The organism is Moraxella caprae DSM 19149 (assembly GCF_000426885.1).
Lineage (GTDB): Bacteria > Pseudomonadota > Gammaproteobacteria > Pseudomonadales > Moraxellaceae > Moraxella > Moraxella caprae.
In genome coordinates, this window is sequence record NZ_AUGF01000017.1 from 1 (window position 1) to 57671 (window position 57671).

The 57671-nt window shown below is 45.6% G+C and carries 56 protein-coding genes, 1 tRNA gene and 4 pseudogenes (1 of these 61 running past the window's edge); 44 read left to right on the forward strand and 17 right to left on the reverse strand.

Translation table 11 applies throughout. From position 1 onward, the window contains the following. The 3 genes from tuf (at position 1) to rplS (ending at position 3815) form a co-directional block, all read left to right on the forward strand. Positions 1-1191, forward strand: coding sequence for an elongation factor Tu (gene tuf / locus K941_RS0106110; protein WP_029102688.1), 1191 nt, complete (start codon positions 1-3; stop codon positions 1189-1191). A 254-nt stretch (positions 1192-1445) separates the two neighbouring features. Beyond that, positions 1446-3290, forward strand: a complete 1845-nt coding sequence (gene glmS, locus K941_RS0106120) for a glutamine--fructose-6-phosphate transaminase (isomerizing) (RefSeq protein WP_029102922.1) — start codon at positions 1446-1448, stop codon at positions 3288-3290. Positions 3291-3446: 156 nt separating this feature from the next. Next, positions 3447-3815, forward strand: a complete 369-nt coding sequence (gene rplS / locus K941_RS0106125) for a 50S ribosomal protein L19 (protein WP_029102923.1) — start codon at positions 3447-3449, stop codon at positions 3813-3815. A 169-nt stretch (positions 3816-3984) separates the two neighbouring features. Here the strand turns inward: rplS and K941_RS0106135 are convergent. Continuing rightward, positions 3985-4060: transfer RNA gene (locus K941_RS0106135), tRNA-Phe, on the reverse strand. Positions 4061-4222: 162 nt separating this feature from the next. Between K941_RS0106135 and K941_RS0106145 the strand changes: the two genes are divergently transcribed. After that, positions 4223-5134: a polyprenyl synthetase family protein gene (locus tag K941_RS0106145; RefSeq protein ID WP_029102924.1), complete on the forward strand. Its 912-nt coding sequence runs from the start codon at positions 4223-4225 to the stop codon at positions 5132-5134. Between the two features lie 83 nt (positions 5135-5217). Here the strand turns inward: K941_RS0106145 and mutY are convergent, their stop codons facing one another. Then, positions 5218-6525, reverse strand: coding sequence for an A/G-specific adenine glycosylase (gene mutY / locus K941_RS14920; RefSeq protein WP_147287545.1), 1308 nt, complete (start codon positions 6523-6525; stop codon positions 5218-5220). 65 nt (positions 6526-6590) lie between these two features. Between mutY and K941_RS0106155 the strand changes: the two genes are divergently transcribed. From K941_RS0106155 to K941_RS0106165, 3 genes are all read left to right on the forward strand, one after another. Next, positions 6591-7706: a DNA/RNA non-specific endonuclease gene (locus K941_RS0106155; protein ID WP_228130375.1), complete on the forward strand. Its 1116-nt coding sequence runs from the start codon at positions 6591-6593 to the stop codon at positions 7704-7706. A 9-nt stretch (positions 7707-7715) separates the two neighbouring features. Next, the gene (locus K941_RS0106160) at positions 7716-7970 is read left to right on the forward strand and encodes a hypothetical protein (RefSeq protein ID WP_029102926.1); all 255 of its coding nucleotides are present in this window, start codon (positions 7716-7718) and stop codon (positions 7968-7970) included. Between the two features lie 167 nt (positions 7971-8137). After that, positions 8138-8503 (forward strand): DUF2147 domain-containing protein, encoded by a 366-nt coding sequence (locus K941_RS0106165; RefSeq protein ID WP_029102927.1) that lies wholly within the window; start codon positions 8138-8140, stop codon positions 8501-8503. Positions 8504-8558: 55 nt separating this feature from the next. Here K941_RS0106165 and glnK read toward each other — a convergent pair whose 3' ends face one another. After that, positions 8559-8897: a P-II family nitrogen regulator gene (gene glnK, locus K941_RS0106170; RefSeq protein ID WP_029102928.1), complete on the reverse strand. Its 339-nt coding sequence runs from the start codon at positions 8895-8897 to the stop codon at positions 8559-8561. Positions 8898-9015: 118 nt separating this feature from the next. Between glnK and murD the strand changes: the two genes are divergently transcribed. Further along, positions 9016-10410, forward strand: coding sequence for a UDP-N-acetylmuramoyl-L-alanine--D-glutamate ligase (gene murD / locus K941_RS0106175; protein WP_036387705.1), 1395 nt, complete (start codon positions 9016-9018; stop codon positions 10408-10410). Positions 10411-10685: 275 nt separating this feature from the next. Next, the gene (locus K941_RS0106180) at positions 10686-11861 is read left to right on the forward strand and encodes an FtsW/RodA/SpoVE family cell cycle protein (RefSeq protein WP_051225921.1); all 1176 of its coding nucleotides are present in this window, start codon (positions 10686-10688) and stop codon (positions 11859-11861) included. A gap of 14 nt (positions 11862-11875) precedes the next feature. Here the strand turns inward: K941_RS0106180 and gluQRS are convergent, their stop codons facing one another. Continuing rightward, positions 11876-12802, reverse strand: a complete 927-nt coding sequence (gene gluQRS, locus K941_RS0106185; protein ID WP_029102931.1) for a tRNA glutamyl-Q(34) synthetase GluQRS — start codon at positions 12800-12802, stop codon at positions 11876-11878. A 7-nt stretch (positions 12803-12809) separates the two neighbouring features. Beyond that, positions 12810-13226, reverse strand: a complete 417-nt coding sequence (gene dksA / locus K941_RS0106190) for an RNA polymerase-binding protein DksA (RefSeq protein ID WP_029102932.1) — start codon at positions 13224-13226, stop codon at positions 12810-12812. Positions 13227-13350: 124 nt separating this feature from the next. On the opposite strand from dksA, the gene K941_RS17960 reads away from it, so the two are divergent. Beyond that, positions 13351-13473: a hypothetical protein gene (locus K941_RS17960; RefSeq protein WP_265596816.1), complete on the forward strand. Its 123-nt coding sequence runs from the start codon at positions 13351-13353 to the stop codon at positions 13471-13473. A 194-nt stretch (positions 13474-13667) separates the two neighbouring features. On the opposite strand, the gene K941_RS0106200 is transcribed toward K941_RS17960, so the two are convergent. The 4 genes from K941_RS0106200 to K941_RS0106215 all read right to left on the reverse strand — a co-directional run bounded on the left by K941_RS0106200 (position 13668) and on the right by K941_RS0106215 (position 16724). Then, entirely contained in the window at positions 13668-14486 is an 819-nt protein-coding gene (locus tag K941_RS0106200; RefSeq protein WP_029102933.1) for a metallophosphoesterase, read from the reverse strand. 183 nt (positions 14487-14669) lie between these two features. Next, positions 14670-15470 (reverse strand): metal ABC transporter permease, encoded by an 801-nt coding sequence (locus K941_RS0106205; RefSeq protein WP_029102934.1) that lies wholly within the window; start codon positions 15468-15470, stop codon positions 14670-14672. Between the two features lie 2 nt (positions 15471-15472). Then, a complete protein-coding gene (locus K941_RS0106210; protein ID WP_051225923.1) occupies positions 15473-16234 on the reverse strand; it encodes a metal ABC transporter ATP-binding protein in 762 nt (253 codons plus the stop codon). Next, positions 16221-16724: a Fur family transcriptional regulator gene (locus K941_RS0106215; protein WP_029102936.1), complete on the reverse strand. Its 504-nt coding sequence runs from the start codon at positions 16722-16724 to the stop codon at positions 16221-16223. Before K941_RS0106215 ends, K941_RS0106210 begins: the two co-directional genes overlap by 14 nt. 306 nt (positions 16725-17030) lie before the next feature. On the opposite strand from K941_RS0106215, the gene K941_RS14925 reads away from it, so the two are divergent. The 14 genes from K941_RS14925 to K941_RS17065 all read left to right on the forward strand — a co-directional run bounded on the left by K941_RS14925 (position 17031) and on the right by K941_RS17065 (position 29086). Next, positions 17031-17885, forward strand: coding sequence for a metal ABC transporter substrate-binding protein (locus K941_RS14925; protein WP_115341040.1), 855 nt, complete (start codon positions 17031-17033; stop codon positions 17883-17885). A gap of 259 nt (positions 17886-18144) precedes the next feature. After that, on the forward strand, positions 18145-18543 hold the full coding sequence (locus K941_RS0106230) for an ATP synthase subunit I (RefSeq protein ID WP_029102938.1): 399 nt from the start codon (positions 18145-18147) through the stop codon (positions 18541-18543). 386 nt (positions 18544-18929) lie between these two features. Next, entirely contained in the window at positions 18930-19814 is an 885-nt protein-coding gene (gene atpB / locus K941_RS0106235) for a F0F1 ATP synthase subunit A (RefSeq protein WP_029102939.1), read from the forward strand. A 47-nt stretch (positions 19815-19861) separates the two neighbouring features. Further along, the gene (gene atpE, locus K941_RS0106240) at positions 19862-20107 is read left to right on the forward strand and encodes a F0F1 ATP synthase subunit C (protein WP_003658962.1); all 246 of its coding nucleotides are present in this window, start codon (positions 19862-19864) and stop codon (positions 20105-20107) included. Positions 20108-20203: 96 nt separating this feature from the next. Next, a complete protein-coding gene (locus tag K941_RS0106245; protein ID WP_029102940.1) occupies positions 20204-20674 on the forward strand; it encodes a F0F1 ATP synthase subunit B in 471 nt (156 codons plus the stop codon). Between the two features lie 12 nt (positions 20675-20686). Next, positions 20687-21328 (forward strand): F0F1 ATP synthase subunit delta, encoded by a 642-nt coding sequence (locus K941_RS0106250; protein ID WP_029102941.1) that lies wholly within the window; start codon positions 20687-20689, stop codon positions 21326-21328. Between the two features lie 33 nt (positions 21329-21361). After that, positions 21362-22906 carry a F0F1 ATP synthase subunit alpha gene (atpA, locus tag K941_RS0106255; protein WP_029102942.1) on the forward strand — a complete coding sequence of 515 codons (1545 nt, stop codon included), beginning with the start codon at positions 21362-21364 and terminating at the stop codon, positions 22904-22906. Between the two features lie 66 nt (positions 22907-22972). Further along, positions 22973-23845, forward strand: a complete 873-nt coding sequence (atpG, locus tag K941_RS0106260; RefSeq protein WP_029102943.1) for a F0F1 ATP synthase subunit gamma — start codon at positions 22973-22975, stop codon at positions 23843-23845. Positions 23846-23861: 16 nt separating this feature from the next. Continuing rightward, positions 23862-24254, forward strand: coding sequence for a hypothetical protein (locus tag K941_RS0106265; RefSeq protein WP_051225924.1), 393 nt, complete (start codon positions 23862-23864; stop codon positions 24252-24254). A 20-nt stretch (positions 24255-24274) separates the two neighbouring features. Then, on the forward strand, positions 24275-25699 hold the full coding sequence (gene atpD, locus K941_RS0106270) for a F0F1 ATP synthase subunit beta (protein ID WP_029102945.1): 1425 nt from the start codon (positions 24275-24277) through the stop codon (positions 25697-25699). Positions 25700-25783: 84 nt separating this feature from the next. Next, positions 25784-26200 carry a F0F1 ATP synthase subunit epsilon gene (locus K941_RS0106275; protein ID WP_029102946.1) on the forward strand — a complete coding sequence of 139 codons (417 nt, stop codon included), beginning with the start codon at positions 25784-25786 and terminating at the stop codon, positions 26198-26200. A 139-nt stretch (positions 26201-26339) separates the two neighbouring features. Then, the gene (locus K941_RS0106280) at positions 26340-27062 is read left to right on the forward strand and encodes a response regulator (protein ID WP_029102947.1); all 723 of its coding nucleotides are present in this window, start codon (positions 26340-26342) and stop codon (positions 27060-27062) included. 94 nt (positions 27063-27156) lie between these two features. Further along, entirely contained in the window at positions 27157-28836 is a 1680-nt protein-coding gene (locus K941_RS0106285) for an ATP-binding protein (protein WP_029102948.1), read from the forward strand. Positions 28837-28915: 79 nt separating this feature from the next. Continuing rightward, positions 28916-29086, forward strand: a complete 171-nt coding sequence (locus K941_RS17065; RefSeq protein ID WP_156892305.1) for a hypothetical protein — start codon at positions 28916-28918, stop codon at positions 29084-29086. A gap of 180 nt (positions 29087-29266) precedes the next feature. On the opposite strand, the gene K941_RS0106295 is transcribed toward K941_RS17065, so the two are convergent. Beyond that, a complete protein-coding gene (locus tag K941_RS0106295; protein WP_029102949.1) occupies positions 29267-30703 on the reverse strand; it encodes an ATP-binding protein in 1437 nt (478 codons plus the stop codon). A gap of 275 nt (positions 30704-30978) precedes the next feature. On the opposite strand from K941_RS0106295, the gene rpsP reads away from it, so the two are divergent. The 8 genes from rpsP to K941_RS0106340 all read left to right on the forward strand — a co-directional run bounded on the left by rpsP (position 30979) and on the right by K941_RS0106340 (position 36197). Further along, complete coding sequence (rpsP, locus tag K941_RS0106300) at positions 30979-31224, forward strand: 30S ribosomal protein S16 (protein WP_029102950.1); 246 nt, start codon at positions 30979-30981, stop codon at positions 31222-31224. A gap of 155 nt (positions 31225-31379) precedes the next feature. Then, entirely contained in the window at positions 31380-31913 is a 534-nt protein-coding gene (rimM, locus tag K941_RS0106305; RefSeq protein ID WP_029102951.1) for a ribosome maturation factor RimM, read from the forward strand. A gap of 3 nt (positions 31914-31916) precedes the next feature. After that, positions 31917-32165, forward strand: a complete 249-nt coding sequence (locus K941_RS0106310; RefSeq protein ID WP_029102952.1) for a YfhL family 4Fe-4S dicluster ferredoxin — start codon at positions 31917-31919, stop codon at positions 32163-32165. A gap of 325 nt (positions 32166-32490) precedes the next feature. Next, positions 32491-33561: a DUF475 domain-containing protein gene (locus K941_RS0106320; protein ID WP_029102953.1), complete on the forward strand. Its 1071-nt coding sequence runs from the start codon at positions 32491-32493 to the stop codon at positions 33559-33561. A 140-nt stretch (positions 33562-33701) separates the two neighbouring features. Then, on the forward strand, positions 33702-35069 hold the full coding sequence (gene argH, locus K941_RS0106325; RefSeq protein ID WP_029102954.1) for an argininosuccinate lyase: 1368 nt from the start codon (positions 33702-33704) through the stop codon (positions 35067-35069). Between the two features lie 198 nt (positions 35070-35267). Beyond that, positions 35268-35489 (forward strand): hypothetical protein, encoded by a 222-nt coding sequence (locus tag K941_RS0106330; RefSeq protein WP_029102955.1) that lies wholly within the window; start codon positions 35268-35270, stop codon positions 35487-35489. Next, the gene (locus tag K941_RS0106335) at positions 35486-35887 is read left to right on the forward strand and encodes a type II toxin-antitoxin system VapC family toxin (RefSeq protein WP_029102956.1); all 402 of its coding nucleotides are present in this window, start codon (positions 35486-35488) and stop codon (positions 35885-35887) included. Before K941_RS0106330 ends, K941_RS0106335 begins: the two co-directional genes overlap by 4 nt. A 16-nt stretch (positions 35888-35903) precedes the next feature. Then, positions 35904-36197, forward strand: a complete 294-nt coding sequence (locus K941_RS0106340; RefSeq protein WP_029102957.1) for an oxidative damage protection protein — start codon at positions 35904-35906, stop codon at positions 36195-36197. 75 nt (positions 36198-36272) lie between these two features. Here K941_RS0106340 and K941_RS0106345 read toward each other — a convergent pair whose 3' ends face one another. From K941_RS0106345 to K941_RS14930, 4 genes and pseudogenes are all read right to left on the reverse strand, one after another. Next, positions 36273-36695 (reverse strand): hypothetical protein, encoded by a 423-nt coding sequence (locus K941_RS0106345; protein WP_029102958.1) that lies wholly within the window; start codon positions 36693-36695, stop codon positions 36273-36275. Positions 36696-36722: 27 nt separating this feature from the next. Continuing rightward, positions 36723-37937: a serine/threonine transporter SstT gene (gene sstT / locus K941_RS0106350; protein ID WP_029102959.1), complete on the reverse strand. Its 1215-nt coding sequence runs from the start codon at positions 37935-37937 to the stop codon at positions 36723-36725. A gap of 382 nt (positions 37938-38319) precedes the next feature. Further along, positions 38320-39810, reverse strand: coding sequence for a leucyl aminopeptidase (locus K941_RS0106355; RefSeq protein WP_029102960.1), 1491 nt, complete (start codon positions 39808-39810; stop codon positions 38320-38322). A gap of 119 nt (positions 39811-39929) precedes the next feature. Beyond that, positions 39930-40629 (reverse strand): annotated as a pseudogene (locus tag K941_RS14930) (IS1 family transposase). Between the two features lie 168 nt (positions 40630-40797). Between K941_RS14930 and K941_RS0106365 the strand changes: the two are divergent. The 12 genes and pseudogenes from K941_RS0106365 (at position 40798) to hemA (ending at position 54987) form a co-directional block, all read left to right on the forward strand. After that, entirely contained in the window at positions 40798-41406 is a 609-nt protein-coding gene (locus tag K941_RS0106365; RefSeq protein ID WP_029102961.1) for a hypothetical protein, read from the forward strand. Between the two features lie 126 nt (positions 41407-41532). Further along, positions 41533-42099, forward strand: a complete 567-nt coding sequence (locus K941_RS14935) for a fimbrial biogenesis chaperone (protein WP_051225925.1) — start codon at positions 41533-41535, stop codon at positions 42097-42099. Between the two features lie 97 nt (positions 42100-42196). Next, positions 42197-44623 carry a carboxypeptidase-like regulatory domain-containing protein gene (locus tag K941_RS0106380; RefSeq protein ID WP_029102962.1) on the forward strand — a complete coding sequence of 809 codons (2427 nt, stop codon included), beginning with the start codon at positions 42197-42199 and terminating at the stop codon, positions 44621-44623. Beyond that, positions 44623-45474, forward strand: coding sequence for a hypothetical protein (locus tag K941_RS0106385; RefSeq protein ID WP_115341041.1), 852 nt, complete (start codon positions 44623-44625; stop codon positions 45472-45474). The genes K941_RS0106380 and K941_RS0106385 overlap by 1 nt, the downstream gene beginning before the upstream one ends. A gap of 105 nt (positions 45475-45579) precedes the next feature. Beyond that, a pseudogene (gene pyrB, locus K941_RS14940) lies at positions 45580-46078 on the forward strand (aspartate carbamoyltransferase catalytic subunit); the annotation flags it as partial. Continuing rightward, a pseudogene (gene acnA / locus K941_RS14945) lies at positions 45999-48004 on the forward strand (aconitate hydratase AcnA); the annotation flags it as partial. The pseudogenes pyrB and acnA, both read left to right, overlap by 80 nt. Positions 48005-48150: 146 nt before the next feature. Continuing rightward, positions 48151-48651: a hypothetical protein gene (locus K941_RS0106415; protein ID WP_147287547.1), complete on the forward strand. Its 501-nt coding sequence runs from the start codon at positions 48151-48153 to the stop codon at positions 48649-48651. After that, positions 48620-49438, forward strand: a complete 819-nt coding sequence (locus tag K941_RS0106420) for a hypothetical protein (RefSeq protein ID WP_036387715.1) — start codon at positions 48620-48622, stop codon at positions 49436-49438. Before K941_RS0106415 ends, K941_RS0106420 begins: the two co-directional genes overlap by 32 nt. A 104-nt stretch (positions 49439-49542) precedes the next feature. Next, positions 49543-50670: pseudogene (gene prpF / locus K941_RS14950) on the forward strand (2-methylaconitate cis-trans isomerase PrpF). Positions 50671-50754: 84 nt separating this feature from the next. Next, a complete protein-coding gene (locus tag K941_RS14955) occupies positions 50755-52056 on the forward strand; it encodes an LPS export ABC transporter permease LptF (protein ID WP_051225926.1) in 1302 nt (433 codons plus the stop codon). Then, positions 52053-53141: an LPS export ABC transporter permease LptG gene (gene lptG, locus K941_RS0106435; protein WP_029102971.1), complete on the forward strand. Its 1089-nt coding sequence runs from the start codon at positions 52053-52055 to the stop codon at positions 53139-53141. The genes K941_RS14955 and lptG overlap by 4 nt, the downstream gene beginning before the upstream one ends. Before the next feature lie 511 nt (positions 53142-53652). Then, positions 53653-54987, forward strand: a complete 1335-nt coding sequence (gene hemA / locus K941_RS0106445; RefSeq protein WP_029102972.1) for a glutamyl-tRNA reductase — start codon at positions 53653-53655, stop codon at positions 54985-54987. A gap of 21 nt (positions 54988-55008) precedes the next feature. On the opposite strand, the gene K941_RS0106450 is transcribed toward hemA, so the two are convergent. The 3 genes from K941_RS0106450 to yaaA all read right to left on the reverse strand — a co-directional run. Beyond that, complete coding sequence (locus tag K941_RS0106450) at positions 55009-55965, reverse strand: regulatory protein RecX (protein WP_051225927.1); 957 nt, start codon at positions 55963-55965, stop codon at positions 55009-55011. Between the two features lie 4 nt (positions 55966-55969). Next, positions 55970-57028, reverse strand: a complete 1059-nt coding sequence (recA, locus tag K941_RS0106455; RefSeq protein WP_029102974.1) for a recombinase RecA — start codon at positions 57026-57028, stop codon at positions 55970-55972. Between the two features lie 195 nt (positions 57029-57223). After that, positions 57224-57671 carry the 3' portion of a peroxide stress protein YaaA gene (gene yaaA, locus K941_RS0106460; protein ID WP_029102975.1) on the reverse strand. Its footprint extends 335 nt past the window's final position, so only the last 448 of its 783 coding nucleotides appear in the window; its start codon lies off the right edge, out of view; its stop codon occupies positions 57224-57226.

Consider the following 57671-nt stretch of genomic DNA (forward strand, 5'->3'; position numbering starts at 1 on the left):
ATGGCCAAAGCCAAATTCGAACGTAACAAACCACACGTTAACGTAGGTACCATCGGTCACGTTGACCACGGTAAAACCACCCTAACTGCTGCTATCGCAACTGTTGCTGCTAAGCATCACGGTGGTGAAGCAAAAGACTACGCTGCCATTGACTCAGCACCAGAAGAAAAAGCTCGTGGTATTACCATTAATACCTCTCACATCGAGTACGACACTGCTAACCGTCACTATGCACACGTAGACTGCCCCGGTCACGCCGACTATGTTAAAAACATGATTACTGGTGCGGCTCAAATGGACGGCGCTATCCTAGTTGTAGCAGCTACTGACGGCCCAATGCCACAAACTCGTGAGCACATCCTTCTATCTCGTCAGGTTGGCGTACCTTACATCATGGTATTCATGAACAAGTGCGACCTAGTAGACGACGAAGAACTACTAGAGCTAGTAGAAATGGAAGTACGTGAACTTCTGTCTGACTACGACTTCCCAGGTGATGACACGCCTATCATCAAAGGTTCTGCCCTTCTAGGTCTAAATGGCGACCAAGGTCAATACGGCGAGCCTGCCATCCTAGAGCTACTAAGCACTCTAGACAGCTACATCCCTGAGCCTGAGCGTGACATCGATAAAGCATTCCTAATGCCAATCGAAGACGTATTCTCAATCTCTGGTCGTGGTACTGTGGTAACCGGTCGTGTTGAGTCTGGTATCATCAAAGTGGGCGACGAAGTTGAAATCGTGGGTATCAAAGACACTGCCAAGACTACCTGTACTGGTGTTGAGATGTTCCGTAAGCTACTAGACGAAGGTCGTGCGGGCGAGAACTGTGGTGTGCTACTACGTGGTACCAAGCGTGAAGAAGTTCAACGTGGTCAAGTACTAGCCAAACCCGGTTCAATCACCCCTCACACCCAATTTGATGCAGAAGTATACGTACTGTCAAAAGAAGAAGGTGGTCGTCACACGCCATTCCTAAACGGCTATCGTCCACAGTTCTACTTCCGTACCACTGACGTAACTGGTGCCATCACTCTACAAGAAGGTACTGAAATGGTTATGCCTGGTGACAACGTTGAGATGAGTGTTGAGCTTATCCACCCAATCGCCATGGACAAAGGTCTACGCTTCGCCATCCGTGAAGGCGGTCGTACCGTAGGTGCTGGTGTTGTTGCTAACGTTAAGAACTAATCTAACAAGATTGGCTTAACAGCAAACAAACCAAACGACTTACCAAAGTCGAAACCCCCTGCCAGAGATGGTGGGGGGTTTGGGTTTTTGGAAAAGAAAAAAAAGGGGGGGGTGTTTTCAAAACTACCACCAAAGCAGATATCAAAGCGACTGCCAAATTTGCTATAATACACGCCTTACCTAACGATTTGGGGTAGGGCTTTTTTGTGGCAATCCTTGCCATTGTAATATTAACCAGATACTAAGGAACTAATATGTGCGGTATCGTTGGGGCGATTCGTGCCCATGCCAATGTGGTGGATTTTTTAACAGACGGACTAAAACGCCTAGAATATCGTGGCTATGATTCGTCAGGCATTGCGGTATACAGTGAGAGCGAACAGAAGATTAAACGAGTTCGTCGTGTGGGGCGTGTCGCTCTGATGGAAGAAGCGGTTAAGCAAAAAGGACTGACGGGTCATATTGGCATCGGACATACCCGCTGGGCAACGCATGGCGGTGTGACCGAGCCAAATGCTCATCCGCATATCTCAGGTGGACTCATCTCGGTGGTGCATAATGGCATTATTGAGAACTTTGAAGCCGAACGTACCCGCTTAGAAGCATTGGGTTATGAATTTGAGTCGCAAACGGACACGGAAGTCATTGCTCACAGCGTCCGCCATGAATACGAAAATAACGGCAAGGATTTGTACCGTGCAGTACAAACGGCATGCAGTCGTTTTCATGGGGCGTTTGCGATTGCCGTGATATGCCATGATGACCCTGCTCATATGGTGGTGGCTCGCATGGGCTGTCCGCTCCTCGTGGCATTTGGTGATGAGGAAGTATTTATCGCATCCGATGTGTCGGCAGTCATTGCCTTTACTCGTAAAGTCACTTATTTAGAAGATGGCGACATTGCTTTGTTGTCCGCTAACGGCATTGACATGCTCCTTGACAAAAATGGCGACAAAACCGAGCGTGCGGTAAAAACTTCCGAGCTATCATTGGCAAGTTTAGAGCTTGGTGGGTATAGCCACTTTATGCAAAAAGAGATTTATGAACAGCCAAAAGCGGTGGCGGATACAGCAGAGATTTTCCTAGATGGCGGTTTTGTGCCAGAGAATTTTGGCGAGCATGCCCCAGAGATTTTCTCAAAAATTAAAAGCATTAAAATCCTAGCGTGTGGTACGTCTTATTATTCGGCACTTACGGGTAAATATTGGCTAGAATCCATCGCTCGTATTCGCACCGATGTAGAGATTGCCAGTGAATACCGTTACCGTGATGTCATCGCTGACCCTGATGAGCTCATCATCACGACTAGTCAGTCGGGAGAGACGCTAGACACAATGGAGGCGTTAAAATACGCCCAAGCCCAAGGGCATGAGTGCAGCCTGTCTATTTGTAATGTATTAGAATCTGCCCTGCCCCGAGCCAGTACGCTCGCCATCTATACCCGAGCAGGGGCAGAGATTGGTGTGGCAAGCACCAAAGCTTTTACTACTCAGCTTGTGATTTTATTTGGGCTGGCAGTGACACTGGGCAAACTTCGTGGACATGTGTCTGATGACGAACTGACTGGTTATGCTGATGATTTACGTCAGCTACCGGGAAGCATACAGCACGCCCTAAACTTAGAGCCACAACTTGCGGTATGGGCAAAAGAGTTCGCCACCAAGCCGTCTGCGTTATATTTGGGTCGTGGCATTCATTATCCGATTGCCTTAGAAGGGGCGTTAAAACTAAAAGAGCTGACCTATATCCATGCCGAGGCTTATCCTGCGGGTGAACTCAAACATGGTCCTTTGGCTCTGGTTGATGAGAATATGCCCGTGGTGGTCATCGCTCCGAACGATAAACTGCTTGATAAGGTCAAAGCCAATATGCAAGAAGTCGGGGCTAGGGGCGGAGAATTGTTTGTCTTATCTGACCTTGACAGTGACTTTGCCGAAACGGACGGCGTGCATGTCATTCGCACGCCACGTCATATCGGGGTGTTATCGCCCATTGTTCATACCATTGCCGTGCAACTGCTCTCCTATCATGTCGCCTTGGTGCGTGGTACGGACGTGGATAAACCCCGTAACCTTGCCAAATCAGTTACGGTGGAATAACCCTTGATTTTTGGTTGGCTTTTTATTATAATGAGCCGTTTTATATGTCCGTGTGGCTCGGACGTGGATTGAGCTTTTCAATCTGATGATGATATGATATGCGACCTTTGAGCCATTTAGAAAGGTATGAGCCTATGTCATTTATTGGAGTATTCCATGAGTAACAAACATCCCCTGGTTCAACAAATTGAACAATCACAGCTAAAAGACCACCCTTCATTCGCCCCTGGTGATACTGTTGTGGTTAAAGTTCGTGTCCAAGAAGGCGACAAAGAGCGTCTGCAAGCCTTTGAAGGCGTGGTTATCGCTAAGCGTAACCGTGGTCTAAACTCATCTTTCACCGTACGTAAGATTTCAAGCGGTGTGGGTGTTGAGCGTGCATTCCAACTACACTCACCAATCATCGGTAGTATCGAAGTTAAGCGTCGTGGTGATGTTCGCCGTGCCAAACTTTACTACCTACGTGAGCGTTCTGGTAAGTCTGCCCGCATCAAAGAAAAATTGGGTGCCAAAAAAGACGCTTAATGTCTTATCTGATTTATCCAATCAAAACCCTGCTGACATGGCAGGGTTTTTGTGGTTTGGCTTTATGCTCGGTTAATTCCAAAACGTGCCAATAAGCACGTCCTTTGATGGTGTTATTTTTATTACGCACAACAAAAAACACTCAACCGAAGTTGAGTGTTTTTAAATATGGTGGCGTGGGGCAGGATCGAACTGCCGACACACGGATTTTCAATCCGTTGCTCTCCCGACTGAGCTACCGCGCCATGTTTAGCTTTATTGGCTAAGTGGTGCGTATTATATATGATTTTAAAAACTTTGCAAGCACTTTTTGCATATTTTTTGAAAAATTTTTAAAAACCCATGATTTTTACCCAAAATCCTTGCGTTTTGGGGTATGATAGCGTTTTTTGACGTGGGGGGTGGACATGAGTAAATTGCAAACCAATGATTTAAACAGCGTACAAGAGTTTACAAAAAATCAGCTAATGGCGGATTTTGATGTGTTATTTGACACCGCTAATCTACCAAACCCACTAAATGAAGCGTCTCGTTATGCCATTTCCAACGGGGGTAAACGGGTGCGTCCTTTGCTTGTACTGGCGACTTTTTTGGCAGTTGGGGGGCGTGTGGATACGCCTGCCTTTGGGGCGGTACGCCGTGCCATGCTTGCCATAGAGTGTGTGCATGGCTACTCGCTTGTGCATGATGATTTGCCGTCTATGGATGATGATGAACTACGCCGTGGTAAGCCAACTTGTCATGTGGTCTATGGCGAAGGGGTGGCGGTGCTGACAGGCGATGTGTTGCAGTCGCTTGCCTTTGATGTGCTAGGCGGAGAGTATGAGCTTGGGGTGGTTGGGAATGATGTCGTGGCTCGGCTACTTGGCATACTCGCCCCCAATGCTCGGCGTATGGTGGCAGGGCAACAGGCGGATTTAAACGGTGAGCAAAAACAGCTTGACCAGCACGAACTAGAAGCCATTCACAAGGACAAAACAGGGGCGTTAATCGTGGCAAGCATCCTAATGGGGGCGGTGTGTGACGGTACGTCTGATGAACGCATGGCAAGTCTTGGCGAGTATGCACGGCTTATCGGGCTTGCCTATCAGGTGCAGGACGATGTGCTTGATGTCGTGGCGGATACCCAAACGCTGGGCAAAATGGCAGGCAGTGATGAAAAACTGGACAAATCCACCTACGTCAAACTGCTTGGCGTGGACAATGCCCGTGCCTATGCCGATGAGCTGTTTGACAAGGCAAGAGAGCAAGTGGCAGATTTGGGTGATGATAATCTACTTTTGCAAATGGTGGATTGGCTACAAAAAAGAGATTATTAAAAACAGGATTTTGATGTTTGGAAAATGTCAAATTGTCATTTTTGTGATTTAAAAATTGATAACTGATTATAACTGATTAGAATTTACCCCACCAATTTCCCCATCGCCTTTGGTACGCCCAGCCCATCATGACCTTTTTGCCAAACAAAATCGGCATGCATGGCGGTTAGGGCGTGGTTGATGTTGTCATAAAGCGTTTTATCAATATTTATATCAACCAATGACAAATGCCAATGAAAATGCGTAAGTGTATGTTTGATGGTTTTGGGGTGATTGATAGGGATGTTTGGCAAATTATCCAAAATTTGACGCTCGGCAAGGCTTAGGCGTTGGGCGTGGGTGTATTTATCGTGCATGGTTTTGGCGTGATGTAAATCATGGAGTACATTGCCTTGTTTGTCATTTATCATCAGCATGGGCAAGGCATACAGTCCGTCCCAAATGCCTGTCCCTGTGTCGCTTTGGCGTTTTATCCATAACAGTTTATCATCATATATCAGAGCAAACACGAGCGAATGGCGGTGGGGTTTGTCCTCCTTTTTGGTTTTGACAGGATAGGCGGTAGGATTGCCATCCTTATGGGCGGTGCAGTCGTCCGATAGCGGGCAAGAGACGCAAGCAGGGCGAGTGCGAGTGCAGACGGTCGCCCCCAAATCCATCATCGCTTGGGCAAACTTACCGCTATCATCTTTGGGCGTGAGCGTGTCGGCAAGCTCCCACAGCACCTTGTCAGTGGCGGATTTGGTGATGTCGCCATCTATGCCTGCCCAGCGTGTCAGCACCCGTTTGACGTTGCCATCACATATCACGCCACGCCCACGCACGCCCATCGCCACTATCGCTCCTGCCGTGGAGCGTCCCACGCCACGCACGTTTTGCCATTCGTCTGTTGTTTGTGGAAAATGCCCATGCGTGGCGATATAGTCTGCCACTTGCTTTGCCCCTGCGTGTAGATTTCTTGCCCGAGCATAGTAGCCAAGCCCTGCCCATAGGTTTGCCACATCGTCCCAGTCGGCATTCGCCAAATCTTGTACAGTGGGGAATGTATCCATAAACCGCCCAAAATAACCCAAAACAGTGGCGACTTGGGTTTGTTGAAGCATGATTTCGGACAGCCAAACGGCATAAATGTCAGACGTGTCGGCATGATGATATTGCCAAGGCAAGTCATGGCGACCGTGCGTGGCAAACCAAGTAAGCAGGCGTGGGGCGAAAGTGGCGTGGTTCATGGGTGGGGATAAAAGGTTTAAGACAACAGGAAGCGTGATTATGGGGATGATTTGCCAATTTTCCATGGGCAAAGATGTGTTTGGGATAAATACGATAAACCCAATCTTTGCCATAGTGTCAGAGATTGAAAGCTGAGCAATCCCGATAATCCTACCGCTCACACCAAAAGCCTACCGCTCACACCAAAAATCGGGTATAATAACACGCATTTTAAGTAGCCAATACCATGTCCTATCTCTACTCATTAGGTACTCGCCCATCCCATCTGTGGGGACTTACTTTGGTACTGTTGTCCTGCCACAGTGCTTATGCCAATAACACCGCCGTTGCCTATGGCGATAACGTGGCGACGGCTTATGCTGACGACCACAATCACGCCCACAACCACAACACTCATAACACCAATAGTTCAAACACCGCCACCGCTTATGCCACGGCTCATGATGGGGGTTATGTGGTGGAGCAGTCCACTGGTTTGGCGACATCAGATGAGCCTGTTGGGGTTTTTATGGGACGGCAGACGACAGCGAACACTGCTCAAAGTCTTGCCAGTTGTCCTGAGCATTTTTATGCCAATACCGCCCCGCAGTTGGTTGGCACCAAAGGGCAAAAATTGGCTCGCAAAAATTACGAGCTGTGCTTTGATGGCTTTGCCGTGCTGTATTCGGGCATCTCACGCACGCCCATTTACTCTGCCGAGTATCTGACCCGTGAACGCATTAATCAGGCACGTTCATTGGCTCGCAAAGACAGCTTTCATGAGGAGAGTCGCCTGCCCACAAACGTGCGAGCAACGCTCAATGACTATCGCCGTTCGGGCTATGATAGGGGGCATTTATCGCCCAATGGCGACATGGCGAATCTCTCACAGCAGTTTGACAGTTTTAGCCTTGCCAACATCGCCCCTCAAAACGGCACGCACAACCGTGGACTGTGGCAGGAGATAGAGCGAGACACACGTAATTTGACTCTAAAATATGGCGAGCTGTATGTCGTGACAGGCGTGGTGTTCCAAGGTCGTCAAATCGCCCAAATCGGCGATGGCGTACTGGTGCCGAGCCACTTTTTTAAGGCGGTTTATGTCTCCAGTATCAACCGTGCAGGTGTGTACTATACGCCCAACAACGATTCAGGTAAGATTGAACATATCAGCCTTGCCGAGCTCTCCGAACGTACGGGCATTAACGCCATGCCATCGCTGTCGCCACAGGTGCAGTCATCGGCTTTTAATTTACCCCCTTTGTCTGAGCATGTGGACGGCGTGGATAAAGGGGGTGATACAGAAGGTTGGCCTGCGATTTTGGTGTTGTCGGTGGAATTTGTGATGAGTTTATTAAAATAAGGTGGAGCGATGAATATCTTTGACAATGACAGCGAAGTCCTACAAATTGGGGCTTTGACCATAGAAAATGGCACGGACAGTGTCATCCTCAGTGGCGATGTGGAAATTACTAAAACGCAGGCGGGCAAGGCACAAGCACAGGCATTGCTTGACTTTGCACAGGCACTTTGTGCGGTGTTTGATGAGTTAGACAGCCAAGGTTTGCCTGCTACTGCTGACAAAGACCCATCCAAAGTAGTCATGGTAAACAACCCTTTTGAGTAGACATGCCTTGGGCAGAAACATTTTTACCAAGCAATTACAAAAAGGTAAATGGCTTACAAAGTTAATGTTTGCAATTTAAAAAATCCTTGTTTATAATGGGTAAACAGTTGTCAGTACGAATACTGACTGGCTTGGATTAATTAGGTTTTTGTACACAGGAGTAAGCCATGAAATTAAACAAACTACTTGCCATCGGTCTGGGTGTTGCAGTATCTGCCAGTGCATTTGCCAATGATGATGCCATCGTGGGCAACTGGAAAATGAGTGAGAAAGGCGAAGCCAAAGCCATCATCAACATCAGCAAGTCAGGCAGTGGCTATCAAGCTGTGATGATCAAAGGCTTGACCGAAAAAGCCAAAAAGCGTGAAGGCACGACCGTCATCAGAGACATCAAAGCCCAAGGCGGTGGTAAATACGCAGGTAAAGGCAAACACCCAACCCTGCCCATCTCAGGCACTGCCAACATCACACTAAATGGCAATAACATCACCATCAAAAGTAAAGCAGGCACGCAAATGGGCGTCAGACAGTAACCAAAGGCTGATTTAAACAGTCAAACACACAAAACCCCACTTCGGTGGGGTTTTCTTATAGGGCATTCTCGTCCGTCTCGCCCGTGCGAATGCGAATGACTTGCTCTAATGGCGTAACAAAAATCTTGCCATCGCCAATCTTACCTGTGTTGGCGGTATCAATAATGGCACCGATGACGCCATCAACCATGTCATCAGCACAGGCGATTTCTAGTTTGACTTTTGGTAAAAAATCCACCACATATTCCGCCCCACGATACATCTCGGTATGTCCTTTTTGGCGACCAAAGCCCTTGACTTCGGTGATGGTAATGCCGTTTACGCCAATGTCCGACAAGGCTTCACGGACATCGTCCAGTTTAAAGGGTTTGATAATGGCGGTAACAAGTTTCATAAAAATCCTTATTGGCAAGTAGCTTTTGCCATTATATGACAATTTTGGCAAAAATCCAACAACACCCACGCCAATTCTGATAGAATAATGATTACTTGACATTTAAAAAGGCATACTCATGGCAAATTATACAGTCATCGGCTTGGGCGGTTCTGGGCTGTCTGCGGTCAATTTTTTGGTAAATCAAGGATATACGGTTGCCGTTACGGACGGTAATTTTCCTCCATTAGCGGACAAATTGCCAAGCGGTGTAGCGACTTATTTTGGCGGTATCAATGCTGATATTTTACTTGCTTCGGACAAAGTCGTCATCAGTCCTGGTATCGACCCTACCACGCCTGCCATATTCCAAACCATCGAGCAGGGCGTAAGTGTGGTCAGCGATGTACAAGTGTTTATTGAAAATCTAAAAAAGCGAGATACCCAAAACGGCACGCACACGCCGATTGTCGCCATTACAGGCTCCAACGCCAAATCCACCGTAACCACGCTGGTCGGACTCATGGCAGAAAAGTCAGGCAAAACCGTGGGCGTGGGTGGTAATATTGGCACACCTGCTCTTGATTTATTAAAGATTGACGGCATGGACATGGCGGTGCTTGAATTGTCGAGTTTTCAGCTTGAAATGATGAGTGAGCTTGGGGCGGACATGGCGACCATTTTGAATTTATCTGCCGACCATTTGGACAGACATGGCGATATGGCAGGGTATCTTGCCCAAAAATTACGCATTTTTGATAATGCCAAAAATGCCGTGGTGTGGCTGGATGACAAAGAACTTGCCCGTGCCTGTATCGCTCATTTGCCCAAACACGCCCAAATGATGAGCACGTCAGGGGAGATTGGCGAAGGCTTTTCGGCGGATTTTTGTCTAAAAGGCGAGCGTGATGACAATAGTGAGAATGGCGAAACCATTTGGCTATGTCATAATGGCGAAAAGCTCATCTCATCTGATGAAATCTTGATTAAAGGCAAGCATAATCTACTTAACGCCTTATCCGCCTTAGCCTTGGGCAGTGCCGTGGGGCTTGACATGAGTGCCATGCTTGATGTGCTACGGACGTTTAAGGGCTTGCCACACCGCTGTGAATATGTGGCGGACGTGAATGGTAAGGTGTATTTTAACGACTCAAAAGGCACCAACATCGGAGCGACACTCTCCGCCATTGATGGGCTTGGGGCGGTGTATGGGGAGCAGTCGCTTGCCTTGATTTTGGGCGGTCAAGGCAAGGGGCAGGATTTTGCCGAGCTTATCCCTTTTGCCGAGCAGTTTGCCCATAGTATTTATCTTATCGGACAAGACGCCGATTTGATACAAAAAACGTTGGCAAACAGTCCTATTTTGGCAAGCAAAATGACACAAGCAGGCACCCTTGAAAAGGCGGTAAAGCTTGCCAGTCAAAGCTCTGCCAAAGTCGTACTACTGTCGCCTGCGTGTGCAAGCCTTGACCAATTTAAAAGCTATAATGAGCGTGGCGAGCGGTTTGTGGGATACGTCAAAGCGTTGGCGTGATTGGGCGGTGCTTGTTGGTATGGTCAAGCACATGTTTTGGGTGGGTTGTGGGGGCAAATTGCAATTTGCCCTATGATGGTGCATTGACTTTGCCAAGATGGTTTTGCCCTTTTAATTTTTCGCAATACCAAACTTTGTCCGCAATCCTACCCGAGCCCTACGCAATTTTTGCCCAAGCCTTTCTAATTTCCCCAAATTTTTGCCAAATAATCAAGCATTTAGCAGGGATTTGGTTTATAATATAGCCCCCAAATTTTCCCAAGCATTGCCCTGTCATGAGTTTTTTTAACATTCCCACGACGATAGCCACATCGCCCTATGTACCGTCTGCTCGGACGGTGTTGATGACGAGCCTGTTTTTGTTGCTGTCCATGAGTCTTTTGATGATGGCGTCAGCGTCAGTGCCGTTTGCGATGACCAAAGGCTTGTCGCCCATGACCTTCTTTTATTCACAGGCGACTTATATTGTTATCGGTTTGTTGGCGGGCATGGTGGTGTATCGCTTTCCTTTGAAGTGGTATTTTGAAATTGGGCTGCTGGTGTTGGCATGGCTCGTGGCACTACTGCTGTTGATAGTGACGCTAATAACAGGGACGGTCATTAATGGCTCACAGCGATGGCTTGACTTTGGGGTGTTTAATTTCCAGACGTCCGAATTTGTCAAACTGCTGATGGTGTTGGTCATTGCTGACTATGTGGTCAGACGGTCGGCAGAAGTGCGGGGCAGTCTGATTGCAGGGTGGCGACTGACGGTGTGGTATTTGCCGATGATTGCCCTGATTTTGTGGCAACCTGACTACGGTTCGGTGGCGGTGATTATCGCCACGGCGAGCATTATTTTGTTTGTCAGTGGGGTGCCATTACCGCATTATGTGGCGTTGGTGTCGGCGGTGTTCGTGCCTGCACTGGTTTATGGACTGCTGTCATCGGATTATCGTAAAGAGCGACTCATGTCGTTTTGGGAGCCATTTGATGACGTGCAGGACACCGATTATCAACTGTCTCGCAGTCTGATAGCCTTTGGGCGGGGCGAGTTTGATGGGGTGGGTTATGGCAACAGCGTGCAAAAATTATCGCACCTGCCCGAAGCTCATACCGACTTTATCCTAGCCATCACAGGCGAAGAATTGGGTTTTTTGGGCGTGGCGTTTGTGTTACTGCTTGAAGTGCTGATTGTGGCGACGATTATGAGAATCAGCCATACCGCCCTAAAACGTCGCCAACTGCGTCTTAGCTACATGGTATTTGGCTTTGGCGTGGTGATTTTTGGGCAAGTGCTGATTAATGCAGGCATGAACATGGGGCTTATGCCAACCAAAGGCTTGACCTTGCCATTTTATAGCTTTGGCGGTTCGTCCATGCTGATGGCACTTATCATGATTGCCATGATTTTAAAGGCGGACAAAGAAAGCGAGCGAATTTATCTGGAAAATAAAAACAGAGAGTATTAAAAGAGTTGGGGTGTTTAAACCATCCCCAATGCTGCCCCTTGTAACACGCCATTATCCCAATGACGAGTCGCCCACATGAGTATCGTGTCGGGCGTCTCTTTTTGCAACTCTGCTGGCGGATTTTGCCCGAGCAAGGTTAAAGCGGTAAAGAGTAAATCGCTCACTTTATCAGGCGTGGTGGTGTCTATCGGTGTGGCAAGGTTTTGTTTGGAGAGTTTTTGTCCGTCATGATTGACAAGTAGGGGCAGATGATAAAAATAGTGAGGCGTGGGAAGGAGACATGCTTTGGCGATACAGAGCTGGGCGACCGTCATCGGCATGATGTCAAGCCCCCGCATGACGTGCGTTATTCCTTGCAAGCCGTCATCAATGGTGCAGGCGAGCATGTAGTTTATCATGCCGTTTTGGCGTTTGACGACCACGTCGCCAAGACTTTTGGCAGGGTTGTCCCATATCACGCCTTGTATGCCGTCAAAAAAGGCGGTCAGCACGTCAGGCAAGCACAGACGGATTTTGTTGTCGCTTAGGTTTTTGTGCAGGCATAATCGGGGGTAAATCGGAGCAAGGTGTAAATCCTTGATATTAACGTCATAAAAGCTCACCGCAGGTATGGATAGCGCGGATAGCTCCTTGCGAGAGCAGGTGCAGTGATAGGTGATGTTTGACAAATGAGCAAGATACTCATCATAAATATCTGTGCGTTTGGATTGAAATAGGATTTCGCCGTCCGAATGCAGTCCCAAATTATCCAAATCGGTCAAGATAGAGACGGCATAATCAGGCTTACACCGCTCAAAGTCCACGTCTTCAATCCGCACAAGCCACTGTCCGCCCAATGACTTGATATGGCAATAACTTGCCAAAGCGGTACACAGCGATCCCAAATGCAACGCCCCAGTCGGGGACGGGGCAAAGCGACCGATAATGGGGCGTGGGTTCATGGCAGACTTAGTGTCCGTGATTTTGCTTTTCTTTCATCTCGGACATGGTTTTGCAGTCAATGCACTGCGCGGCGGTGGGGCGAGCTTCTAGGCGTTTTAGTCCAATCTCCGTGCCACACGTCTCACAAAACCCATAATCGCCTGTCTCAATCTCCGCCAGTGATTTGTCAATCTTACGCACCAGTTTACGCTCACGGTCTCGGGTGCGTAGAGCAAGGGCAAACTCTTCTTCTTGGGTGGCACGGTCATTGATGTCCGCCATTGTCCCTGTCTCTTCGTTAATGTAGTCCTTAGTGCGTTCGGCCTCGGCAAGCAGTTCGGTTTTCCAATTTACTAAAATCGCACGAAAATGCTCCAACTGAGCGTCCGACATATATTCTTCGTCTTTGGCAGGGGTGTAGGGGGTGAAAGTGGCGTTTGCCATGCGTTTATCCTTTAAAAACGGTCAATTGACCAAGCATGAAAAAATTAACACTCAAAAAATTGCATCCTAAATGGGGATATGTTTGGATTTTTCAAGTGGGGCGTGTTGAATGTTGGTATTTGCAATGAAAAATGAGAAAAATTGCCCGTTTTTCAAGGAAAAAGTGAGGCTTGATAGTCATTCTATCAAACGAGCTTTTGACGATGAAAAACCAGATTTAGCCATTTTTCATGCAACAATTGATTAAATCATCAAATTTTTATCAAATTCCAATAAAATGTTATCAATGTTCAGCACTCCCCAAATCCATAAAAAATTAGGGACTGATTCCTATTTAAGGCATTGTTTATTAAAATCATTAAAAGTTTAAAGGGCTTGATTTGGGCGAATCATATTCGCCCAAATCAAGCCCAAACTTAGGGTAAATTTAACAATGCTTTTTTAAAACCCGCTATTATCTAGCCTTTTGACCCATGTGTCTAGCGTACGATTGTTGTGTAATTGTAGCAAACGAAAACCGCTTGCTACATCATCAATACCAAACTCATCTCGGTGAGGGGCAAATTGACGAGACGTGGCAGGGCAGGTATAGAGCGTTCCGCCATTTTGTTGCAAGATATGTGCCTGATGAACGTGCCCACAGAGAACATGGGGGCGATTGGTGGTATTGGTGGTGTGAGCGTTTAGTATCGCCCAAAATTCATTGCCATTTTGCAACATATGCTCATCTATCCATGCTGAGCCGACAGGGGTGGGGTGGTGGTGTAGGGCGATAAGGGCGGGCATGGCGTGGACTAGATGAGTCTTTAAAAAGGCAAGTTGGCCATCATCAAGTCGCCCGTAAATATGACCATGTAGGGCAGAATTGACCGCCAAAAGTTGCCAAGTGGCGTGGGGCAAGTCTATGACAAGGCGGTGGGTGTCAATGAGTCTATCATCTTTGGCAATGGGGAAAAATGTGCGTTTGTCAAAAGGCAAATCATGCCCCATCTCATGTGTTACGTCATGATTGCCTGCCAAGCACAGATAGGGGGTGTTGGTTTTGTCTAGTGTATCAAACAGCCAATCATAAAGGGGTAAATGACCGTCATTGACCAAATCGCCTGTGAGTAACAGTAAGTTTGGCTTAAAGGTTAAGGCAAAATCCAGCACCTTTAAAAATTTATCGGTATTGGTAGGGATGTGCGTGGATAAATGCAAATCGCTGATTTGAGCGATGATAAAATCGGACGGGGCGGATAGGTGGGTGGGGTAGGTCATGGGGCGGTGGGTTAAAAATATGGTTAAATGTAAATGGGTGGGGCAGATTGCCATTTGTTTAAATACTATTTGTTTAAGCACCATAGGGCAAATGTGAGTTGTCCCTACAATGCCTTTTAAAACATGATAAATAAAGAATGTCAAACAGATTTCAATTTCAATTTCAAAGGGCAATTTACCAATTTACGACTTACCCAACACCTTCCCCGCGCCAAACACCGCAAAAAACCCAATCGCCAACGTCATGACAATGGCAAGCCCTGTTTGTACGTCAAGCCACACACTTCCCCACACGCCTGTGGTTACGGCGATTTGGGCGATTATCATGGCAAAGATGACCATTTGTGTAGGCGAGTGAGCAAGCAGACGAGCGATAAGAGCAGGTAGGATAAGTAGCCCTGTGATGAGCAAACTGCCAACCGCTTGAATGGCAACCGCACAAAACCCTGCCAGAAGCCCCATAAAAAAGAGCTGTTCGGTTTTAGGATTGATACCTGCGATAGACGCTAGGGCTTCTGATGTGGCAAGTTTGACCTGTTTTTGCCAAATCCACGCCAAAAAGATAACCCCTGCCCCAACCATGACCGCCAAACGGGGCAAATCGCCCCAACCCATGTCAAGTAAGCTACCAAACAAAAAGCCTAGCACGTTGGCTTGTTGCTGGGTAAGCTGGGTGAGCGTTAAAAGCCCCAGACACAACAGGGACACGGCAAGCACCGACAGCGTGGCATCGCTCGGCAGTCGCTTGTCTTGTAGGAACATGAGTGTGATGACCACGCCTATGCTCACCACGCCCACACCCATGTCGGCAGGGATAGACAGCCACGCCCCAATCGCCACGCCAAGCAGAGCCCCATGAGCAAGCGTATCGGCAAAAAACGCCATGCGTCGCCACAGCACCAAACAGCCAAGCGGTGCAGAGAGTAGGGCAAGCAGTGAACCTGCAAGCCAAGCAGGAGCGATAATCGGTAGCCAATCGTTCATAATTAGTGGGTATGCTGACAGTGGTCGTGATGATGAATGTAGGGGGTTTGGTGGGTGCTGTGATATTGTCCAAATAACGCAACAAACTCAGGCAGATGAGCGATGTCGGACGGCACGCCTTGACAGCAGATGTGCTTGTTTAGGCAAATCACTCGCCGAGTGCCTTTCATGACCCAGTGCAAATCGTGCGACACAACGAGCATGGCACACGCCAAAAATGGGGGCATACTGTCTATAAAGTCATAAAGTAACTCTTCACTATCAGGGTCTAGCCCTTGCATGGGTTCGTCTAAGATGAGTAGGTCGGGTTTGTCAAGCAACGCTCTTGCCATAAGGACACGCTGAGTCTCGCCCCCTGATAGGTGGTGTATTTGGCGGTCAAGCAAGGGGGTAAGCGATAGTTTTTGTAGGACAAAATCACGCTCATCAGGCGTTAGGCGTTTGGTGTTTGCTTGGGCGAGCAAATCTTTGACACGTAAGGGCAAAATGCTTGGCACGCTAAACTTTTGGGGGACGTAACTTATCACGCTGTTGTGCCTGATGATGTCGCCTGACGTGGGTTTGTTTAAGCCCAAAATAAGCTTGACCAACGTGGACTTGCCCGCCCCATTTGGACCGATAAGACTGACCATCTCGCCTTTGGATAAGCTAAGCGATATGTCGGTTAAAATCTTGTTTTGACCAACATGAAAGCTGACTTTGTCTAAGCAAAACAGCTCGTCTGTATTAGCGACTGTATTAGCGACTGTATTAGCGACAGGCACGACACACGCCTTTTAGTTCAATGACCGTGCGTTCTATGTCAAATCCTGCATCATCTTTGGCAAAATTGACAATGGCGTCCACAGGCACGTTGGAGCATTCTTCAACGCTTTGGCATTTTTGGCAAATCAAAAAGGCGGCGGCGTGCTTGGAGCGTGGGTGGCAACATGGCACATAAGCGTTCATGGAGCTTAACTGATGAATCAACCCTTCGGCAAGCAAAAATTCTAACGAACGATAAATGGTCGGTGGGGCGATGTTCTTGTTTTTTGCCCCTGATGAGTGGCGAGCAGACTGCAAGGCACTGATAAGGTCATACGCCCCAAGTGGTTTGTCCGCTTCCAAAATCAGTCCGTACACTTCTTCACGCAAGGGCGTAAAACGCACGCCCCGAGCTTCACAGTGGGCTTTGGCATCGAGCATACGCTGTTTGGGGTCGTGGTGTTCGTGGACGTTGTGGTGGTGGTCGCATTGGCAGGCGTGGTCGGTCATGATAGGCTCTTTTGGTTGTTCAAAATTATAAAAATTACATTTAAAATATACGTTATTTTATCATAAAAATAGTTGGACAATTTTAAAATGACTGATGAATGCCATTGATATAACATATCATCGAATGGGCGGTGTTCGTGTTGGTAATTTTTAAGAAAAATGCTTGTTTCATCTTAATTTAGATACATTATAACAAAAACCCATGATGTATGATATAATCTTACAAGACATTACCGCAAATTTATGCAAGTTTTGTGCCATTTTTTATATTTTTCCAAATAAATTTATTTAATTTAAAAGGTTGCCATGTTATTTTCTAAATTCCCCTTTGCCAAACTAAGCCCATTTGTCTTGCCTGCCCTACTGTCTGCGACTGCTCATGCAGGCACGGTTACGGTGAGTAATTACCCGTTGTTACTTTTGTCTAATGCAGTAACACAGGGAGCAGAACCTGCCCAAATGTTACTGTCCACAGGCGATGTTGGTCATCATGGCAGTCTCTCGCCAAGCAAAGTCAAGCTCGTGGGCGACAGCGATTATGTGGTGTGGTTCGGGCATGAACTGGAACAAAATCTCGTTAAGACCTTAGAGAACGCCCCCAATGCCATTTCGCTATTTAAGATGAAGGCGTTTTATCGTCTGCCTATGAGGCAGCTTGACGGCACGCCCCGAGCTGACACCTTTGACCCACACATTTGGCTAGACCCAGAGAATGCCAAAGCCATTGTGCGAGCGTTGGCAGTGGTGCATTCACACGCCAACCCCGAGCATAAGGGGTTGTATGCCGATAACGTCAAGGCATTTCATCAAGCCATGGATAAGGCGGTGGCACAGGTGCCAAAAGAGCATAAGCGGGCGTATTGGGCGTATCATGATTCGTTTGCCTATCTTGAACGCTCGGCAAATCTGCGTTTTGCAGGGGCATTGACCCCCGACCATCATCTGTCGCCTAAAGCCAGCCAGTTTCGCATTTTAAATAACGACCGCCCATCGCCTTATATGTGCCTACTGTCGCAAGGGGCGATTTCGGACGGTATTAAAAACAAGCTCGGCAATGTCGGCACGCTTATCAAGCAAGAAGACATGTCAGACGGCACCGATTTTGTGGACGTGTGGCAGGCGACCGTCAATGAGATTTACGCGTGTATCGACCAAAAATAAATTGGCGAGGGTGTACATAAAGGCGAAGTGATGAGCATTGCCTTTTTGTCTATCAAATGACATCTATCAAACCTGCTACAACCAAAGGCGTATTTTATTTTCCTAAAACCGGCAAAAGCTTCATTCTATATTTATCATAAAAATAAATGATATTATCACTTTTTACTGATGAAAAAATGCCGATAAAATCTTGTAAGTTTTTTAAAAACTTTTTATAATACAGAACCTTACGATTTTTCACTGTGTTTTTGAGAGCATCATGAGCAAGCCTGCCCAGCGTCATCAGCAAGCCCGTGTGTATCGCTTGCAATTTCGCCAAGCGTGGGCGGTATTGATACTCATTGGCATAGGGTTTATCCTTGAAACGTTGGGGGTTGCTCACGCCACCAAAAGCATGGCATCGGGCGGACTGCTTGGCTACATCGCCCAGTGTGCGTTTACACTCATTGCCTACCGCACGACAGGGGCGAGAGCAGGGCGTGTTATCATGCTCAACATGTATCTAGGGCAGATGATAAAATGGTTTATCACGCTGATGGGGTTTGCCCTGATTTTTATGTTGGCTAAGCCGATTGGGGCGTTTTTGGTGATTTTGGCTTATTTTGCCCTACAAGTTGTGCACGTTATGGTGATGTGGCGTATTTGGATTATCAATTAATTTTTAAAAATAATTAGATTTTTAAATTTAATGCTCATTTTTTTGCCAAAAATTGAAAAAATTCTGTAAGAAAACTCATATTTACCCTTTACAAGAACTACCAAAGTAGGGTATTATACTTCGGATTGCTTACAAACTTTTCGATAAAAATTTCATAAATTTACAAGTATACTATTTTCAATGATTTGTATGAAATGATTGACAATAATGTACTTTAAATGAATGATTTAAAATTGCTGATTGATATTTATGGGATAAGTTGAACCAGCAATTTTTTATTGTGTCATTTTAGAGCGTGTTGAGAACTCAACACCTTGCAAATTGATGGATTGCGTGATGAATTTTTCACACGTTCTGATTAACCAAGTTAAAAATAAGAGCTTATTATGGCAGCGGATTCTTCAGAATATATTGCTCACCATTTAACCAACTGGACGTATGGTTATCATCCAGAACATGGTTGGAAAGTGGCACACACCGCCCAAGAAGCCGCAGAGATGGGCTTTAAAGCCATTCATTTGGACTCCATGCTGTGGTCGGTTGGTTTGGGTGCTTTCTTTTGCTGGCTGTTTTGGATGGTTGGGCGTAAGGCGACATCAGGCGTACCTACCAAGCTACAAGCCTTCATTGAGATGATTGTTGATTTTGTGGACAACAGCGTCCGTGAATCTTATAAAGGTCCATCAAAGCTGATTGCACCTTTATCATTGACGATTTTTGTGTGGATTTTCTTGATGAACTTGATGGATTTGATTCCTGTTGATTTCATCCCTGGTACCGCACAGTGGATTGGCAGTCTGATGGGTCATGACCCGCACCATGTTTACTTTAAGATTGTGCCAAGTACCGACCCAAACATCACGCTCGGTATGGCATTTTGTGTGCTACTGCTCATCATTGGCTTTGGTCTTAAATACAAAGGCGTGGGCGGATTTATTGGTGAGTTTACCTTACACCCATTTAGTGCCAAAAACCCAATCTTGCAGGCGATTTTAATCCCCATCAACCTAGTTTTAGAGACAGTAACCCTGCTTGCCAAACCCATTTCGCTAGGTCTGCGACTGTTTGGTAACATGTATGCCGGTGAGCTTATCTTTATTCTAATTGCACTTATGTACATGTCTGAGAGCTTGTTTGTTAAAGGCTTGGGTGTACCGCTACATTTGGCTTGGGCAATCTTCCATATTCTAGTTATCACTTTACAGGCGTTCGTGTTTATGATGTTGACGATTGTTTATCTGTCGCTCATCTCACAAACATCAGAACATTAATTGACACTTTTATTCTAACCCTTCAAATAGGTCATTAAGGAGACATCATGGATCCAGTAATCGCTCAGTACACGCTTCTTGCTGTGGCTCTTCTAATCGGTGCAGGTGCTTTGGCAACTGGTATTGGTTTTGCTATCCTAGGCGGTAAGTTCCTAGAAAGTACTGCTCGTCAGCCTGAGCTTGGCTCACAACTTCAAACCAAAATGTTCATCGTGGCAGGTCTTCTTGACGCCGTACCGATGATTGGTGTTGGTATTGCCATGCTTCTACTATTCGCCAACCCATTCGCATAAGTTGAAGCGGTCAGTCTAGGTCCATTCTTGTCGGCAGTTTACTTGCCGACAGCAATTGGCTATCACCTGACTTTCACTAACAAATGAGGTGATTGGATGAATATTAATTCCACCATTATCGGTCAGATGATTGCGTTTGCGTTTTTCGTGTGGTTCTGCATGAAATTCGTATGGCCGCCACTCATCGGAGCGATTAACGAGCGTCAACGTAAAATCGAAGAAGGCTTAAACGCCGCCGAAAAAGCAAAAGCTGACCTTGCATCTGCTGAGTCACAAGTCCAAGCAGAGTTTGCAAGTGCCAAAGCTGAGGCTGCTTCTATCATTGAACGTGCTAACAAAACTGCCAATCAAATGATTGAAGACGCCAAAGTTACAGCCCGTCTTGAAAGCGAGCGTATTATTGGTGCGGCCCAACAAACGGTTGACCAACAAATTGCCCAAACTCGTGAACAGCTACGTTCACAAGTTGCGACTCTTGCAGTACTTGGTGCTGAAAAGATTCTAGAAGAAAAAGTTGATGAACAAAAACATGCCAGCATGCTAGCACAACTGGCAACCAAGCTGTAATTAGAGGAACTCATGGCTGAATTATCTACCTTGGCAAGACCTTACGCAAAGGCTGCGTTTGACTATGCTAAAGAGCAAAATGCGATTAACGAATGGGAAGACTTCTTGTTGATGGCATCGGATATTGTGCGTGATGACGCATTTATTGGTTTGCTACACAATCCAGCCATTCCCGCCAGTCAAAAAACTTCGGTGCTGATGGACATCTACACCAGTCAAAGACCGAGTAACTCGCCACTTGCCCAAACGTTGCAGACAGCGGCGTCACAGGGTGTGGACGTGAGTGCGGTGGCAGAAGTATTAGCAGGAAGTAAGCATCTGACAGCCAACAAGGCATTGACAAACTTTGTCAGCCAGCTGTCTGAAAATGGCAGACTGTCTTTGCTTCCTGAGATTCATGCTCATTACAGCAAGCTAAAATCACAAGAGCTAAAACAGGTTGACGCTTACGTAACATCAGCCTACCCACTAACTGAAGCCCAACGCAAATCCCTACAAGAATCTTTGGCTATCTCAACAGGTTCTATCGTGATTTTACACGAGGCTGTGGATAGTTCACTGTTAGGGGGTGCGACCATTAAAGTGGGCGATAAGTTTACTGATGGCTCGGTGCGTGGCAAGTTAAAACAATTAAAGACTCAGCTAACAGCATAAACTGTGGCTGTCTAAATTATAGGAAACAAGGCAATGCAACAATTGAATCCAGCTGAAATCAGCAATCTGATTAAGCAACGTATTCAAGACCTTGACGTAAGCGCAACTGCTAAAACTGAAGGCGTTATCGTCAGTGTCTCTGATGGTATTGTAAAAATTCATGGTCTAGAAGAAGCCATGTATGGCGAGATGATTGAGTTTGAGGGCAATGTCTATGGCATGGCACTAAACTTAGAACAAGACTCAGTCGGCGCGGTCGTTTTGGGCGACTATTTGCCCCTACAAGAAGGACAAAAAGCATACTGCACAGGTCGTATTCTAGAAGTACCTGTAGGTCCTGAACTGTTGGGTCGTGTGGTTGACGCTCTGGGTAATCCTATTGATGGCAAAGGTCCTATCAATGCCAAGCTAACCGATAAAGTTGAAAAAATTGCCCCTGGCGTTATCGCTCGTCAATCGGTTGATGAGCCTGTTATGACAGGTTATAAAGCGGTTGATACCATGATTCCAATCGGACGTGGTCAGCGTGAGCTTATCATTGGCGACCGCCAAACAGGTAAGACCGCCATGGCAATCGACGCCATCATCGCCCAAAAAGACTCTGGCATCAAGTGTGTGTATGTCGCTGTTGGTCAAAAACGCTCAACCATCGCTAACGTGGTGCGTAAACTAGAAGAGTCAGGTGCACTGGCTTATACTACCGTTGTGGTTGCATCAGCATCAGAGCCTGCGGCACTACAATACATCGCCCCATATTCTGGCTGTACCATGGGTGAGTACTTCCGTGACCGTGGTCAAGACGCACTTATCATCTATGATGATTTATCTAAGCAAGCGGTTGCCTATCGTCAAATCTCACTACTACTACGCCGTCCACCAGGACGTGAAGCCTACCCAGGGGATGTATTTTACTTGCACTCACGTCTGTTAGAGCGTGCATCTCGTGTCAATGCAGACTATGTAGAAGCGTTTACGGGTGGCGAAGTCAAAGGCAAGACTGGTTCATTGACTGCCCTGCCCATCATTGAAACACAAGCAGGGGACGTATCAGCGTTCGTACCTACCAACGTGATTTCGATTACTGATGGTCAGATTTTCTTAGAATCTAACCTATTTAACTCAGGTATTCGACCTGCGGTAAACGCTGGTATCTCGGTATCTCGTGTGGGTGGTGCAGCTCAAACGAAAATCATCAAAAAGCTCTCAGGCGGTATCCGTACAGCCTTGGCACAGTATCGCGAGTTGGCTGCCTTTGCTCAGTTTGCATCGGATTTGGATGACGCAACCAAACAGCAACTTGAACATGGTCAGCGTGTGACTGAGCTGATGAAGCAAAAACAATACGCGCCGATGTCTATCGCTGACCAAGCGGCGGTCATCTATGCATCAAACGAAGGCTATCTTGCGGATGTACCTGTTGAAAAAATCGGTGCTTTTGAGCAAGGTTTGTTAAGCTTCCTTCGTGGCGAACATGGTGCTCTTATGAGTGAGATTGATGAGACTGCCAACTATAATGATGACATCGAGAGTCGTCTAAAAGCAGGGATTGAAGCTTTCAAAGCATCTCGTAGCTACTAAGAGCAATATGGTGTATCATTGATACACCATATACCCATTTAAACCGAGTCCAGTTTTGGAATAATTATGGCAAGCTTAAAAGAAATACGTGCAAAAGTAACCAGTATTAAAAGCACTCAGAAAATCACACGTGCCATGCAGATGGTTGCTGCCAGTAAAATGCGTCGGGCTCAAGAACGCATGGGCATGGGTCGCCCTTATGCTGAAAGTATGCACCGTGTGATTTCACACCTTGTGCAAGCACAGTCCGATTATAAGCACCCTTATATGGTCAGTCGCCCTGTGAACCGTGTGGGCTTTATTGTGGTTACTTCTGACCGTGGTTTGGCAGGTGGTCTAAACATTAACCTGTTTAAAAGTTTATTAAAGTCAGTCAAAACTTACCAAGAGCAGTCTGTCGAAGTTGAGTTTGCAGCCATTGGCTCAAAAGGCGTTGGTTTTTTCAAAAACTTTGGTGGTAATGTCACATCGGTAGTTACCGATTATGGCGATAGCCCAAGCTACGAACACATCAGCAGTCCCGTACAGACCATGCTTGATGATTACCAAAATGGCAAATTAGATAGAATCTATTTGGTGTACAATCAGTTCATCAACGCCATGACCCAAAAACCATCAATCACTCAGCTTGTTCCTTTGCCTGAGGGAGTTTTGTCCGATGATGAGGGTATCAGTCACGGTTGGGATTATATTTATGAGCCTGATACAAAGACGTTGATTGACAGTTTGATGGTACGCTATATTGAATCATTGGTTTATCAAGCCGTCCTTGAAAACATCGCATCAGAGCAATCTGCTCGTATGGTAGCGATGAAAGCGGCGACAGATAATGCTGGTAATTTAATTAAAGATTTACAATTGGTTTATAATAAGCTCAGACAAGCAGCGATTACCCGAGAGATTTCGGAAATCGTTGGTGGTGCTGCTGCGGTATCTTGATAAAATTGGAGTTCTTATGAATCATTATGTGCGTGGTGTGTTGGTATCATTGATTGTGGCAACTTTGGCGGTGGGCTGTGCATCAACAGGAAATGTTGCCATGAAGGAACAAAACCAACAAAGCATTGAACAAGCCATCATTAAAGGTAAAACCACCAAACAAGATGTGAGCAAAATTTTTGGTTCTGCTGATAATGTCTCATTTACTGACAGTGGTAATGAAATTTGGACGTATCGTCATTCCAGATCAAAACCAATGGCAAGAAATTTTATTCCTTACAATTTTTTCTCACTGGGTGAGAACACTCAAACCAAAGAGTTGGTTATTTTATTTGATAATCGTGGAGTGGTCTCCAACTATACCTTTAGAGAGACTGCCAATCAGTCCAAAATGGGTATTGCAGAATAACTTATATTTAGGAGAACGCAATGAGCGGTCGTATTGTACAAATTATTGGTGCGGTAATTGACGTTGAGTTTAGCCGTGGTCAAGTACCCCAAATTTTTGATGCATTAAGTGTTGATGGCACCGAAACAACTTTGGAAGTACAACAACAATTAGGTGATGGCGTGGTACGTACCATTGCCATGGGTTCTACCGAAGGTCTAAAACGTGGCTTACCTGTTTCTAATACAGGTGCACCCATCTCTGTGCCTGTAGGTACAGCAACACTAGGACGTATCATGGACGTATTGGGTCGTCCAATCGATGAAGCAGGTCCTGTGAATGCTGAACAAAAATGGTCTATCCACCGTGAAGCCCCAAGCTATGATGAACAATCTAACTCAACAGAGCTACTAGAAACTGGTATTAAAGTTATTGACTTGCTTTGCCCATTTGCAAAAGGGGGTAAAGTTGGTCTGTTCGGCGGTGCCGGTGTTGGTAAGACTGTTAATATGATGGAGCTTATTAACAACATCGCCCTAAAACACTCAGGTCTGTCCGTGTTTGCAGGTGTGGGTGAGCGTACTCGTGAGGGTAACGACTTTTATCACGAAATGCAAGAAGCTGGCGTTGTTAATACCGAAGACTTCACCAAGTCAAAAGTTGCGATGGTATACGGTCAGATGAACGAGCCACCAGGAAACCGTTTGCGTGTTGCTCTAACTGGTCTGACCATGGCAGAGTATTTCCGTGACGAAAAAGATGAAGCCACTGGCAAGGGTCGTGACGTTCTGTTGTTCGTTGATAACATCTATCGTTATACCCTAGCAGGTACCGAAGTATCAGCACTTCTAGGTCGTATGCCATCTGCGGTAGGTTATCAGCCGACACTTGCCGAAGAGATGGGTGCGTTGCAAGAACGTATTACTTCTACTCAGTCAGGTTCGATTACTTCTGTACAAGCCGTTTACGTTCCTGCGGACGACTTGACTGACCCATCGCCTGCGACAACCTTTGCTCACTTGGACGCAACGGTCGTACTTAGCCGTGATATCGCTTCACAAGGTATCTACCCTGCGGTTGACCCACTAGATTCAACATCGCGTCAGCTTGACCCACAAGTCATCGGTGATGAGCATTATAATGTCGCTCGTGGTGTGCAAGAATTACTACAACGTTATAAAGAGTTAAAAGACATCATTGCCATCTTGGGTATGGATGAGTTGTCAGAAGAAGATAAGCTAGTTGTTTATCGTGCTCGTAAGATTCAGCGTTTCCTATCACAGCCTTTCCACGTGGCAGAAGTGTTTACAGGGGCACCTGGTAAATATGTGGCACTGCGTGATACCATTGCTGGCTTTAAATCCATCATCAGTGGCGAATATGACCACTTGCCAGAACAAGCCTTCTATATGGTCGGCGGTATTGATGAAGTGATTGCAAAAGCTGACAAGCTAAAAGCTGCTTAATGTCCAAAGTTAAGATTGGAGAAATCCAATCTTAACTGACTTTATCACGGACAAAACGATGATATAAAATAGATAGGAGTCATCATGGCAATATTTACATGCCGAGTGGTCAGTGCCAGAGAAGAGCTTTACTCAGGTGAGATTAGCGTGCTTGTGGCTTCGGGTATTGATGGTGAGCTTGGTATTTTGGCAGGTCATACGCCAATCATTACTTTGCTAAAACCAGGTCCTTTGCACCTAAAATCAGCCGATGGTACAGATGAAGTGATTTATGTACAAGGTGGCGTACTTGAAGTTCAGCCTAAGATTGTGACCGTGCTTGCTGATTCGGCAGAACGTGCCAGTAATCTGGATGAAGCAAAAATCGCCGAAGCTCGTCGCAATGCTGAGCAAGCCTTGGCAAATCAAAGTGCTAATATTGATACCACTGCTGCCCTGACAGCATTGGCAGAGTCATTGGCACAGCTACAAACCATTCAAAAGTACAAAAACCGTGCTTAATTATTTGCTTAATTATTGATGAAAAATCGTGCTTATCGTCAAAAAATTTGATAAAATAAGCACGTCTATTAAGCAGATTTAATTGATTGATGGCATTACCTGATTTTGATGTATCTTTTGATGTATTCAAGGACAATATATGACAACAACAGCCCCAGAAAAAGAAGACATTCCCCGAATTCTGATTGTTGAAGATGATGAGCGTCTTGCCGTCTTAACCCAAGACTATCTCAGACGTAACGGATTGGACGTGGCGATTGAAACTGATGGCACTCGTGCGATTCGTCGCATCATTAGTGAACAGCCTGATTTGGTGGTGCTTGATGTCATGTTGCCAGGTAGTGATGGCTTGACAGTGTGCCGTGAAGTACGCCCACACTATGCTCAGCCGATTTTAATGTTAACAGCACGCACCGAAGACATGGATCAGGTGTTAGGCTTAGAGATGGGGGCGGATGATTACGTGGCAAAACCTGCCCAGCCCCGAGTATTGCTAGCCCGTATCCGTGCCTTGCTTCGTCGCTCTGACTCGGCACCGACAGATGACACGCCACAGCGTTTGGAATTTGGTGATTTGGTCATTGACAATGGCGGTCGCTCTGTTACCCTAAATGACGAATTGGTTGATTTTACCAGTGCTGAGTATGATTTGCTTTGGCTGCTTGCGTCAAATGCAGGTCGTATCTTATCTCGTGAAGATATTTTTGAGCGACTTCGTGGTATTGAGTACGATGGTCAAGACCGTTCAATTGACGTGCGTATTTCTCGTATTCGTCCAAAAATTGGCGATGACCCAGAAAATCCCAAACGTATCAAAACAGTGCGTAGTAAAGGTTATCTGTTTGTTAAAGAAGGCAATTAATTGTAATCTTAACATCAGTCAATATCCAAGCTATGCTACAATAAAGCCAGCCACATCGCTGGCTTTTTATTTTCACTCATGATAAGTCAATGGTATGGCACTCTCATCAATCACCGAACGTAGTATCTTTTTTCGTATTTATGCAGGGCTTTTGCTTGTCTGCTTTTTGGTTGCCTTTTTTGGCTATTTTCTCATGCAGGCAATTAACCAGCAACGCCTGCAATCTTATCGAGAATCCATTGCCACGGTTGCTTTTTATTTAGGCACAGCATCCTATGATAGACGATCTGTGGAAGAAAAAGAGTCTTGGCTTATGGCGATTGGTCGGGAATTTGGGTCAGAGATTCATGTCGTGCCGATGGATGGCCTTGAACTTAAAGGTCGCGAATTAAAAAGATTAAAAGAAGGCAAGTCAGTGGTTCGCTATGATGAAATTTCACATCATTCGATGGTGTATCATGCCATAGACAATGATGGCAGTGTGCTGTCTGCCGAGCTTGATCGCATTAATGAACGTCAAATTCATGCTGTTATGGGGTTTTTGTTGGATGAATTACAGTATTATCCATCTTTGGCAGGTAAGCAAGCACGTCTTGCTCATCTAAGTCAAAAATTTGGTTATTCCATGGCATTATTGCCTTTATCAACTTTGGGCTTGGATAAAGAGCAGTTTGACCGACTAAATACTGGCAAGGCAGTGCTTAGTTTTGACAATGAAAACCAAAGGCCCCACCTATCGGTCATGATGGCATCAACCATTCCTAATGAAGTGTTGGTGGTAACCGTACCTTTGTTTAACTTCTTTTCCTTGGATGTCATCATTAGTATTGTGCTGACTTGCTTGTTGTTGGTGAGTTTTGGTGTATATGCCCTGATTTTTCCATTAGAGCGACGTTTACAACTTTTACAAATGGGGGTCAATAAAGTTGCCGAAGGTAAACTTGACACCATGGTGCAAGTGGCAGGATATGATGACATCGCCCGTCTGTCATCAACCTTTAATGCCATGACTCGTCACATCAAAAGACTCATCGAGTCTCAGCGTGAGCTGACCCGTGCCGTCTCGCATGAGTTAAGAACACCAGTGGCACGCATTCGTTTTGCGGTGGACATGCTTGCTGATGACGATGATTATGAGTCACGGCAGGTACAAAAGCAGTATATTGATGATGACATTGCTTCTTTAAATGAGCTTATTGATGAAATTTTAACCTATGCCAAGCTCGAAGAAGGCTCTCCAAAGATGGATTGGGAAATGGTGTGCTTAAAAGAGCTCCTTGAACAAATCGAGCGTGAGACCAATGCTTTGGGCAAACCCATTGCCATAAAAATCAAACCGCCCGCCCAAAAAGTGGTGGCGATGGCAGACAGGCGTTATCTACACCGTGTGGTGCAAAACTTAGCGGGCAATGCCCTGCGTTATGCCAAAAGCACCATCATCATCAGTGCAGGGGTCAAAAAAGGCATGGCATTTGTCACCGTCGAAGATGATGGGCATGGCATTCCTGAAGCTGACCGTGAGAAAGTGTTCATTCCTTTTGCCCGTCTCGATGACAGTCGTACCCGTGCGTCAGGTGGCTATGGACTTGGTCTGTCCATTGTTTCACGCATTGCGTTTTGGTTTAGCGGTAACATGAGTGTGGATGAAAGCCCAAGTTTGCACGGGGCGAGATTTACCATGGAATGGCCAGTCAAACAGGTGGGCGTGGTTATCGTGGCAGATGAGCTGACGGGCGCAAAAAGTGAGAAAAAACTCATCGGCACAGACGAATAGCGATAAATACAGATAACTGGCGTGGCATTTTGGCGAGGTTATGCTAAAATAAATCATAAATTTATCTTAGGATGTCAATATGCCTTATCTTTTTGGATTATTGGTGCTTGCCAATGCGGCTCTGTTGGGTTATTTTTTGCTGGTGCCTAGTACCGATAAGAATGTTGAGCAAGCCAAAGCCAGTCTTGTCGCCCCCGTCAGCTTTACCAATACGACCAATCAGTTGCCCCCTGAGATTGGTAAAAAATAAGGCTCTGGTTCAAAAAGTATGCTACAAAGAAAACCGTTCGTGGTGAGCTTGGGAAACCTAACGGTTTTCCGACCCGCAGGCAGGCTCAGGGCGAACGGAAAACCTAGTTCAGCATACTTTTTGGACTACTATCAAAAATAATTAAAAATCACGTCAATTCATTAACTGATATGTATCAGTCTAATCGGAGCTAGTTTTGTCATCTTCACTGACGTCATGGTTTGTCGGATTGTCTGATGTGTCAGTTGTGCTTCGTGTATTATCTACCAAAGGAATATGCACAAGAACTTCTAGCCCGCCATTGTCATGGTTGCGGGCGATGACCTCGCCTTGGTGCAGGTGAGCGATACGACTGACGATGGCAAGACCTAGCCCACTGCCTTGGGTTGTCCGTGCTGTCTCACCACGCTCAAAAGGTTGCATAATACGTTGTAGTTCACTCTCCGCCACACCCTCGCCCTCATCACGCACACTGATGGTGAGTATTCTTTTTTTAAGGGTGTTGGCGGTCAAATCATCAGCGTCTCGATAGTCAATCACCGCCCCCAAATGGATGGGTTCACGCCCATAACGCACCGCATTATTGACCAAATTGACAATCAAGCGTTTCATGGATAAAGGACGCACCATGACATCTTCGGCGACCCGATTGTCATAGACAAAACGCACGTCATTAAACTGCACGCTGATTTCATGGAAAATCAGCTCCAAATTGGTCGCTCGCACTGCTTCATCCGAGCCGTCTTTCATAAATGACATGAACTGCTCCAAAATAGCATCCATGTCCTCGATGTCATACACCAACCCTTCTCGAAAAAACTCATCAGGCAACATCTCGGCAGTCAGTCGCATGCGAGTTAGGGGCGTGCGTAGGTCATGGCTGATGCCAGCGAGCATGATGGTGCGTTCTTTTTGGGCTTGATGTAGAGTGTGAAATAGGCGGTTAAAGGCGGTATTGACTTTACGAATCTCATTTGAGCCAACCTCGGGTAGCACGGTCGCATGTCCTAGATGAATGTAGTCATTGGCGGTGCGTTCTAGTTTTTTTAGTGGGCGATTTAGGCGACGCACCAAAACCAGACTTACCAAAATGGTCAAAATCGGCAAGCCAAACACAAAACCTGCCAGTAACCCCGCACTGTACTGCGAGTAGTGAATGACAGGCTCACGCAGCCAAACGTTGGGGTATTTGCTGTCCCAAATCCACAGCTTCGGGGTTGGTTTGAACTTAAAATAAACCTTGACCTCACGCCCAAGCTCTCGGCTGACTTGCCCTGCAAAAATGTCGGTAAAAAAGTCAGCCACTATCTTGTCATTGACCACAGGAAACTCGCTCGGGTCGCTGATGATTTGCACATGGCTGTTGTCCTGCACCCATTTGAGCATGGCAGGGTCGTCTGCAAAGCTCCGATTGGCGTTGTCAATAAAGGTCAGCTCGCTTGCCAAATAACTGGCGTGATTCTTAATCTCAGGCAGATACAGGCTTCGCCAAATGAGCCAAATCGATAAGGCGATACTGGCAAAGACGATAAAAATCACCATGCTGACCGTCTGCCATGTGTTAGAATTTAGCGTGTGTCTGATTTTAAGTTGCCAGTACTTGTAATTTTTTTTCATAAAAATGGGATAAAAGTGCGATACGCTCTATTTTAACACACGTTTTGTGCATAAAGTCGGAAATTGCTTTGTCAAACCAATTTATGCCCATGTTGTCGGGTATTGCATCACGGCATGAGAATTTTTAAAAAATTACTTTGAAAATGGCATAAAAATTGGTATAATTAGGGTCTTTTTATAAATCTGGTTTTGCCATCGGCTCATCCTCACATTTTTGGCGACCAGTTTTTTCTTGCAAATACTTTATCATTTAATGAATTCAAGAGAGAATTATCATGGTTGTTATTCGTCTAGCTCGTGGCGGTTCAAAAAAACGCCCATTCTACCAAATCGTTGTTGCTGACAAGCGTGCGTCTCGTGACGGTCGCCACATTGAGCGTATCGGCTTCTTTAACCCACTGGCTCGTGGTCAAGAAGAAGCGTTTCGCATTGACCAAGACGCTTATAATGCGTGGATTGGTAAAGGGGCTCAGCCTTCTGACCGTGTTGCTCAACTGGTTAAGGCTAGCAACAAAGCGTAATCGCTGACATCTTGTGTCGGTTTGTGTGTCTCTTATCATTGATTGATGAGTGTCATGCAGACCGATTTTTATTTATCTCTTTACTGGTTTTAAAATAAGTCAAAACTCTTATTTACCTCGCAAGCATTTATTTTTATTAATTTATTTAAAACGCCATGACAACATCGCCCAATCCCGACACGCTCATCCAAATCGCTACCCTAAAAAAACCTTATGGCATTAAGGGCTGGCTGTGGGTATTTAGCTTGACTGACAACCGCTCGGACATCTTTGACATGCCTCATTGGTACATGAAAACAGCACTCGGTTTTCGCCCTTTGACGGTCAGTGACTGGCGAGAGCAGGGGGCAGGGTTGGTGGCAAGTTTTAAGGAAGTGCCTGACCGTAACGTGGCAGAGACCATGAATGGCGTGAGCGTTTGGGTGGATAAATCAAATTTGCCTACGCTAGATGATGATGAGTATTATTGGTCGGACTTGGTGGGGCTGACAATCATTAACGAAGAAGGCGATAATTTGGGCGTCATCAAAGAGATGTTCGAGACATCTGCCCATGCCATCATTTCGGTCAAGCCGACTGCCGAGAGCGTGGATGGCGAAGACAGGCTCATTCCGTGGCACAGCGACATCGTGCTTAATGTGGATTTGGACGCCAAAACCATGCTCGTGGCATGGGGCAGGGACTATTAAGCCATGGCACTTAAAATCACAACCGACTGTATCAACTGCGATGTGTGTGAGCCTGTCTGCCCCAATGAAGCCATCTCAGCAGGGGATGACATCTACGTCATCAATCCCGACCTATGCACCGAATGCGTGGGACATTATGACACGCCCCAATGCGTGGACATCTGCCCTGTGGACTGCATCCCCAAAGACCCTGATTATGACGAGAGCGAAGATGAGCTACTTGCCAAATATCATAAAATTACCAACAGCTAGATAAGGGCGATGATTGGGGCGTGCCTACCCTTTATAACACAATTTAAATCTTAAAAATTTGTAAAAACAAACCACTTGTTTTTGCATGAAAAATGGCTATCCGACCACTTAATTTAAAAAGTTAAATTAAATTAAATTCTTAAAATTTACCTGATTAAGTGGTCGGATGTTTTCATCGTCAAAATCCTTGTTGATATTTCAATATCAACTGCGGAATTTTCCTTGAAAAACGGGCGATTTCCCCTATTTTTCATTGCAAATACAAAAGGCAGGCACGCCCCATTTATTGCTTTTCTTGTTATAAAACAGGAACATCTCATCCATGATGAAAACCCTTAAACATTTTTATTTTGACATCTTTTTTACCATCGCCTGCTTGATTGGGGCGGCGTATTGGGGATTTACGCACGGTGGGACAACCGCCATGCTCTCGGCACTGTTTATTACAATGGTGCTGGCACTGATGGAAATCTCATTGTCCTTTGATAATGCGGTGGTCAATGCGTCCGTTTTAAAGCATTGGGATAAGTTTTGGAAAACGATTTTCTTAACCGTTGGTATGCTCATCGCTATCTTTGGTATGCGACTGGTGTTCCCCATTGTCATTGTGGCAGTTACGGCAGACATGGGCATGAAAGAAGTTGTCGATTTGGCACTCAATAACCCCAAAGAATACTCCGCCAAGCTCATGGCACACCATGCTGAGATTGCTGCTTTTGGTGGTATGTTCCTACTGCTTGTCTTTTTGAACTTTGTATTTGACGACAAAGACATTCATTGGTTTGGCTGGCTTGAAAAACGCCTTGCTAAGTTTGGTAAAGTCGATGCCATGAGCGTGTTTGTGGCGATTGTGATTTTGATGACATCTTTGTCGTGGGTGGATGAAGCTCACGAACCTGCTGTCCTTATGGCAGGCGTGTGGGGTATTCTTATCTACATGGGTGTCAATGTGCTATCTACTTTCTTAGAAGGTGATGATGACGATGACAAAGTGGACGGCAACGAAGTGGCAGGCGCGATTGCCAAAGGCGGTATCGCAGGCTTTTTATATTTAGAAGTATTAGATGCGTCATTTAGTTTTGACGGCGTGATTGGGGCGTTTGCCATTACCAATGACGTGGTTATCATCATGATTGGTCTTGCCATTGGGGCGATGTTTGTGCGTTCGATGACGATTTTCTTGGTCGAAAAAGGCACGCTAGATGAGTTTGTGTACCTAGAACACGGGGCTCATTATGCCATTGGTGCGTTGGCGATTATCATGCTTATCTCGATGAAATTTCATGTGCCAGAGATTGTCACGGGGCTTATCGGGGTTGCCTTTATCGTGGCGTCTGTGATAGCTTCCATTCGTTACCGCAAAAATAATCCGCATAAGTCCATCTCCCAGCAGTGATAAGCCATGCTTAAAGCTGGTTAAAGTGCAAATAATGCCATAAAACAGCAAAACCGCTTGTACTCTGCTACATTCATTGCTAAGATACGTCTTATTTTTATCAATAAGGCATTATCATGACTACTACCCAAACCGCCCAAATGTGGGGCGGACGTTTTACCGAAGCCACCGACCGTTTTGTTGCCGAATTTACCGCCTCGGTCAATTTTGACAAACGCATGGCAAATCAAGACATACAAGGCTCTATCGCCCACGCCACCATGCTTGGGCAGTGCGGTATCATCACCGCCGATGAAAGCCGTCAAATCGTGGACGGACTGACTCAAATCAAAGGCGAGATTGAGCGTGGCGAATTTGAATGGCGTGTGGAGCTAGAAGACGTTCATATGAACATTGAGAGTCGCTTGACCGCCTTGATTGGCGATGTCGGCAAAAAACTGCACACAGGGCGTAGCCGTAACGACCAAGTGGCAACCGACATTCGCCTGTACCTAAGAGATGAGACCGACAAAATCATCGCCTTGATTGGCAAATTACAAAACGGTCTACTTGATTTGGCAGGCAAACACACCACGACCATCATGCCGGGTTTTACGCATTTGCAGACCGCCCAGCCTGTGAGTTTTTCTCATCATGTCATGGCGTGGTTTGAGATGCTTTGCCGTGATAGCGAGCGTTTTGCCCAGACTTGCACTCGCATTAACCAAATGCCACTTGGCTCGGCGGCTCTGGCAGGGACAACTTATCCCATTGACCGCACAATCACCGCTCGTCTGCTTGGCTTTGACGGCATTTGTGAGAACTCGCTCGATGCGGTGTCTGACCGTGATTTTGCCATTGAATTTACCGCCAACGCCAGCATTTTGATGATGCACCTATCTCGCATGAGTGAAGAGCTGATTTTGTGGATGTCGGCACAGTTTGGTTTTATCCATATCCCTGACCGCTTTTGTACAGGGTCGTCCATCATGCCCCAAAAGAAAAATCCTGACGTGCCAGAGCTTGTGCGTGGCAAGACCGCTCGTGTGTTCGGACAGCTCACAACTCTGCTCACACTCATGAAAAATCAGCCCCTAGCGTACAATAAGGACAACCAAGAAGACAAAGACCCCCTGTTTGACTGCGTGGACACGCTGACAGGCTCGCTCATCGCCTTTGCCGATATGCTCCCAAACATCACGCCAAACGCCCAAAATATGCGTACCGCCACGATGAAAGGCTATGCCACAGCGACTGATTTGGCGGATTATTTGGTTAAAAAGGGCTTGCCGTTTCGTGATGCTCATGAAGTGGTTGGGAGTGCGGTGGCGTTGGGTGTGGCAAAAGGCGTGGATTTGAGTGAGCTTAGCCTTGATGAGTTAAAGGCGTTTAGTCCGCTCATCGGCGATGATGTCTTTGACTGCTTAACCCTAGAAGGCTCGCTAAACGCTCGTAATCATATCGGTGGTACCGCCCCAGAGCAGGTGGTAAAAGCGATTGAGCGGGGGCGTGGTCGAGTTAAAGGTTAATTAAAGCGTGATTGATAAAACCCAATGCGTGAAGTTAAGTATTGGGTTTTTGTTTGGGTAGATTGGCAGGTTTTTTTTGCAAAAAAACAAAATTAAGACTTGCCTTAATTTGAAATGTTGATTTTAAAAAACACCCTTGCAATCACTTTCAAATTTTTATAAACTGATAGAAATCTATGAAAAATATAGGGGGAAAATATGCTTATCGCCTATCAAGCTAAAATCAATGGCAATCAAATCCATTGGATAGACGCACCGCCTGATGTGTCTGATGTGGAAGTGCTGATTTTGCCAAAACAAAAACAGGACACGCCCAAACCCAAACGCCAACCCCCAAAAGAATTGCAAGGACAAATGCAAATTGTGGGCGATATTTTTGATATGTCAGAAAGTTATCAAGAGTGGGAGCATTTTAAATGAAATCACTCTTATTGGATACGCATATTTTATTGTGGCATGTCAATGAGCCTGATTTGCTTTCTGATAAAATCAAACAAGCGGTTGATACTTATGATAAAGTATATGTTTCAGCCATTTCGTGTTTTGAGATTAATTGGCTTGTTCGTCACAATCGGGTTGTGTTGCCAAATGGGCTTAATTATACCGCTTGGATAACACGCATTCAGGAATTAACTGACATTGAATTTTTAAACATCACACCAGAAATTGCCAGCTTGTCAGTTGAATTGTTCGAACATCACAAAGACCCTTGGGACAGACTTGTCATCGCCACCGCTTTAATTCACGATTGCCATCTAGCAAGTGTGGATACCAAATTCCCTTTGTATCAAGAATTAAATAACAAACTTATTAACTAAAAAGGCAACCCAACAAATGACCGAAATGTTTAACCCCAAAGCCAACCTTGTATTTTGTCGTAAATACCAAGAAAATCTGCCAAAAATGCCAAATCCGCCTTTCCCCAATGCCAAAGGCGAGGAAATCCAAAACACCGTCTCAAAAAAAGCGTGGGACGAATGGCTAGAATTACAAACCATGCTCATCAACGAAAAACACCTGAGTATGGTGGACAAAGACGCCAAAAAATTCATCGCTGAACAGCGTGAATTATTCTTAGACAATGGCGACTATGAACGCCCAGCAGGGTTTAAGCCCAAAGACATCTAACTTTGCACTAAATTTTATTTAAGTATAAAAAAATCGGACTTAGTGTCCGATTTTGTTTTTTGGATCAACAAGGAATTAGCACGCCACACCGATAATCCATTCACTCTTATCATTAGTGCTTTTGTCTAGGTCTGCACGGCGAACTAATGGCTCGGTACAGCCTTTGGGGGTGATATAGCTGATGGCGATTTTGACTGCGGTATCTGCCATAATCGCTGTGCCATCTGCTGTACGCACATGGATATAAAAAGGTTGCTCTAATGGAACGACATAGCTATCAAGCAGATAAATCCTGTCGCCATAAGTGACTTTAGCGTGATAGTCTTTAAAATGAAGCATGCCCACACCGTCCACATAGGTATCAGGGCTAAGCGATTCGTTGGTCTTTTTGGTGTTGGGCATGACCAGTAGAGATGGCATGGCAGGCGGTGTAGCAGGTGTACTGGCACAACCGACCAGCATCCCTGCTGTGATGAGAGTTGATAATAATTTTTTCATCATTGCTCCTTTTGTCCTTTGAATCTCTTAACCTTTATAAGCATATTTAGGGTCGGCAGCAGCGGTAAATAGCACGTCGGTTGATGAGTTAAGGGCAGTCTCTGCCGAGTCTTGTACCACACCGATGATAAAGCCGATGGCAACGACCTGCATGGCGATGTCGTTGGAGATATTAAACAGTCCGCACGCCAATGGGATGAGCAGTAGTGAGCCACCTGCCACGCCTGAGGCACCACAAGCACTGACAGAGCCAACGATGGCAAGCAGTAGGGCTTGGAAGAAGCTGACTTCCACGCCAAGGGTATGAGCGGCGGCAAGCGTTAGGATGTTGATGGTGATGGCAGCCCCCGCCATGTTGATGGTTGCCCCCAGCGGAATGGTGAGTGAGTAGGTGTCTTCGTTTAGCCCAAGTTTTTTGGCAAGGTTCATGTTCACTGGAATGTTGGCGGCGGACGAACGGGTAAAAAATGCCGTCACTCCTGATTCACGCAGGCAGGCGATAACGAGCGGGTAGGGGTTTTTACGAGTCTTGACCAAGACGATGAGCGGATTCACCACCAAAGCGATGAACAGCATGGCACCAACCAGTACGATAAGTAGCTTGGCGTAGCTTGCCAGACCGTCAAAACCTGTCTCTGCCACGGTCTTTGATACCAGTCCTAAGATGCCAAATGGGGCAATCGCCACAATCCATTTTACCACCGCTGAGACGGCGTTTGAGATGTCATGTACGACCGTCTTGGTGGTCTCGGACGCATGACGTAGCCCCAAACCAATCAGTACCGACCATGTCAAAATACCCAGATAGTTGGCATTGCTAAGGGCGGTCACGGGGTTGGCGACCAGATTCATGAGTAGGTTTTTTAGGACTTCACGTAAAGATTGGGGGGCGGACTGTTCTACCGCTTGTATGTCGGCCAGACCCACAAGTTCAATGGGAAAGGCAAAACTTGCCAGTACAGCAGTCAAAGCAGCGGTAAATGTCCCCACCACATACAGTAGCATGACAGGCTTGACCCGAGCATCACTACTGCTCTTAAATCCTGCCACGGCAGATAGTACCAAGGCGAACACCAATATCGGGGCGACTGCTTTTAAGGCTCCGACAAACACATCGCCCAGCACCCCAAGCGACATACCAACTTCTTTGGTAACACTGCCAATCAACACGCCTAGCACTAAGGCAATCAAAATAAGTGGCACAAGTCCCACACGCATGTATGCATTCACAAGTTGACGCATGAATCATTCCTTATTAACAAACACTTGTCAAATCACAAGATGATAAGATTACAAAATGTGATAACTATACCACTTTTTGTAATAAAGGTGTTAATGAATTTTTATTTTGTTAGGGCGTACCTGCCTTTGGTATTTGCAATGAAAACCACGAAAAATCGCACGTTTTTCAAGGAGAAAACTTGAGATTGATAGTTGTTCTATCAAGCAAGTTTTCGCCTTCGAGCCACAAGATTTGGCCATTTTTCATGCAAAAATAGATAAAAGCGTTAAATTTTCATCTTATTTTATAAAAATGTTATCAATGGTAGGCACTCCCTATAATTCTCAAAGGCAAAAAAACGACCATGCACATATGGTCGTTTTGAATGATGATTTGTTGGGGTTAGTCTGCTTGTCCCACTAAGTAACGCATGAGCATGGGGACAGGGCGACCGCTTGCTCCTTTGTTGTCGCCACCTGACCATGCTGTCCCTGCAATGTCTAAGTGAGCCCATGCTTGACCTTCTTTGATAAAGCGTTGCAAGAAGCACGCTGCCGTGATAGAGCCGCCTTCACGCCCGCCGATGTTTTGGACGTCTGCAAAGGTGGATTTGAGCTGTTCATCATAGGCATCATCTAGGGGCATTTGCCATACTAGGTCGCCTGTGTACTCGCCTGCTTCTTCTAAGGCGAACAGCGTGTCTTCGTCATTACAATACAACCCTGAACGCACTCCACCCAAGGCAATCACGCACGCCCCTGTCAGGGTCGCCGCATCGATGATGGTGCGTGGCTTGTAGTTGTCTTGGACGTAGCACAGGGCGTCACACAGCACCAGACGACCTTCGGCATCGGTGTTTAGAATCTCAACACTCATGCCGTTCATGGCGGTTACGATGTCTGATGGGCGAGTGGCTTTGCCCGATGGCATGTTCTCAGCACAGGCAAGCACCACGACCATATCCAGTGGCAGGCGAGCTTCACACACCGCTTTGATGGTGCCAAGCATGGCAGCTGCTCCGCCCATGTCGTATTTCATCTCATCCATGCCTGCTGATGGTTTTAGTGAGATACCGCCTGTGTCAAAGGTAATGCCTTTGCCGACTAGGGCGATGGGGTCTTTTAGTTTGCTCTTTTTCTTGCCTGATTTGCCGTGGTATTCGATGATTGCCAGTTTGCCTTCGTTGTCTGAACCTTGTGAAACTGCCAAGAAACAGCCCATGCCCAGTTTTTTCATCTCTTTTTCACCAAGCACGCTCACACTGACCACGTCTTTGTAGTCTTTGCCCAGTTTTTCGGCAACTTTGGCAAGCTCAGCAGGGGTCATGATGTTGGGGGCGTCATTGGCGACATCACGAGCCAAACTCTGCCCGATGTGTGTGGCAGTAGCGATGGCTAGGGCGTTTTCGTAGTCGGCTTTGGTGTCTTGGGTGTTGATAAATTCAACAGCAGATAGGGCGATTTTGTCGCCTTTTTTGGATTTGTAGGGTTCAAAGCGGTATTCGGCATGCAGTAAGGCATTGACAAACTGTCCAAAGTGCTTTTGGCAAATGACATCGCCCCACGCCACGACCGCAGATTTGCTGTTTTTGATGGTGTTAAAGGTGGCTTTGCCCAGTTTTGGCATTTGCCCTGCCAGCTTGTCCAGCGAGCCTGTACCAATCACGCTGATGACATGTCCGTCATCAATGCCATAATCGGTCACGCTCTCACCGACCGAGCCTTTAAAGCCACTGGCTTTGATGAGTGCGTTGGCACGGTCTAGGTGACCGCTGTCAAGGTTGCCCAAAATCTTGGCATCGCTGTCGGCAAAGACGACCAGATGGGGCTGGGCTTTGGTTTTTTTGGGGCTAAGCTTGTCGCTGACGCTTAGGTTTAGGGTGGATACAGACATACAAACTCCTTGTTTGTGAGTGGGGAAGGGATTGTTTAAATTTTAGCACATTTTTGGGGGTTTGGGCATGGGTTGGATGATTGATTACAAAAAATACGGGCTCTAGTCCAAAAAGTATGCTACACCCACCCATAGTTGATATAATGAAACACCAAGTCAAATACTTTAAGATGATTGGTTAGGTTTTTAGAGAAACAACACGTTTTTCTAAATGCTCGCCTAGCAAAGGTTCTAAGCCTTGTGTTATTACCTTCAATACCAACGGTAAAGCGTTTGCCAACTTGTTTGATAGAGTGCTTAAAAGCAACAAGAAAACTGTCCCAATCATCACAAGCAATTTTGTTGAAAGTAATGCCTAGTTGGGTAAGTTGTATTTTGAGTTTTTTGGCAGTAGCAAGGTTTCGTCTGCCCCATACATAGGCAACAATCTCACCTGTGTGTCTATCATACGCATAGATGAGCCAAACTTTGTTTTTCTTGTTACCCACGTAAGTCCAAAACTCATCCATCTCTAAGGTATTGTAATGCTTGGTCTTGGTTTGATTTGGTGATTACTGTTTGCAAGCACGCTAAGTGCTTTACCCTTACTCACTTGTTCAAGCATCACAATGTCAGCAATACTACAACCACGAGCTAACATTAAGCGTATTTTGCCATCTATGTAAGACTAACAATCTTTGTAAGTAAGCTGTAAATGATGAACAAATGTCTGTGGCAGTGTTTACAAAAATAGTTTTGTTTGCCATGGCTTTTTATGCCATTTTTCTTTATACTAACCGATAGGCAACCTGAGCAAGTAATGGTAATTTGTGTCTTCATAACCGTAAATTACCAACTTTTGTTCAAGTTGTCTTTTTAGTTTTTGTTACAGCATACTTTTTGGATTACTACCAAATAATTTTACAAAAAACTCTTCTATTTATTTTGATTTATTTTATAATATAAAAAAGTTATACCTAATGTCTAATCATTTTTATGGAGCAAGATATGCTAAAAAAACTACTATTAGCCACCGCCATTGTCGGTGCAACCATTTCAACCGCTAGTGCTGATAATGTTAGCGGTACTATGAATTTAAAGGTAACGCTACCAGAGATTTTGGTATTATATCACTGGCAAGAAGCAGGCATTCAATTTGAGCCAAATAAATACGATATGCCGACAGGTAAAGGGGCAGGTACTTATGATTTTGCTGGCAACATTCAAGTAGCGGACAATGACGGTAACGCAGATGGTGCTGGTGTTTCCGACACTCCTATGAATTTAAATGACATCACAGGTCGTACTAATGCTACCACCATTCCTGTTGTCCTAAAAAATTCTTGGGCCGTGCGTACTTTAACTGAGAATGGCAAAGCAAAATTAGCTATTGCAAATACAAAGGCTGAGCATAAAAAAGGCGATGATTCAGTTGTTTTAACCAAAGAAGCCAAAGTTAGCCAAGGCAACAAGAGCGGAACTGAGATTGAATTAGATTCTAAATGGGCACCAACCACAGGCGATATTACCTTTGATTTAGATTTGACTGGTGCAACAAAAGCAGGGTTACACCAAGCTGACGATGCAACTTTCACTCTAAAACTAACTGGTAAATAATTCTTTACAACACAATTTACCTAACTTACCTAACTTACCTAACTTACCTAACTAAAAAAGGCTGTTTTGGTGCATCGTTATGCCTAACAGCCTTTTTAATTCGGACAGACGACTTTTGGGTGTTTTATGATTAAAAAATGCAGTTGGGCTTTGGGGCTGTGGGCGAGTATCAGTCTTAGCACTTGTGCCTATGCCACCAATTTACAAACCGATGTGGTGCAAACCGATACAGGCACACAGCTTGTGGTGAGCCAAAAAAACGCCACAGGACAGACCTTGCAAATGCCCCCTGCCCAGCTTGGCATTTCACCGCCAAGACTTGATTTGACCGCAAAGACTTTGAATAAGCGTGTGGACACATCGGTTACTTTTTATAATTATGGCGATACGCCAAAACGCATACAAGTTGAGCTTGCTGATGTGGACAGCGATTTTGTGCCGATTGCCAGCGGTCAAGACACGCTCAAAGCGTGGACACTCATCGCCCCACAAGATTTTGAAATCAAAGCAGGCGGTTATCAGACCATTCGCTTGTCGTTTCGCTTGCCTGATGACTTTGCCCAAAAAAGCCATTATGCGTTTTTGAACATCAAACAACACATTGACAATCCGATTGTATCGCAAAGCGACAGCTTGGCGGTGGTCAAAATTGGCTCGCAGTATCAGCTACCCATTCGTTTGGCGGTCAAATAATGAGTGCCAAGCGATTTGTGCAATTTATGCCATTGACAATTATGCAAACTGTAAAACCTATTATGCAAACTGTAAAACCTATACAACAGGCACTAAGATGAAACTTGTCTCGGTATTTGTGGGTGTGGTGCTTGGTGGAATGGTTAGCGTACAGGCAAGCGAGCTACACCTACTTGGGCTAAAAATCAATCACAGCCAAATGGGCAACATAGACGCTTTGTGGCAAGACGGGCGTTATTATATTAGCCTAACTGATTTGTCGTCTCTTGATACAACCGCCCAAGAGCAAGCGGACGGTTGGCATTTTGATACGCCTTTGGGGCGGACGGTTTTGGCAAGTGATGATGTTGTCGTGTGGCAAAATATGCCGTATTTGTCGTTTGACGCTTTACGCAAACTTGGCATTGGTGCCACTTATTCACCGTCTGATTTACACATTCATCTGATGCGTGCCACTTTACCAAAATCCCAAAAAACACCTACCAATTTGCCCAAGATTACCCATTTTCCAAGCAAGTTTGGGGTGCAAGGCGTGCATTTTGACACGCAAATGACAGGCAATGACAGTTCTTGGCGGTATGGTTACAATTTAGATGCTTTTGGTTATGCAATGGGGGGCAGTTGGGGCGTGGCGACTGCCAAAGACAACCGCCAAAAAACTGTGCTAGATAACGCTTATTGGGCGTATGCCACCGACCAAACCGCCATTCGGCTAGGTAGCAGTAGCACGCCTTTTGAGACGATGACAGGTGTGGATTTGGCGTATAGCAATGCCAATATCAAACGACATCTGACCCCTTATTTGGACGGCAAAACCAGTAGCTTGTTAAATACCGACATTCACGACTTACAGCACATCAAAGGGGTGGGCGTGGCAGGCGGAGTGGCTAAGCTACGCATAAATGGCGTGGCGGTTGCCACGGTGCAAAGCCTGCTAGACGGACGCTATGAGTTTTTGAATTTGGATATGTCTGCCATAGACCGCCAAAGTCTGATTGAAGTGGCTATTTTTGACACGCCTTATGCACAAATACCTGTCAGCATTCAAACGATATCGCTTGGCAGGCGTGAAAGTCGTGTGGCGACCGATGAGCTTTTGGTGCAAGCGGGGCTTGGGCGTGTGGGTGTGTTTGATGACAAAGGGGCAGATGCTGGTTATGCTAAGTTTGCTTATGGCGTGAATAACAAACTCAGTATCAATGCAGGGGCAAGCAAAAATACCCATAAAAACGCCAAAGACAAGCCTACCTTGTGGCAGGTGGGGGCAAATATCGCCCCAAATCGTTATACTAATATTGTGCTTGACTATAAAAGCAGTGGCAATTATCGGCTAGATACCAATTATGAACGCACCCACTGGCGTGGCAATTATCGTTACAGTCGTTACAACCACCAAACTCATCATCATTTTGGGCTGTATTACACCCCAAACCACGACACGCATTTGTCAATTACCCAAGACGACAACCAAACCAACATCTACGCACGCACTCGTATCAACGACCATATGAGCCACGATGTACAATATCGGTCAAAAGATGATTACTGGCGATATCGTATCAGCCAAGATTATCCCACAGGCAAATTTGCCAGCACTTATGCGTACAGCATAGACCCTGATAAGCACCATTTGTCATCGTCGCACAGACTAAGTTACCACACCACTTTACAAAATCATCTGCAAATGGCACGCACCAAAAGCCAAGACAAAATTCCAGTTTTGCTTGCCAGTAGCGTACAGCACCGCTTGTCGGACAATCAATCGGTATCGCTTGGCGTATCGTGGCAAAACCTAACCAATCAAATCGGCTTTGACGGCAGTTGGCAGTATCACACCCAAAACGGTATGAGCCTTGGGGCAGGCTATCGGCACGGCACTGTGTCAAATGGCTTTGATGGTCGTTTGAATGGGCGTGAAATGGGTCGGCAAAGTGGCGAGTGGTTTTTGCGTCTGTCGCTAAACGCTTATAAACCGCCTGCAAGCTTGCCAAAACTTGGCAGATATACAGCGACCAATAGCACCAATGGACAGGCGGTCATTACCCTAACTCACGATGATAATGCCAACAAATCAGCGTATGAACAGATGTTTTTTGATGTCAATGGTCGGCTAACATCTGCCAGCACCCTAAGTCAAGACAACAACAAAAGCACTTATTTACTGGATTTACCAAAAGGCGTACACAAGATTGGTTTAGATGGGCGAGATTTGCCAATCCAATATGCCTTGCCAGCCCAAGCTGTTGCCAAGATCGCCCCAAGACTGCCAACGCACATCAACTGGCACATCAGCCAAACTTATGGCATTCGTGGGCGACTGTCTTTGGGGGTGGGGCAGGTGGCACTTTGGCAAAATAACCATAAAATTGCCACCACCCAAAGCGATACAGACGGCTATTTTTTCTTTGATAAACTGCCAACAGGCACTTATACTGTGCAGGCGAGTGGTCATCAGCCAAAGCAGGTGGTGGTATCGGACGATTATGTGGTGGGCGTGGTGCTGACAAGCAACGAGGAGCAATGATGACAACATATACCAATCGTATGAAGCATAAGACTGTTAAGCACAAGACCGTTAAGCACCTTATGGCGGTAGCGTTTTTGGGGTTGTTGTCTGTTGTCATAATACCGCAGGCACAGGCAGAAAACTGCTCTCCTGTAATTTACAATGGCTTGCTTGGTCCAAAATTTAAAAAAGTGGGCGAGTCTAATGGCGAGACAATCTATGCGTGTATGCGTGATGACAAACCCTATCCAAAAATTACTGTCAATGACAGTGATATCATTGCAGGTGGTAGCCAAGCGGTGGGTATGGGCAATGCCCAAAAAGTCGTGGATTTTGGTGTAAGTCGTGTTGATGTTGATGGTTTTGATATAAATGCTGTCAATGCCCCTAGTCGCTATACTTTTAAAAAAGCGGGCAGTATTACTGAGCCATTAAACGAAACATTTCAATTTTTTACTTATACCGACAAAAATGGTGATCTTGTTAAAAATAACAGCGGTCCTGCTTTTTATAATGCCTATTGTCAAGGCAAGCAAGCACCGCCATACGGTGCGGTCAATCATTGGCAAAATATCGTGGATTATTTGACCAATAATGCCCAAAAGTTTCTTGTTAATGGCGAACCTGCCACGCCAAGCTATAAGCCGATTGATAGGCATAATTATCAAATTGCTACCAAAGCGCTTGTGGTGGACGGCACCCAAATGACGGTCAATTTGATTGCCAGAAAGCGAGATGGTTTTTATTATAGTTTTGTCAATAAAGACAGTATTTATTGTATGATGACGGTGGGTGTAGAGGCAAGCGTGGATTTGAATACTGCCCGTGCCAAAGATTACACGCTAAACATAAGCTACAATAGCAATTAACAAAACAGTCTTATCTTTTAATCATAGAGCCTAACAACAGTTGGGCTTTTTTGTGATTAAAACACCAATTTTATTCTCAAAATATCGGCTATTTTGCTAGAAACGATGTCAATTTTACAGCACAAAACCACGCACAGCACAAGCGATTTAAATGAACAGCTTTACCGCTCACAGTCTTTGCCACAGCTGACAAGCGATGGACAATTAAAGCGTTTTTTGAGTGTGGAGGGGCTGCCCAAAGCTATGTTGCAACGAATCCTTGACAAGGCAAACGGCTACCTACTGCCAAACGGTCAAATCCAAAATTCGGACGAATTGTCAGGCTCAACTGTGATGAATTTGTTTTTTGAAAATTCCACACACACGCACGACTTTTGAAGTCGCCCAAAAACGCCTTGGCGCCAATGTGCTAAACCTTGACATTGCCAAGTCTAGCACAAGTAAGGGCGAAAGCCTTGCAGATACTTTGTGGAATTTGCAAGCGATGAGTGCAGATATGTTTGTGGTGCGTCATTCGTCAAGTGGGGCAATGCACTTTATGGCAAGTAAGGTTACCCCAAATGTCGCCATCATCAATGCAGGGGACGGACAGCACGCCCACCCATACGGACGCATTGGGCGTGATTTCGGTGGGCGTAGGCGGACTTGAAGCCGAATGCGTCATGCTAGGTCAGCCGTCTATGATGCGAACGCCTGACATTGTCGGTGTACATTTGACTGGAAAACGCCAAGCAGGGATAACAGCGACCGACATTGTCCTTGCTTTGACCGAGTTTTTGCGAGCCGAGCGAGTGGTGGGGGCGTATTTGGAATTTTTTGAGGAAAGGGGCGAGCAGTCTGTCGGTGGGCGATAGAGCGACCACTGCCAATATGACCCCTGAATATGGGGCGACCGCAGGGCTGTTTTATATTGACCAAAACACGCTGGACTATCTCACCTTGACAGGGCGAGAGAGCGAGCAAGTCAAATTGGTGGAAAATTATGCCAAAACCGTTGGGCTGTGGGCGGATAAAATGACGAAGGCGGTCTATCCACGAGTGTTAGAATTTGACTTATCTGCCGTAACTCGTAACATCGCAGGCCCGTCCAATCCACACGCAAAAGTTGCCACAAGCGAACTAAAAGAGAGGGGCATTGCAGGGGTGGTAGAAAATCGTGGCTCTTTTGATGAAGTGGGGGGCTTAATGCCTGACGGAGCGGTCATTATCGCAGCGATTACAAGCTGTACCAATACCTCAAACCCAAGAAATACCGTTGCCGCAGGACTTTTGGCAAAAAAGCCAACGCACTGGGGCTAACTCGCTAGCCGTGGGTGATGTCGTCCTTTGCCTCTGGTTCTAAGGTCGCTAAGATTTATCTAAATGAAGCAGGGTTATTGCCTGAGCTTGAAAAGCTGGGCTTTGGTATTGTTGGCTTTGCCTGTACGACTTGTAATGGCATGAGTGGGGCTTTAGACCCAAAGATTGAACAAGAAATCATGGAGCGAGATTTATACGCCACAGCCGTACTATCAGGCAATCGCAATTTTGACGGATGCATTCACCCACAAGCAAAACAGGCGTTTTTGGCAAGTCCGCCCCTTGTCGTGGCGTATGCGATTGCAGGGACGATTCGTTTTGACATTGAAAATGACCCACTTGGCTATCATAATGGCGAGCCGATTTATCTAAAAGACATTTATCCAAGCGATGATGAAATTGATGACATTGTGGCAAAATGCGTAAGACCCGAGCAATTTCGTGAAATTTATATCCCAATGTTTGATTTGGATAAATCGCAAAAGGCAAACAGTCCGCTGTATGATTGGCGTGAACAGTCCACTTATATCCGCCGTCCGCCCTATTGGGATAATGAACAGGGGGAAGGGGCTTTGGCAAGATCGTACGAACTTAAAAACTTACGACCGCTTGCCATTTTGCCTGATAATATTACCACCGACCATTTGTCGCCGTCCAATGCGATTGTCAAAAATTCGGCGGCGAGCGAATGCCTTGCCAAAATGGGCGTGCCAGAAGAAGATTTTAACAGCTATGCCACGCACCGAGGCGACCATTTGACTGCACAACGGGCGACTTTGGCAAATCCTAAGCTGTTTAATGAAATGGTGCGAAACGCTGACGGCACAGTCAAACAAGGCTCGCTGGCTAGGATTGAACCAGATGGGACAGTGGTGTGAATGTGGGAGGCGATTGAGACTTATATGGAGCGGGGTCAAGCAGGGACTGGGCGGTAAAGGGCGTGCGTTTGGCGGGCATGGAAGTGATTGTGGCAGAAGGCTTTGAACGCATTCACCGCACCAACCTTGTGGGAATGGGCGTGTTACCACTGCAATTTATAAACGGTCAAAATCGCCATACGCTTAAATTAGATGGTACGGAAATTTATGTGGTACAAGGGGAAATTTCGGCTCGCTGTACTTTAGATTTAATCATTGAACGCAAAAATGGCGATGTGGAAAGCGTGCCTGTGTTATGTCGCCTAGATAGCGATAGTGATGTAAGGACTTATAAGGCGGGGGGGCGTGCTTAGGGAGTTTGCGGGGAGGTTTTTTTGGATGAAAAATAATACTTTTTAGTAGTTAAAATCTGAACTTTTATTTTGAATAAATGGTAAAGGTATGGTAGTATAAAAGCTAGACCTTTACTTCCCATTAACCTTCATATAGGATAAATATGATGCTAAAAAAAGAAATTTTTGAAATTCATGCTGTGAATGAAAATTTTAATACACTAATAGAGCGTTTCCCAAATATTCATACTGGTAACAAAATCATTCTTTTACCAGCTGATGAAGAACGACATTTGTTTTATAATGGAACTTTAGAGATTTTTCAGTATTTAAGCACTAAATTTGATGAAAATACCGTCAATATTTTAGGCGATGACGATAGTTATAGAGAACTTTCATTGCACTCTAAGGCTCACTGGGTGGGTGTTTTCATGATTAGTAGTATACTTGCACCAATTTTTACCAATGTTGTGAGCGATTATATTAACAATGAACTGCACGCTGAACCTAAGGATGAGATAGCTTTAACTATTAAAGTAGTTAAAAAAAATAACTCTACCACATCTATTGACTATCGTGGAAATTCGGAAAATTTAGACAAAGTTTTCAAAGAAGTAAATAAATTAAGTGAAACAAATGAATCAGATAAAACAATTAATACTAAGTAATAGTATAGATATTGCAACTTATAGTAGCTACAAGAACAAACTTGAAATCTATCTCAGTTCTTGTCAAAAAAAGAGCAAGGAAAATACCTCAAATTTTCTTTGGAGATTGGTAACTTTATATAATATTAAAATTAATTTTATTAAAAACTTTGAGTATCTTAAAAATGGTAATTTTTATGAATCTTGGTGTATTTTGGAGACTATAGAAATTAGTTTGCAAAATTTAATTAATAATTCTAGTAAAGAGTTTATAGATGAGTATCAAGTAAATTTCTATAAACATTATACTCAACAATGGCAATCACTTTTTCCATATAATATTTTTTTCAGCATGGGTTTTATTGCATCCAAATTTACTTGCTCAATTTGCGGTCATGAATTAAGACCAAGAAGCCTTTGTAACCATCGGAAAGGTAGAATATATGATGGTGAATTGTGTTTTCATATTTGCAATCAAATGGATGATATTTTAGAGGTATCAATTGTTGACAACCCCATGCAAAAGTGCTGTATTCCGATGATAGATTATGACTATTCCCTAGTAAAATACGCGGTAGATAGACTTTACTCACCTTTTGATGGCTGGTTTTGCCACAAAACAAAAATGAAAGTGGAAAGAAGTAAATTTCATTCGGTACTTTCAGAAGCTTTATGTCCTTGTCATGAGCACAATAAGCGTTTTGGAGAATGCTGTTTTTCCAAAAGCCAAATTGAAATTCCCCATGTTGATTTCTATTTTGAAAAAACATTTGATGAAAGTTTACCAAAATTTATTTTTCCTTATTAATATTGTTTTACATTATCAACAACATACAAAAATAGTGATGAGTTTAGTATGTGGCGATAAAATGCAGAGTGATAGTTTATCATCTTAAACAAGGGGTAATCAAAATGCAAACCCCAATCCTCGCCACTTATATGCGTGGTGGCACATCAAAAGGCACATTTTTTAAACTCTCCGATTTGCCCACATCTTGCCAAGTGGCAGGGCAAGCACGAGACAATTTTTTGCTCCGTGTCGTGGGCAGTCCAGACCCCTACGGCAAGCAGATTGACGGACTGGGCAATGGCTCATCAAGCACCTCCAAAGTCGTGATTATCTCGCCTTGCACGGACGGCATACACGATGTCAATTATCTGTTTGGGCAAGTCGCCATTGACAAGGCGATGATAGATTGGTCAGGCAACTGTGGCAATTTGACAGGGGCAGTGGGCAGTTTTGCGATTTTTAATGGCTTGATTTCTAAGGATAAAATTCCCGAAAACGGCATTTGTACGGTCAAGATTTATCAGCAAAATATCGGCAAAACCATCATCGCCTATGTGCCTATCAAAGACGGATAAGTGGCGGAAACAGGCGATTTTGAGCTTGATGGGGTAACTTTTCCAGCCAGTGAAATTAAAATTGAATTTATAGACCCTGTGGACGACACGGGCGAGATGTTCCCCACAGGCAATTTAAAGGACACTTTGTCCGTCCCTTGCATGGGCGAGTTTGAAGTTACGATGATTAACGCAGGCATTCCCACGATATTTCTGCACGCAAGCGATTTGGGCTTTAAAGGCACAGAAATGCAAGCGGACATCAATTCAAACAGCGAAATTTTAGCCAAATTAGAAAAAATCCGTAGCTTTGGAGCGGTCAAAATGGGCTTGATTGACGATGTGGAACAAGCCCAAAGCCGTCAGCACACCCCAAAATCGCTTGGGTTGCACCGCCTACCGACCATGTTGCACCATGCGATGATGGGTACGGCTAGCGTGGCGATTGGCACGGCAGGGACGATTGTGGGGACGATTGTCAATGAGGTGGCAGGTGGTAAAGCATTGACAGAAGTGTGTTTTGGACGCCCATCAGGGACGCTCACGGTGGGCGGACAATCCGAATGCGTAAATGGCAAATGGGTCGCTCGTAAAGTATCTATGAGCCGTTCGGCACGCCGTCTGATGGTGGGGCAGGTGTTTGTGCCTGAGGATGGTTTTGATAGATTAAAATGCATACAAATGAAGTCAGCCTAAACCCCAAAGCAAGAAAACTTTGGGGTTTATGTTTTAAACACTTGTCGTTATTTTTAGCAAAACCCATGAAAATTTGCTATAATAATGCATTTTTATCATCAGTCTAGTACCGTGATTTTACGCCGATACATGATACGCCAAGTTGCCACGACCACCGCCCTTGTACTGGGGTTTTTGGTGGTCATGCTTTTGGGCGGTCGCCTGATACGTTATTTTGGCATGGCTGCCGAAGGGGGGCTGGATGTGGGGGTGCTGTGGACACTCATCGGCTATAATTTGCCTTATTTTTTGGAATTGATTTTTCCTTTGTCTTTTTTTATCGGGCTTATGCTGGTTTTTGGGCGACTGTATGCCGACCATGAGATGGCAGTGCTAAACGCAGGTGGGATAAGTCGTGGCACGGTATCAAGATGGCTGATACCGCTTGTGCTTGTGGTGTTTGTCATGCAGGGTTTTATCACGCTCATCGGTAAGCCGTGGGGGGTGGGGCGTGCCACCAACATTTGGCAAGAGCAATCGGTGGTGGAGATTTTTGATTTGATTCGCACCAAAGAGTTCATCAGCAGTGGCGACTATCATCTGTATGTCGGTGAAGTGGGCGATGAGCGTGAATTTTTAAAAGATGTCATCGTCATTCAGATGAATGATGGCAAGCAAGCAGAGTATGCCAATACGCCAACCACACAGACCGCCATAGAGCAGGGCGACCCGTTACACGCTGATAACCTAGACACGAGCAAAATCCCAAGCCAGCTACTATCTGACAAAGACACCATTATCCTAGCCAAATCCGCAACCCAAGTGCCGACCGCCACGCATGATGGTTCGGTGGTGCTTGACTTGCACGAAGGTCGGCGGTATGAAGTGGATACCGCCAGTCGTCAGTACAGCCAAGTGGGCTTTGGGCGGTATCGCATTCATCTGACGGGCAAAAGCGAGAGTCAAGGACGCCCGATGAAGATAGAAGGCATTGCCACAGGCGAGCTTTTGAGTGTGCGTAGGGTGCAAGGCGAGATAACCCTAAAAAACAGCATGTTTAGCCCACAGCAGGTGCGTGCCGAGCTCGGTTATCGTTTGTCGTTGCCGTTTTTGATGATTATCGCTGTACTGCTTGCCACACCGCTTGCGACCGTGCGACCCCGTCAAGGCAGATGGCTCAAACTCATCCCTGCGATTTTTGTGTTTGTGGCGAACGTGCTGATTTTGATTTCCCTAAAAGAGAGCATTGCCAAGGGCAAGATTGGCGTGTACATCTATCCTGTGGCATTGGTGTTGTTCATCGCTTTTGCCTTGTATCTAAATTATCATGACCGTATCATGGCACAGCTTCGCCGAAATCGCATCAGTCGCCAAGGTCATCAGCAATCAGAGCAGGGGGCATCATGAAAGCATGGATTTTACCCCGTTATGTCATCCGCTCGGCACTGTTTGCCATGATGGGAGCGGTGGTGGGCTTGTGGCTATTGCAAATCATCTTTGCCTATCTGTCCGAGCTTGAAAACCTATCCGAGACTTATACATATTTTGACGCGTTACGCTTTATTTTGTACCGTTCGCCTTATTTTTTGGTGCAGTTTATCCCCACGGGGGCATTACTGGGGGCGGTGATAGGGCTTGGACTGCTGGCGGGTAACAGCGAGCTTGTGGTCATGCGAGCAGGTGGAATCAGCGTGTATCGTATCATCGGGTTTGCGATGTTACCTGCGTTTTTATTTGTGATGATTTCGCTGGCGGTTAATCAGTTTGTTTTGCCTACCACCAACGACAAAGCCTCACAGATTGCCAATCATTTACCTAATAAAAAGCTATTTACGGTCAATGGCTATTGGGCGGTTAATGACACCGCACAGGGTCAGGAGATTGTCTATATCAGTTATGCAGATTCGGCGGGCAATCTGGGAGAAACTAAACGCTATCGTTTGGGGGCGGGGTCTCATTTGACAGAGGCGACTCGGGCAAGTGGGGGCGTGTATTCTGGGCAAGTGGGGTCGGAGTATCATTGGAATTTGCAAGAAGTTGCTCAGCTTAATGCCAGCGAGCAGGGCGTACAGCGACATTTTGACGATTATAAAACTTTATCTTTGCCCCTTGCCCCCACTTATGTGCATTTATTGACCAAAGAGGCGGAGGATTTGTCTTTGACCGACCTTTTGACCCATAAACAGCTCATGAGTCATCAAGGCAAACGCTCGTTACGCCATGAAGTCGCCTTTTGGCAAAAATTACTCTCGCCCTTTGCGGTATTGTCGTTGGTGTTAGTTGCCTCATCGTTTGTGTTTGGTTCACTGCGTTCGCAGGGCTTGGGACTTCGTATTGTCATGGCGTTATTGACGGGACTTTTGTTTAGTTATTTGACCGATTTGACGGGGTTTGTGGCACTGGCAACAGGGTTTTCGCCGTTTTTTATGGCACTGTTACCGATTATTGTGAGTGCAGGCGCGGGGATTTATCTACTCCAAAGACGGCAATAAAATGGCGAGAGATTGCCAATTTTTATGGTTATTTTTAAATTAAAAATCTTAAGTGTATAGCCACAAATTTTAAAATTACACTCTACAAAACGAAAAAGTACCACGGTTTTCTGTTCGTGGCGAGCTAAGTCGAACTATGACGGAAACCGACCCTCAGGCAGGCTCAGGGCGAACGGCTTGTGTAGTAAAATTCAATTTTGTTAGCTGTATCACAAGCTCAATAATATAAGAGTGTAGGGGTGTGCTGTGGACATCCGATAAACATGACAGCAATAAAGGACGTGCGGAGATAGTGCTGATGAACCTTTGATAAATATTAAGTTCGTTAGATATGAGTATATTTTAACATAAGAAAATCATCTATTTAAAACGATTGATTTTGTCAAAGTGTGTGTTTTGATTGAAAAGTTTCATAAAAACCCCCATTTTTTGTGTGTTTTTGGCAAATGCTGTTATAATAATCCGTTTCATCGTTTGTCCGTTTATTTTTACCTACCAAATATAGCTTGTCATGAAATTAGCCGTCATCGGAGTCAATCACAAAACCGCCCCTGTCGCCCTGCGAGAGCGGTTGTCGTTCGGCTCGGATTTGCCACAGGCGATTACTGACATTCGCCGTCTTGATGAGTCGGTCTCGGGGGCGGTCATCGTCTCTACTTGCAACCGCAGCGAGATTTATGTGGGGTTTGACGATGAGTGGCAAGCGGTCGCTGACGATGATGATGTGAGCGTGCAGGCAGGGCGAGTTCGGTTGTGGCTTGCCGAGTTCAAGGGCGTGGCACTAGATGACATTTCGCCTTTTTTGTACATTTATGAGAATAACCGTGCGTTGAACCACTGGCTTCGTGTGGCATCAGGGTTAGATTCGATGATACTGGGCGAGCCACAGATTCTGGGACAAATCAGACAAGCGGTGTCGCAGTCGCAGGCAGTAAGTGGGGTGGGGAGTGATTTTCATTGGCTTACTCAGCAGATTTTTGCGTCAGCACGCAGTGTCCGCCGTGACAGTAAAGTCGGACAGCAGGCGGTGACGTTAGGGTTTGCCACCGCCAAACTGGTCACGCAGATATTTGACAAGCCAGAGAAGACCACGCTACTCATGGTGGCGGCAGGCGAGATGAACCGTCTTGTCGCTCATAACGTGGCAAGCCTTGGCATGAAAAACATCATCATCGCCAATCGCAGTCCACAGCGTGCCGAACTACTCAAAGATGAGCTGGTACAAATGGCACAAAATGCAGGGCGGTCGGTGCATGTTGAGTGCGTGGGGCTAGATAGTCTCGGGCAGGTGCTAAGCCGTGCCGATGTGGTGAGCAGTTGTAGCGGTAGCATGGAGACGCTGATTAGCACAGAGATGGTCAAGCACGCCCAAAAGGTGCGTCGTCATCGTCCGTTGCTACTGGTGGATTTGGCAGTGCCACGAGACATCAACCCTGCGGTGGGCGGATTTGATGATGTCTATCTGTATTCGGTGGATGACTTACAGCATGTCATCGCAGGTAACCTAGAAGAGCGAAAACAAGCGGCGGTAGAGGCGGAGCTGATGGTCAGTCAGCTGACCCTAAGTATCGAGAGTCAAATGCAACTGCTGTCCGCCAGACGTTATATTGCCGATTATCGCATGATGGCAAACGAGCATAAAAGCCGACTGTTATCGCATGCCAAACACCGTCTGGCACAGGGTGATGACATGATGATGGTGCTAGATGAGTTCGCTCATCGTCTGACCAACACGCTCACGCACTCGCCGTCACGACTCATCCGCACCGTTGCCACACACCAAGATTCACAGCTTCTAGAAGTGGTAGGGGTAGGGCTGATGGATTACCGTGATAGGCAAGCCTGACTACTTTACTCAAAATCACCTTTATTTAAAATCCCCCAAATTCATCTTTAACGCATCAAAACACACACTCATCTCAAAGCCCCGATACTGCAAAAATCGCAGTTGGCGGGCTTTTTCTTTGGGGTCTTTTGGGATTGTGTCGCCATATTTTTTACAGCGAGCTTCTACGGCAAGTTTGAGCCAGTCTATCTCATCATCCTTGTTATCATCGTCCAAAATTGTGCCGTCCGCCACACTATCCACATTACTCATGGCGATAAGTTCATCTATACTGCCAAACGCCTTGATATCAAGCCCTGCTTTTTTTAGGCTATCTGTCAAATACCGCACGCCACGCCCTTTGCGTACCGCTTCACGCACGAGCATGGTCGCACAGCGTGTGTCGGACTGATAACCTTTTTCGGCAAATTCATCAAGCAAGTCATCCACCGCCTGTGGGTCGCAGTCTTTGGCGATGAGTTTGGTTTTTAGTTCATGGCGAGACAGCTCTTTTTTGGATAAATAATAAAACGCAAGCCAACGCAAATAGCGAGCTTCTTTGTCGGGAAGTTGTAATTTTTCAATCTCCACTTGGCTTAATAATTTTAAAGAATTGTCATCAAGCACCGTTTGGCTGTCGTCTTTTAATAATAAATCTACCGCAGACGGTTTGTTGTCGCTTGTTTGGGATTTGCGTTTGCGTGTGGGTGTTGGCGTATTGGTTTGGGAGTTGGAATTTTGGGTGTTTTTAATTGGTTTTTTGGATTTTTTAAAGGAGTGTTTGGCGGTGTTAGTTAAATTTTTTGGTTTATCAGATAAAAAATTATCATCGGATTGTTTGTTGCTGTTTTTACCGTCCGTTTTATCGGCTTTTTGAGGATTTTGATTATCCGTATTATCACTGTTATCATTCTTTTTATTAAAAGTTTTAGCAGACACAGGTTGTCCCATGTCTGCTAAGATGTCATCTAAGGTTTGTATTTTTATGGGTTTGACCATAAAATTAGTCGTCCATGCCCTCTACATATCCAGGCACTTCACCGTCATCATCGCTGGGGGCGACTGGCACGACATTGGCAAGTTTGAGCTCACGGATTTTGGCTTCAATCTCTTGGGCGATGGCTGGATTTTCCGCCAAAAATTGGCAGGCATTGGCTTTGCCTTGACCGATTTTTGAGCCTTCATAGCTGTACCACGCCCCTGATTTACCCACGATGTCAAGGCTTGCCCCGATGTCCACAATCTCACCCAAGCGGTTAATGCCTTCGCCGTACATGATGTCAAATTCGGTTTGGCGGAACGGGGGAGCCATTTTGTTTTTGATGACCTTGACACGGGTTTCAGAACCGATGATTTCCTCTTTGTCCTTGACCGAGCCGATACGGCGAATGTCTAGGCGGACAGAGGCGTAGAATTTTAGGGCGTTACCGCCTGTTGTCGTTTCAGGCGAGCCGAACATTACGCCGATTTTCATGCGGATTTGGTTGATGAAAATCACCATGCAGTTAGAGCGTTTGGCGTTACCTGTGATTTTACGCAAGGCTTGGCTCATCAGACGTGCTTGCAGACCCATGTGGCTGTCGCCCATTTCGCCTTCAATCTCAGCCTTTGGAGTTAAGGCAGCAACCGAGTCCACCACAATCAAATCCACCGCCCCAGAACGCACAAGCATGTCCACGATTTCAAGGGCTTGCTCGCCGTTGTCAGGCTGAGAGACCATAAGTTCGTTCAAATTTACGCCCAATTTTTTGGCATAAATGGGGTCTAGGGCGTGTTCTGCGTCAATGAACGCACATTTTCCGCCTTGCTTTTGGCATTCGGCAATCGTTTGTAGGGTGAGCGTGGTTTTGCCCGAGCTTTCAGGCCCGAAAATCTCAATGATGCGCCCCTTTGGCAAACCGCCAATCCCCAGAGCAATGTCAAGCCCAAGCGAGCCTGTGGAAATGGTCTCGACATCTACCTTGATAGACTCATCACCCAGATTCATGATGGTGTTTTTGCCGAACGCCTTTTCAATCTGAGCCAATGCCATTTGCAACGCTTTTTCTTTATTGCCTTCAATGTTTTCGTCTTTTTCTTTGGGTGCTTTTGCCATAAGAATTACCTTTTTCAACTAAAATTAACGTGATAAAACAACTAAATTTACAACCAAAATTTTGCCTATTTTAGCACTTTTTTGGGCAAAATGGCGGTAATTTTTGCGTTGTTACAATAAATAATTGTTAAGTTAAATTAAATAATTTATTAAAAAATACTGTTAAATCTGCTCATCTCGTTTAAACACCCATTCATCATCACTGCTTGCTTTTTCGTCAAAATAATAACCGTCCATGTCAAAGTTTTTTAGCTCATCGGGGTTTGTGATTTGATTTTTTGCACAAAAATTCATCATCATGCCACGGGCTTTTTTGGCGTAGAAACTCACGATTTTATATTGCCCGTTTTTTTGGTCTAAAAATTTGGGCGTGATAATCTCCGCCTTGATTTTGGCAGTATTGACCGCTTTAAAGTATTCACTGGAAGCAAGATTTATCAATACATCAGAACCGCTATTTTTGATATTATCATTTATCACATCAGTAATCTCATCGCCCCAATAGCCATATAAATCATCGGCGTGGGGTGTTTTTAATTTCGTACCCATTTCTAGCCGATAAGGTAGCATATTATCCAAAGGCTTTAAAATGCCATATAACCCTGATAAA

What these genes read in the sequence shown, in the direction of transcription:
- atpA (WP_029102942.1), top strand. Translation starts at nt 21,362, where the DNA reads ATGCAACAATTGAATCCAGCTGAAATCAGCAATCTGATTAAGCAACGT.
- K941_RS0106160 (WP_029102926.1), top strand. Translation starts at nt 7,716, where the DNA reads ATGAATATCTTTGACAATGACAGCGAAGTCCTACAAATTGGGGCTTTG.
- K941_RS0106165 (WP_029102927.1), top strand. Translation starts at nt 8,138, where the DNA reads ATGAAATTAAACAAACTACTTGCCATCGGTCTGGGTGTTGCAGTATCT.
- K941_RS0106365 (WP_029102961.1), top strand. Translation starts at nt 40,798, where the DNA reads ATGCTAAAAAAACTACTATTAGCCACCGCCATTGTCGGTGCAACCATT.
- K941_RS0106250 (WP_029102941.1), top strand. Translation starts at nt 20,687, where the DNA reads ATGGCTGAATTATCTACCTTGGCAAGACCTTACGCAAAGGCTGCGTTT.
- glnK (WP_029102928.1), bottom strand. Translation starts at nt 8,897, where the DNA reads ATGAAACTTGTTACCGCCATTATCAAACCCTTTAAACTGGACGATGTC.
- K941_RS0106145 (WP_029102924.1), top strand. Translation starts at nt 4,223, where the DNA reads ATGAGTAAATTGCAAACCAATGATTTAAACAGCGTACAAGAGTTTACA.
- K941_RS17960 (WP_265596816.1), top strand. Translation starts at nt 13,351, where the DNA reads ATGAAAAATGAGAAAAATTGCCCGTTTTTCAAGGAAAAAGTGAGGCTT.
- tuf (WP_029102688.1), top strand. Translation starts at nt 1, where the DNA reads ATGGCCAAAGCCAAATTCGAACGTAACAAACCACACGTTAACGTAGGT.
- K941_RS0106295 (WP_029102949.1), bottom strand. Translation starts at nt 30,703, where the DNA reads ATGAAAAAAAATTACAAGTACTGGCAACTTAAAATCAGACACACGCTA.
- K941_RS0106285 (WP_029102948.1), top strand. Translation starts at nt 27,157, where the DNA reads ATGGCACTCTCATCAATCACCGAACGTAGTATCTTTTTTCGTATTTAT.
- K941_RS0106215 (WP_029102936.1), bottom strand. Translation starts at nt 16,724, where the DNA reads ATGACCGACCACGCCTGCCAATGCGACCACCACCACAACGTCCACGAA.
- rplS (WP_029102923.1), top strand. Translation starts at nt 3,447, where the DNA reads ATGAGTAACAAACATCCCCTGGTTCAACAAATTGAACAATCACAGCTA.
- atpB (WP_029102939.1), top strand. Translation starts at nt 18,930, where the DNA reads ATGGCAGCGGATTCTTCAGAATATATTGCTCACCATTTAACCAACTGG.
- K941_RS0106230 (WP_029102938.1), top strand. Translation starts at nt 18,145, where the DNA reads ATGAGCAAGCCTGCCCAGCGTCATCAGCAAGCCCGTGTGTATCGCTTG.
- K941_RS0106205 (WP_029102934.1), bottom strand. Translation starts at nt 15,470, where the DNA reads ATGAACGATTGGCTACCGATTATCGCTCCTGCTTGGCTTGCAGGTTCA.
- atpD (WP_029102945.1), top strand. Translation starts at nt 24,275, where the DNA reads ATGAGCGGTCGTATTGTACAAATTATTGGTGCGGTAATTGACGTTGAG.
- K941_RS0106450 (WP_051225927.1), bottom strand. Translation starts at nt 55,965, where the DNA reads ATGGTCAAACCCATAAAAATACAAACCTTAGATGACATCTTAGCAGAC.
- K941_RS0106380 (WP_029102962.1), top strand. Translation starts at nt 42,197, where the DNA reads ATGAAACTTGTCTCGGTATTTGTGGGTGTGGTGCTTGGTGGAATGGTT.
- K941_RS0106280 (WP_029102947.1), top strand. Translation starts at nt 26,340, where the DNA reads ATGACAACAACAGCCCCAGAAAAAGAAGACATTCCCCGAATTCTGATT.
- K941_RS0106275 (WP_029102946.1), top strand. Translation starts at nt 25,784, where the DNA reads ATGGCAATATTTACATGCCGAGTGGTCAGTGCCAGAGAAGAGCTTTAC.
- sstT (WP_029102959.1), bottom strand. Translation starts at nt 37,937, where the DNA reads ATGCGTCAACTTGTGAATGCATACATGCGTGTGGGACTTGTGCCACTT.
- K941_RS0106330 (WP_029102955.1), top strand. Translation starts at nt 35,268, where the DNA reads ATGCTTATCGCCTATCAAGCTAAAATCAATGGCAATCAAATCCATTGG.
- K941_RS0106415 (WP_147287547.1), top strand. Translation starts at nt 48,151, where the DNA reads ATGCTAAAAAAAGAAATTTTTGAAATTCATGCTGTGAATGAAAATTTT.
- dksA (WP_029102932.1), bottom strand. Translation starts at nt 13,226, where the DNA reads ATGGCAAACGCCACTTTCACCCCCTACACCCCTGCCAAAGACGAAGAA.
- hemA (WP_029102972.1), top strand. Translation starts at nt 53,653, where the DNA reads ATGAAATTAGCCGTCATCGGAGTCAATCACAAAACCGCCCCTGTCGCC.
- glmS (WP_029102922.1), top strand. Translation starts at nt 1,446, where the DNA reads ATGTGCGGTATCGTTGGGGCGATTCGTGCCCATGCCAATGTGGTGGAT.
- atpG (WP_029102943.1), top strand. Translation starts at nt 22,973, where the DNA reads ATGGCAAGCTTAAAAGAAATACGTGCAAAAGTAACCAGTATTAAAAGC.
- K941_RS17065 (WP_156892305.1), top strand. Translation starts at nt 28,916, where the DNA reads ATGCCTTATCTTTTTGGATTATTGGTGCTTGCCAATGCGGCTCTGTTG.
- K941_RS14935 (WP_051225925.1), top strand. Translation starts at nt 41,533, where the DNA reads ATGATTAAAAAATGCAGTTGGGCTTTGGGGCTGTGGGCGAGTATCAGT.
- K941_RS0106155 (WP_228130375.1), top strand. Translation starts at nt 6,591, where the DNA reads ATGTCCTATCTCTACTCATTAGGTACTCGCCCATCCCATCTGTGGGGA.
- K941_RS0106385 (WP_115341041.1), top strand. Translation starts at nt 44,623, where the DNA reads ATGACAACATATACCAATCGTATGAAGCATAAGACTGTTAAGCACAAG.
- K941_RS0106345 (WP_029102958.1), bottom strand. Translation starts at nt 36,695, where the DNA reads ATGAAAAAATTATTATCAACTCTCATCACAGCAGGGATGCTGGTCGGT.
- argH (WP_029102954.1), top strand. Translation starts at nt 33,702, where the DNA reads ATGTGGGGCGGACGTTTTACCGAAGCCACCGACCGTTTTGTTGCCGAA.
- K941_RS0106340 (WP_029102957.1), top strand. Translation starts at nt 35,904, where the DNA reads ATGACCGAAATGTTTAACCCCAAAGCCAACCTTGTATTTTGTCGTAAA.
- K941_RS0106180 (WP_051225921.1), top strand. Translation starts at nt 10,686, where the DNA reads ATGAGTTTTTTTAACATTCCCACGACGATAGCCACATCGCCCTATGTA.
- murD (WP_036387705.1), top strand. Translation starts at nt 9,016, where the DNA reads ATGGCAAATTATACAGTCATCGGCTTGGGCGGTTCTGGGCTGTCTGCG.
- K941_RS0106245 (WP_029102940.1), top strand. Translation starts at nt 20,204, where the DNA reads ATGAATATTAATTCCACCATTATCGGTCAGATGATTGCGTTTGCGTTT.
- rimM (WP_029102951.1), top strand. Translation starts at nt 31,380, where the DNA reads ATGACAACATCGCCCAATCCCGACACGCTCATCCAAATCGCTACCCTA.
- K941_RS14955 (WP_051225926.1), top strand. Translation starts at nt 50,755, where the DNA reads ATGCATTTTTATCATCAGTCTAGTACCGTGATTTTACGCCGATACATG.
- K941_RS0106320 (WP_029102953.1), top strand. Translation starts at nt 32,491, where the DNA reads ATGAAAACCCTTAAACATTTTTATTTTGACATCTTTTTTACCATCGCC.
- K941_RS0106200 (WP_029102933.1), bottom strand. Translation starts at nt 14,486, where the DNA reads ATGACCTACCCCACCCACCTATCCGCCCCGTCCGATTTTATCATCGCT.
- atpE (WP_003658962.1), top strand. Translation starts at nt 19,862, where the DNA reads ATGGATCCAGTAATCGCTCAGTACACGCTTCTTGCTGTGGCTCTTCTA.
- gluQRS (WP_029102931.1), bottom strand. Translation starts at nt 12,802, where the DNA reads ATGAACCCACGCCCCATTATCGGTCGCTTTGCCCCGTCCCCGACTGGG.
- K941_RS0106420 (WP_036387715.1), top strand. Translation starts at nt 48,620, where the DNA reads ATGAATCAGATAAAACAATTAATACTAAGTAATAGTATAGATATTGCA.
- K941_RS0106355 (WP_029102960.1), bottom strand. Translation starts at nt 39,810, where the DNA reads ATGTCTGTATCCACCCTAAACCTAAGCGTCAGCGACAAGCTTAGCCCC.
- K941_RS0106310 (WP_029102952.1), top strand. Translation starts at nt 31,917, where the DNA reads ATGGCACTTAAAATCACAACCGACTGTATCAACTGCGATGTGTGTGAG.
- K941_RS0106265 (WP_051225924.1), top strand. Translation starts at nt 23,862, where the DNA reads ATGAATCATTATGTGCGTGGTGTGTTGGTATCATTGATTGTGGCAACT.
- rpsP (WP_029102950.1), top strand. Translation starts at nt 30,979, where the DNA reads ATGGTTGTTATTCGTCTAGCTCGTGGCGGTTCAAAAAAACGCCCATTC.
- lptG (WP_029102971.1), top strand. Translation starts at nt 52,053, where the DNA reads ATGAAAGCATGGATTTTACCCCGTTATGTCATCCGCTCGGCACTGTTT.
- K941_RS0106335 (WP_029102956.1), top strand. Translation starts at nt 35,486, where the DNA reads ATGAAATCACTCTTATTGGATACGCATATTTTATTGTGGCATGTCAAT.
- K941_RS14925 (WP_115341040.1), top strand. Translation starts at nt 17,031, where the DNA reads ATGTTATTTTCTAAATTCCCCTTTGCCAAACTAAGCCCATTTGTCTTG.